General features: G+C 62.7%; 61 protein-coding genes and 1 pseudogene (2 of these 62 only partly in view). 26 read left to right on the top strand and 36 right to left on the bottom strand.

All coding sequences use genetic code 11. The features are described from left to right. Together NKH30_RS02425 and NKH30_RS02420 are read right to left on the bottom strand one after the other, a co-directional pair. Positions 1-1,638 carry the 5' portion of a methanol/ethanol family PQQ-dependent dehydrogenase gene (locus NKH30_RS02425; protein ID WP_352680941.1) on the bottom strand. The gene continues 165 nt to the left of window position 1, outside the view, so the window shows 1,638 of its 1,803 coding nt (coding positions 1-1,638); it begins with the start codon at positions 1,636-1,638; its stop codon lies beyond the left edge, outside the window. A gap of 59 nt (positions 1,639-1,697) precedes the next feature. Then, complete coding sequence (locus NKH30_RS02420; protein ID WP_352472863.1) at positions 1,698-2,363, bottom strand: GlcG/HbpS family heme-binding protein; 666 nt, start codon at positions 2,361-2,363, stop codon at positions 1,698-1,700. Positions 2,364-2,673: 310 nt separating this feature from the next. Between NKH30_RS02420 and NKH30_RS02415 the strand changes: the two genes are divergently transcribed. From NKH30_RS02415 to NKH30_RS02400, 4 genes are all read left to right on the top strand, one after another. Next, a complete protein-coding gene (locus tag NKH30_RS02415) occupies positions 2,674-3,504 on the top strand; it encodes an SIR2 family NAD-dependent protein deacylase (RefSeq protein WP_352472864.1) in 831 nt (276 codons plus the stop codon). Positions 3,505-3,622: 118 nt separating this feature from the next. Continuing rightward, positions 3,623-3,781: a hypothetical protein gene (locus NKH30_RS02410; protein WP_352472865.1), complete on the top strand. Its 159-nt coding sequence runs from the start codon at positions 3,623-3,625 to the stop codon at positions 3,779-3,781. 4 nt (positions 3,782-3,785) lie between these two features. After that, entirely contained in the window at positions 3,786-4,418 is a 633-nt protein-coding gene (locus tag NKH30_RS02405; RefSeq protein WP_352472866.1) for a LysE family translocator, read from the top strand. A gap of 84 nt (positions 4,419-4,502) precedes the next feature. Further along, positions 4,503-5,000: a hypothetical protein gene (locus NKH30_RS02400; protein ID WP_352472867.1), complete on the top strand. Its 498-nt coding sequence runs from the start codon at positions 4,503-4,505 to the stop codon at positions 4,998-5,000. Between the two features lie 41 nt (positions 5,001-5,041). Here the strand turns inward: NKH30_RS02400 and NKH30_RS02395 are convergent, their stop codons facing one another. The 3 genes from NKH30_RS02395 to NKH30_RS02385 all read right to left on the bottom strand — a co-directional run bounded on the left by NKH30_RS02395 (position 5,042) and on the right by NKH30_RS02385 (position 6,080). Beyond that, on the bottom strand, positions 5,042-5,341 hold the full coding sequence (locus NKH30_RS02395; RefSeq protein ID WP_352472868.1) for a DUF982 domain-containing protein: 300 nt from the start codon (positions 5,339-5,341) through the stop codon (positions 5,042-5,044). Positions 5,342-5,410: 69 nt separating this feature from the next. Beyond that, positions 5,411-5,815, bottom strand: coding sequence for a DUF982 domain-containing protein (locus NKH30_RS02390; protein ID WP_352472869.1), 405 nt, complete (start codon positions 5,813-5,815; stop codon positions 5,411-5,413). 61 nt (positions 5,816-5,876) lie between these two features. Beyond that, positions 5,877-6,080, bottom strand: coding sequence for a hypothetical protein (locus NKH30_RS02385; protein WP_292657608.1), 204 nt, complete (start codon positions 6,078-6,080; stop codon positions 5,877-5,879). Between the two features lie 317 nt (positions 6,081-6,397). Here NKH30_RS02385 and NKH30_RS02380 point away from each other — a divergent pair, with 317 nt between their 5' ends. Beyond that, on the top strand, positions 6,398-6,961 hold the full coding sequence (locus NKH30_RS02380; RefSeq protein WP_352488584.1) for a sigma-70 family RNA polymerase sigma factor: 564 nt from the start codon (positions 6,398-6,400) through the stop codon (positions 6,959-6,961). A gap of 50 nt (positions 6,962-7,011) precedes the next feature. Beyond that, complete coding sequence (locus tag NKH30_RS02375; RefSeq protein ID WP_352451525.1) at positions 7,012-7,140, top strand: hypothetical protein; 129 nt, start codon at positions 7,012-7,014, stop codon at positions 7,138-7,140. A 188-nt stretch (positions 7,141-7,328) separates the two neighbouring features. Here the strand turns inward: NKH30_RS02375 and NKH30_RS02370 are convergent, their stop codons facing one another. The 10 genes and pseudogenes from NKH30_RS02370 to NKH30_RS02325 all read right to left on the bottom strand — a co-directional run bounded on the left by NKH30_RS02370 (position 7,329) and on the right by NKH30_RS02325 (position 15,919). Continuing rightward, positions 7,329-7,547: a hypothetical protein gene (locus NKH30_RS02370; protein WP_023676213.1), complete on the bottom strand. Its 219-nt coding sequence runs from the start codon at positions 7,545-7,547 to the stop codon at positions 7,329-7,331. Between the two features lie 225 nt (positions 7,548-7,772). Then, positions 7,773-8,474: pseudogene (locus NKH30_RS02365) on the bottom strand (class I SAM-dependent methyltransferase); the annotation flags it as partial. Positions 8,475-8,533: 59 nt separating this feature from the next. Beyond that, positions 8,534-9,523 (bottom strand): GNAT family N-acetyltransferase, encoded by a 990-nt coding sequence (locus NKH30_RS02360; protein WP_352472870.1) that lies wholly within the window; start codon positions 9,521-9,523, stop codon positions 8,534-8,536. A 7-nt stretch (positions 9,524-9,530) separates the two neighbouring features. After that, entirely contained in the window at positions 9,531-10,595 is a 1,065-nt protein-coding gene (locus NKH30_RS02355; protein ID WP_352472871.1) for a glycosyltransferase family 4 protein, read from the bottom strand. A gap of 20 nt (positions 10,596-10,615) precedes the next feature. Further along, on the bottom strand, positions 10,616-11,548 hold the full coding sequence (locus NKH30_RS02350; protein ID WP_352542039.1) for a glycoside hydrolase 5 family protein: 933 nt from the start codon (positions 11,546-11,548) through the stop codon (positions 10,616-10,618). Next, positions 11,541-12,302 (bottom strand): TIGR04290 family methyltransferase, encoded by a 762-nt coding sequence (locus tag NKH30_RS02345; RefSeq protein WP_352472873.1) that lies wholly within the window; start codon positions 12,300-12,302, stop codon positions 11,541-11,543. Before NKH30_RS02345 ends, NKH30_RS02350 begins: the two co-directional genes overlap by 8 nt. 2 nt (positions 12,303-12,304) lie before the next feature. After that, a complete protein-coding gene (locus NKH30_RS02340; RefSeq protein ID WP_352472874.1) occupies positions 12,305-13,105 on the bottom strand; it encodes a nucleotidyltransferase family protein in 801 nt (266 codons plus the stop codon). Continuing rightward, the gene (locus NKH30_RS02335) at positions 13,105-14,208 is read right to left on the bottom strand and encodes a CgeB family protein (protein ID WP_352472875.1); all 1,104 of its coding nucleotides are present in this window, start codon (positions 14,206-14,208) and stop codon (positions 13,105-13,107) included. Before NKH30_RS02335 ends, NKH30_RS02340 begins: the two co-directional genes overlap by 1 nt. 14 nt (positions 14,209-14,222) lie before the next feature. Beyond that, complete coding sequence (locus NKH30_RS02330) at positions 14,223-14,819, bottom strand: histidine phosphatase family protein (protein WP_352472876.1); 597 nt, start codon at positions 14,817-14,819, stop codon at positions 14,223-14,225. After that, the gene (locus NKH30_RS02325) at positions 14,816-15,919 is read right to left on the bottom strand and encodes an inositol-3-phosphate synthase (protein WP_352472877.1); all 1,104 of its coding nucleotides are present in this window, start codon (positions 15,917-15,919) and stop codon (positions 14,816-14,818) included. Before NKH30_RS02325 ends, NKH30_RS02330 begins: the two co-directional genes overlap by 4 nt. 239 nt (positions 15,920-16,158) lie before the next feature. On the opposite strand from NKH30_RS02325, the gene NKH30_RS02320 reads away from it, so the two are divergent. After that, positions 16,159-17,904, top strand: a complete 1,746-nt coding sequence (locus NKH30_RS02320; RefSeq protein ID WP_352472878.1) for a hypothetical protein — start codon at positions 16,159-16,161, stop codon at positions 17,902-17,904. A gap of 243 nt (positions 17,905-18,147) precedes the next feature. Here NKH30_RS02320 and NKH30_RS02315 read toward each other — a convergent pair whose 3' ends face one another. From NKH30_RS02315 to NKH30_RS02280, 8 genes are read right to left on the bottom strand one after another with little or no spacing between them, the layout of a single operon-like run. After that, positions 18,148-19,194 (bottom strand): UDP-glucuronic acid decarboxylase family protein, encoded by a 1,047-nt coding sequence (locus NKH30_RS02315; RefSeq protein ID WP_352472879.1) that lies wholly within the window; start codon positions 19,192-19,194, stop codon positions 18,148-18,150. A gap of 23 nt (positions 19,195-19,217) precedes the next feature. Continuing rightward, the gene (locus NKH30_RS02310) at positions 19,218-20,327 is read right to left on the bottom strand and encodes a CgeB family protein (protein ID WP_352472880.1); all 1,110 of its coding nucleotides are present in this window, start codon (positions 20,325-20,327) and stop codon (positions 19,218-19,220) included. After that, positions 20,324-21,418, bottom strand: coding sequence for a CgeB family protein (locus tag NKH30_RS02305; RefSeq protein ID WP_352994030.1), 1,095 nt, complete (start codon positions 21,416-21,418; stop codon positions 20,324-20,326). Before NKH30_RS02305 ends, NKH30_RS02310 begins: the two co-directional genes overlap by 4 nt. Next, complete coding sequence (locus NKH30_RS02300; RefSeq protein ID WP_352472881.1) at positions 21,415-22,545, bottom strand: CgeB family protein; 1,131 nt, start codon at positions 22,543-22,545, stop codon at positions 21,415-21,417. The genes NKH30_RS02305 and NKH30_RS02300 overlap by 4 nt, the downstream gene beginning before the upstream one ends. Positions 22,546-22,547: 2 nt before the next feature. Further along, on the bottom strand, positions 22,548-23,648 hold the full coding sequence (locus NKH30_RS02295) for a glycosyltransferase family 4 protein (RefSeq protein WP_352472882.1): 1,101 nt from the start codon (positions 23,646-23,648) through the stop codon (positions 22,548-22,550). Further along, entirely contained in the window at positions 23,633-24,925 is a 1,293-nt protein-coding gene (locus NKH30_RS02290) for a TIGR04295 family B12-binding domain-containing radical SAM protein (protein ID WP_352994027.1), read from the bottom strand. The genes NKH30_RS02295 and NKH30_RS02290 overlap by 16 nt, the downstream gene beginning before the upstream one ends. Beyond that, the gene (locus NKH30_RS02285) at positions 24,922-26,001 is read right to left on the bottom strand and encodes an NAD-dependent epimerase/dehydratase family protein (protein WP_352472884.1); all 1,080 of its coding nucleotides are present in this window, start codon (positions 25,999-26,001) and stop codon (positions 24,922-24,924) included. Before NKH30_RS02285 ends, NKH30_RS02290 begins: the two co-directional genes overlap by 4 nt. Further along, positions 25,998-27,104 carry an NAD-dependent epimerase/dehydratase family protein gene (locus NKH30_RS02280; RefSeq protein ID WP_352472885.1) on the bottom strand — a complete coding sequence of 369 codons (1,107 nt, stop codon included), beginning with the start codon at positions 27,102-27,104 and terminating at the stop codon, positions 25,998-26,000. Before NKH30_RS02280 ends, NKH30_RS02285 begins: the two co-directional genes overlap by 4 nt. Before the next feature lie 272 nt (positions 27,105-27,376). Between NKH30_RS02280 and NKH30_RS02275 the strand changes: the two genes are divergently transcribed. Then, positions 27,377-27,646: a hypothetical protein gene (locus NKH30_RS02275; RefSeq protein WP_352472886.1), complete on the top strand. Its 270-nt coding sequence runs from the start codon at positions 27,377-27,379 to the stop codon at positions 27,644-27,646. A gap of 24 nt (positions 27,647-27,670) precedes the next feature. Here NKH30_RS02275 and NKH30_RS02270 read toward each other — a convergent pair whose 3' ends face one another. Both NKH30_RS02270 and NKH30_RS02265 read right to left on the bottom strand, forming a co-directional pair. Next, a complete protein-coding gene (locus NKH30_RS02270; protein ID WP_352472887.1) occupies positions 27,671-28,267 on the bottom strand; it encodes a response regulator in 597 nt (198 codons plus the stop codon). A gap of 1 nt (position 28,268) precedes the next feature. Continuing rightward, a complete protein-coding gene (locus NKH30_RS02265; RefSeq protein WP_352472888.1) occupies positions 28,269-28,466 on the bottom strand; it encodes a hypothetical protein in 198 nt (65 codons plus the stop codon). A gap of 166 nt (positions 28,467-28,632) precedes the next feature. Here NKH30_RS02265 and NKH30_RS02260 point away from each other — a divergent pair, with 166 nt between their 5' ends. Continuing rightward, positions 28,633-31,737 (top strand): CheR family methyltransferase, encoded by a 3,105-nt coding sequence (locus NKH30_RS02260; RefSeq protein WP_352472889.1) that lies wholly within the window; start codon positions 28,633-28,635, stop codon positions 31,735-31,737. A gap of 8 nt (positions 31,738-31,745) precedes the next feature. Beyond that, on the top strand, positions 31,746-32,093 hold the full coding sequence (locus tag NKH30_RS02255) for a response regulator (RefSeq protein WP_352472890.1): 348 nt from the start codon (positions 31,746-31,748) through the stop codon (positions 32,091-32,093). Between the two features lie 66 nt (positions 32,094-32,159). Here the strand turns inward: NKH30_RS02255 and NKH30_RS02250 are convergent, their stop codons facing one another. After that, positions 32,160-34,460 (bottom strand): FdhF/YdeP family oxidoreductase, encoded by a 2,301-nt coding sequence (locus NKH30_RS02250; protein WP_352472891.1) that lies wholly within the window; start codon positions 34,458-34,460, stop codon positions 32,160-32,162. A 134-nt stretch (positions 34,461-34,594) separates the two neighbouring features. Between NKH30_RS02250 and NKH30_RS02245 the strand changes: the two genes are divergently transcribed. From NKH30_RS02245 to NKH30_RS02225, 5 genes are all read left to right on the top strand, one after another. After that, positions 34,595-34,813 (top strand): hypothetical protein, encoded by a 219-nt coding sequence (locus NKH30_RS02245; protein ID WP_352472892.1) that lies wholly within the window; start codon positions 34,595-34,597, stop codon positions 34,811-34,813. 25 nt (positions 34,814-34,838) lie between these two features. Then, positions 34,839-35,276, top strand: coding sequence for a GFA family protein (locus NKH30_RS02240; RefSeq protein WP_352472893.1), 438 nt, complete (start codon positions 34,839-34,841; stop codon positions 35,274-35,276). Between the two features lie 148 nt (positions 35,277-35,424). Beyond that, complete coding sequence (locus tag NKH30_RS02235) at positions 35,425-35,583, top strand: hypothetical protein (protein ID WP_023716639.1); 159 nt, start codon at positions 35,425-35,427, stop codon at positions 35,581-35,583. Positions 35,584-35,708: 125 nt separating this feature from the next. Beyond that, complete coding sequence (locus NKH30_RS02230; RefSeq protein WP_352472894.1) at positions 35,709-35,888, top strand: hypothetical protein; 180 nt, start codon at positions 35,709-35,711, stop codon at positions 35,886-35,888. A 3-nt stretch (positions 35,889-35,891) separates the two neighbouring features. Then, positions 35,892-36,110, top strand: coding sequence for a hypothetical protein (locus tag NKH30_RS02225; RefSeq protein ID WP_352542035.1), 219 nt, complete (start codon positions 35,892-35,894; stop codon positions 36,108-36,110). 43 nt (positions 36,111-36,153) lie between these two features. On the opposite strand, the gene NKH30_RS02220 is transcribed toward NKH30_RS02225, so the two are convergent. Beyond that, positions 36,154-36,645, bottom strand: a complete 492-nt coding sequence (locus tag NKH30_RS02220; protein WP_352472896.1) for a hypothetical protein — start codon at positions 36,643-36,645, stop codon at positions 36,154-36,156. Between the two features lie 215 nt (positions 36,646-36,860). On the opposite strand from NKH30_RS02220, the gene NKH30_RS02215 reads away from it, so the two are divergent. From NKH30_RS02215 to NKH30_RS02175, 9 genes are all read left to right on the top strand, one after another. Then, positions 36,861-37,577 (top strand): GntR family transcriptional regulator, encoded by a 717-nt coding sequence (locus NKH30_RS02215; RefSeq protein WP_352472897.1) that lies wholly within the window; start codon positions 36,861-36,863, stop codon positions 37,575-37,577. After that, a complete protein-coding gene (locus NKH30_RS02210) occupies positions 37,577-38,671 on the top strand; it encodes an LLM class flavin-dependent oxidoreductase (RefSeq protein WP_352472929.1) in 1,095 nt (364 codons plus the stop codon). The genes NKH30_RS02215 and NKH30_RS02210 overlap by 1 nt, the downstream gene beginning before the upstream one ends. Continuing rightward, the gene (locus NKH30_RS02205; RefSeq protein WP_352472898.1) at positions 38,671-39,216 is read left to right on the top strand and encodes a flavin reductase family protein; all 546 of its coding nucleotides are present in this window, start codon (positions 38,671-38,673) and stop codon (positions 39,214-39,216) included. The genes NKH30_RS02210 and NKH30_RS02205 overlap by 1 nt, the downstream gene beginning before the upstream one ends. 80 nt (positions 39,217-39,296) lie before the next feature. Then, the gene (gene dctP / locus NKH30_RS02200) at positions 39,297-40,274 is read left to right on the top strand and encodes a TRAP transporter substrate-binding protein DctP (RefSeq protein WP_352814625.1); all 978 of its coding nucleotides are present in this window, start codon (positions 39,297-39,299) and stop codon (positions 40,272-40,274) included. A 78-nt stretch (positions 40,275-40,352) separates the two neighbouring features. Then, positions 40,353-40,865: a TRAP transporter small permease gene (locus NKH30_RS02195; protein ID WP_352472900.1), complete on the top strand. Its 513-nt coding sequence runs from the start codon at positions 40,353-40,355 to the stop codon at positions 40,863-40,865. 3 nt (positions 40,866-40,868) lie between these two features. After that, positions 40,869-42,179 carry a TRAP transporter large permease gene (locus NKH30_RS02190; RefSeq protein WP_352472901.1) on the top strand — a complete coding sequence of 437 codons (1,311 nt, stop codon included), beginning with the start codon at positions 40,869-40,871 and terminating at the stop codon, positions 42,177-42,179. Between the two features lie 26 nt (positions 42,180-42,205). Further along, entirely contained in the window at positions 42,206-42,916 is a 711-nt protein-coding gene (locus tag NKH30_RS02185; RefSeq protein ID WP_352472902.1) for a hypothetical protein, read from the top strand. Between the two features lie 42 nt (positions 42,917-42,958). Then, positions 42,959-43,717 (top strand): HpcH/HpaI aldolase family protein, encoded by a 759-nt coding sequence (locus tag NKH30_RS02180; RefSeq protein WP_352472903.1) that lies wholly within the window; start codon positions 42,959-42,961, stop codon positions 43,715-43,717. A gap of 12 nt (positions 43,718-43,729) precedes the next feature. Continuing rightward, positions 43,730-44,686 (top strand): C-terminal binding protein, encoded by a 957-nt coding sequence (locus NKH30_RS02175; protein WP_352542034.1) that lies wholly within the window; start codon positions 43,730-43,732, stop codon positions 44,684-44,686. A 213-nt stretch (positions 44,687-44,899) separates the two neighbouring features. Here the strand turns inward: NKH30_RS02175 and NKH30_RS02170 are convergent, their stop codons facing one another. The 8 genes from NKH30_RS02170 to NKH30_RS02135 form a co-directional block, all read right to left on the bottom strand. Beyond that, positions 44,900-45,379 (bottom strand): MaoC/PaaZ C-terminal domain-containing protein, encoded by a 480-nt coding sequence (locus NKH30_RS02170; protein WP_352472905.1) that lies wholly within the window; start codon positions 45,377-45,379, stop codon positions 44,900-44,902. Position 45,380: 1 nt separating this feature from the next. Further along, a complete protein-coding gene (locus NKH30_RS02165) occupies positions 45,381-46,457 on the bottom strand; it encodes a Gfo/Idh/MocA family protein (RefSeq protein WP_352472906.1) in 1,077 nt (358 codons plus the stop codon). Next, positions 46,450-46,779 carry an L-rhamnose mutarotase gene (locus tag NKH30_RS02160; protein ID WP_352472907.1) on the bottom strand — a complete coding sequence of 110 codons (330 nt, stop codon included), beginning with the start codon at positions 46,777-46,779 and terminating at the stop codon, positions 46,450-46,452. The genes NKH30_RS02165 and NKH30_RS02160 overlap by 8 nt, the downstream gene beginning before the upstream one ends. A gap of 9 nt (positions 46,780-46,788) precedes the next feature. Beyond that, entirely contained in the window at positions 46,789-47,901 is a 1,113-nt protein-coding gene (locus NKH30_RS02155; RefSeq protein WP_352472908.1) for a mandelate racemase/muconate lactonizing enzyme family protein, read from the bottom strand. Positions 47,902-47,905: 4 nt separating this feature from the next. Beyond that, on the bottom strand, positions 47,906-49,003 hold the full coding sequence (locus tag NKH30_RS02150) for an ABC transporter ATP-binding protein (RefSeq protein WP_352472909.1): 1,098 nt from the start codon (positions 49,001-49,003) through the stop codon (positions 47,906-47,908). A gap of 1 nt (position 49,004) precedes the next feature. After that, entirely contained in the window at positions 49,005-49,871 is an 867-nt protein-coding gene (locus tag NKH30_RS02145) for a carbohydrate ABC transporter permease (RefSeq protein WP_352451567.1), read from the bottom strand. 2 nt (positions 49,872-49,873) lie between these two features. Next, complete coding sequence (locus NKH30_RS02140) at positions 49,874-50,770, bottom strand: carbohydrate ABC transporter permease (protein WP_352472911.1); 897 nt, start codon at positions 50,768-50,770, stop codon at positions 49,874-49,876. A 140-nt stretch (positions 50,771-50,910) separates the two neighbouring features. Then, on the bottom strand, positions 50,911-52,227 hold the full coding sequence (locus NKH30_RS02135) for a type 2 periplasmic-binding domain-containing protein (RefSeq protein WP_352472912.1): 1,317 nt from the start codon (positions 52,225-52,227) through the stop codon (positions 50,911-50,913). Between the two features lie 159 nt (positions 52,228-52,386). Between NKH30_RS02135 and NKH30_RS02130 the strand changes: the two genes are divergently transcribed. Both NKH30_RS02130 and NKH30_RS02125 read left to right on the top strand, forming a co-directional pair. Beyond that, positions 52,387-53,175: an IclR family transcriptional regulator gene (locus tag NKH30_RS02130; protein WP_352472913.1), complete on the top strand. Its 789-nt coding sequence runs from the start codon at positions 52,387-52,389 to the stop codon at positions 53,173-53,175. A gap of 67 nt (positions 53,176-53,242) precedes the next feature. After that, entirely contained in the window at positions 53,243-54,079 is an 837-nt protein-coding gene (locus NKH30_RS02125; RefSeq protein ID WP_352994017.1) for an amidohydrolase family protein, read from the top strand. A gap of 67 nt (positions 54,080-54,146) precedes the next feature. Here NKH30_RS02125 and NKH30_RS02120 read toward each other — a convergent pair whose 3' ends face one another. Further along, positions 54,147-54,443: the 3' portion of an ABC transporter permease gene (locus tag NKH30_RS02120; protein ID WP_352472915.1), read on the bottom strand. It continues 669 nt past the right edge of the window; 297 of the gene's 966 nt are visible here — the last part of the coding sequence; its start codon lies beyond the right edge, outside the window — the gene reads right to left on this strand; it ends in the stop codon at positions 54,147-54,149.

Here is a 54,443-nt window from a genome sequence, read left to right as displayed (position 1 = left end):
TTGGTGCCCGTCCGGGCCGCGATAGGTGATCGGCTGGCCGATGATGCCGGACGACGTTTTGAACTGCCACAGCAGTTCGCCGGTCCTGGCGCTGACCGCCTTGAACCAGCCTTCCATGGTGCCATAGAACACGACGTTGCCGGCGGTGGCGACGGCGCCGCTCCACACCGGAAAGTTCTCCTTCAGGCTCCACGCCGGCTTGGCGGCGGCGACATCCCAGGCGGTGAAAGCACCGCGATTGCCGCCCGGCCCGGGGATCATGCGCACGTTCATGCCGACGTAGGGCGTGCCGGCGATGTAATTCACCTCGACGCCCTCTTCGTCCATGCAGAGATTGTTGTGCGGGATGTAGAGCAGACCGGTCTTGGGCGAGAATGCCGAAGGCTGCCAGTCCTTGAGGCCGGACGCGGTCGGGCAGATGTCGCGCACGACCTTGCCGGTGCCGGTTTTTTTGTCCGGATTTACAATCAGCCGGCCGGTCTTGAGGTCGACGCCCTTGCTGGAATTGACCGGCCCGAACGGCACTGCCGACAGGACCTCGCCCGTGGTGCGATCCAACAGATAGACGTAGCCGTTGCGTTCCGGCCGCACCAGCACCTTGCGGGGCTTGCCCTGCCAGGTCATGTCGAGCAGCACCTGTTCGTTGATGCCGTCGTAGTCGTGCAGATCGTGCGGGGTCCATTGATAGAACCATTTGGCTGCGCCGGTGTCGGGATCGCGGGCAAAGATGCCGGCGGTCCATTTATTGTCGCCAGGCCGCAGATCCGGATTCCACGGACCGGGATTTCCGGTGCCATGGAAGATCAGGTTGAGGTCCGGGTCATAGGAGATCCAGCCCCACACATTGCCGCCGCCGATCTTCCAGGCGTCGGGCGGCCACGACGTCACGCCGAGATCCTTGCCCTTGTCCATGTCGTAATGCGGGTTGAAATCCGGGCCGATCAGCACCTCGGTGTCCGGGCCGGTGTTGTAGGCCGTCCAGACGACGTGGCCGTCGCCGGCGTCGAGCGCCTTGATCCAGCCGCGTACGCCCATTTCGCCGCCGGAATTGCCGACCAGCACCTTCCCCTTTACCACCAGCGGCGCCATCGTGATGGTCTCGCCGACATTGATGTTGCCGATATGGGTGTTCCAGACCGGTTTGCCGGTGGCCGCATCCACGGCGATGGTGTGGCCGTCGAGCGTGTTGAAATAGATGCGCCCGTTGAAGAAGGCCGCACCGCGGTTCACCACGTCGCAACAGGCAACGCCCTGGGCGGCAGGCTCCGGATTGGGCTCGAACTTCCACTTCATCGGCGCGCCGGGCTTGGTAAGGTCAAGCGCATAGAGGATGTTGGGAAACGGCGTCACTATGTACATCGTGTTGCCGACCACCAGGGGCGCAGCCTCCTGGCCCTTGTTGACGCCGGTCGAGAAGGTGAAGGCCACCTGCAGGGTCTTGACGTTGTCTTCGGTGATTTCCGCGAGATCGCTGTAGCGGGTCGAGGCGTAGTTCTTTGCCGGCATCGCCCACTGGCCGTCGTCGGGCGGAGCGGCTGCGGCCGGCGGATTTATCGCAGGGCTTGACGTTGACTGAGCAACCGCCGCGGTAATCAGCGCGAAGCCCGCCAGCAGCGTCCATCCCAGCATCGCAGCCATAGACCTTTTTCCCCCGTTGGCTGACACACTGGTTTGCACGGCCACCTGTCGCACTTTCTTCATTTGTGTATTGACCCGCCCACGCCGGCGCCGAGCTCCGCCGCCACGTCCGCCTCACTTCCGGCACACAATGGATGCCCCCAGCCGGAGGCGCTCTTGCCGCCGGGATCGAGGTCGTAAATGATGGCGTCCTTGCGGTCTGGGTTGATGCCGGCCGGCACCTTGTCCAGCCCCAGCGCGGCGCGCACGCGCCAGGCGACATTGTGGTCGGCACAAGAGGAATCGCCGCTTATGCCAAGCGCCCCGACGATCCCCTTGGCGTCGTAAAGAGCCAGGCCGCCGCCAAATGCGACGACACCGCCGATGGGCTTTCCCAGCAACGGATCGCTGGAGCTTCCAAATGTCGAAGGATCGCCGGCATAGGCTACCGCTGGATTGACCGGATTGGTGGCCTGCAGGCCGTATAGAGGACCGCCGGGCTGCACCGGCGCATAGAGGTTCGCGGTGGACAACGCCATCTGGGCGAGGCTGAGCCCGTTGGCGGTATTGGCTTTTTCGGCGGCGATCAGCCGGCTGCCGGGCCACTGGGCGTCGGCGGTAGGCCCGCTGAACGCGACGGCGCAGACCGTTCCGTCGCGAGCCACGACTGCGGCCCATTCATGAGTATCGAAGCCGCCATTGCCCGGGCCGCCGCTTGCTTTGACGTTGGCCTTGAGAGCGGCCAACAATTTGTCGTGGTCGGCCGGGCAAGGTGCTTGAGCCCAAGCTTTTTGCTGGACGGCGCAGATCGTAAGCAGGAACAGACATAATGCTACTGAGACAATCCGATTGCGATCCATCAGCTGCGCCGTGTTTGTTGAACACTCCCAACGCGTGACAGGCGCAGAAGTGCCAAATGGAATGAAATAAATATCGGATGGGGTGAGCTAAACTCGGCGGCGGGCGCTCGGGAGGCATTCAATCCGAAATCGGAGTTATTCTCCCGGTGGTCCGGGCTCGGCTGGAACGGAGCGGTATCTATTGCAGTTGTGTCGAATGCTGTCTGCAGTCGAGCAACTGGCCCAATCGGTGAAAGAGCGACGAGCGATCCTGTTCGTTGGAGCCGGGGTGTCGATGAGCGTCGGCTTGCCGTCTTGGCAAAAGCTCATCGAGCACATGCAAAACGAGCTCGGCCTTCACGAGGACATGATAGGCGCACCAGAGGCCAGCTATCAGGCCATTGCAGAATATTACCGGCTGAAGCAGGGGAGCCTCAGCCATTTGCGCAGTTGGATGGATCGCGAATGGAGCGTCTCGCGGGAAGAAGTGCAGCGATCGGCAATCCACAAGCTGATCGTATCGCTCGATTTTCCGATCATCTACACCACCAATTATGATCGCAACCTCGAGGTGGCCTTCGAGATCCATAGCCGCCCCTTTGTCAAAGTCGCCAATGCGAAGGACTTGCCAAAGGCCACCGGCGAGGTGACGCAGATCATCAAGTTCCACGGCGATTTCGACGACGATAAATCGTTGGTCCTGGCGGAGACCGACTATTTTGAACGGCTGTCGTTCGATTCGCCGCTCGATGTGAAATTTCGAGCCGACGCGCTAGGGCGCACCATCCTGTTCATCGGCTACAGCATGTCCGACATGAACATCCGTCTGCTGCTGCATCGGCTTTGGCAGACCTGGCGCAGGTCCGGTTACGAGAAGAACCGTCCGAAATCCTTCATCTTCATGTCGCAGCCGAGCATCGTCCAGGAGGCTGTTCTCGGCCGCTGGGGCATCGATATGCTGACCGAAGAGGCCGACGATCCTGAAGACGCGCTCCTCGCATTCCTGAACGAACTCAAGGACAGGGTCGGCCGGCCGGACGGCGCGTGAGAAAACCTGCGGAAACGAATTGGTCAGGCAGTGGGAACCGGCTGATCCGATGTGAGTTCGGGAGGACTAACATAGCCGGGACCGAGCCTTGGTGGGCGCACGCAAACACAAGCGAAGAATGTATGCCAAACACGACCTGTCGGCCGAGTTGGCCTATGAGATCGATTTTTTTGCCCGCAAGTGCGGCCTGACGAGGGACGAAGCGCTCAAGATGATGCGAGATGCCGGCCAGTTGAAGGACGGCGCAAAGGCATCTTGCGAAACCGGGGCGAAGTAGCGACGTGGATCCCGCTTCGTGGACGGCTTTTGTCGGAACGGTCATCCTGATGCAGATGCCGCCGGGGCCCGACAGTCTGCTGGTGATTGCGCGCGGCATCGGGCAGGGCCGTGATGTTGCCCTGTTCACCGTCCTGGGAATGACCCTCGGCGCCGGTATGGTCCAGCTGCCGCTGCTTGCCCTCGGCATATCGTCGCTGCTCCAGGCATCGCCGTTTGCCTTTGCCATGCTTCGATGGATGGGCGCAGCCTATCTGGTTTGGCTTGGATCGCGTCTGGTGCTGCTGCCGTCGGCCGGCGTCGCCGTCGAGGAGCCCCGCAGTGTCGGGGCGCTTGTGGCCGCACGCGAAGGAATGATCGCCAATCTGATAAATCCCTGGCCGATAACCTTCATGCTAGCTTTCCTTCCACAGTTCGTCGATCCCTCCCGCGGATCGGTCACGCTGCAATTGCTGCTGCTCGGTGGCACCCAGAAAATGACCGGTGTGTTGGTGCTGGGCACATATGCACTCGCATCCGGCACGCTCGGGACCTGGGTCATGAAACGCCCGAAGGTAAGGCTCTGGCAGCAGCGCGTGGCAGGCTGCTTCGTCGTCTGTCTCGGTATCCGCATGGCAGTCGGTGGCGCGCACCGCTGAGGATCAAGCGATGCACCGGCCACCGCCGATGGAACATCCGCCGACAATTTTCGTTGACCTGCTCCACAAGGCGAGAGGTCGAACATGTCGAAGTTCCAAGCCGCTACCCCGGAGCGTTTGCAGCAGCTCAGGCTTGAGGCGACGGCGCACTTTGCGCCACTCATACTGCGCGAGGCGCTGGTGCGTCTCTGCCGGGCCTGCGGAAACGATAATCTCGACCGGTTCGAGAAGACGATGGTCGACCAAATCGAGGCATCGCGTGACGAAAAAGCCGATTTCGACACGATGAAGGAATTTGCCATCGAACAGCTCTACGGCTGGATTCGAGAGGTAAAGTCTTCACCGGACATGAAGCAGCCACTGGAGAACGTAGATACCCGAAGGACCCCCGGCCGGTCTGAAGAGCCGCAAACGCTGGAAGACCAGTTGCAGGCGGGTCTGGAGGATTCTTTCCCGGCAAGCGACCCACCGGCTGTTGTGTCCACCGCGATTCCCGGCGGATCGAAGAAGCTGGTCGGAACCGACGAGGTCCTCAGGCAGCAGCGCGAGAAAAAGGCCGAGAACGCCAATCATTCGCGATAAACCAAGCTTTGGACGGAACTGCGGGAAAACAGCGTGCCGGTTCACCCGCTGTCCGACATGAAGGCTGTCAGGCCACGCGCGTCATGCGGCTCGCCTTCGACAAGAATGTTCGCCTCCCAAGCGGCGTCGACAAATGCTTGCCGCGCTTTGCCGGCCGTAATTTCACCGGTCCGGGCGCGATTCAATACATCAGCGGCCGCCAGCGCCAGCGGAGCATTGCGCGCCGGCCATTTCTCGCTTTTCAGGCAATGTACTGCTTCGAAAACGGAACTGACCAATCGCGATCGCCCAGGCTTGCCGAAATAGATGCAAACAGGGGTATCGAACTCTGTTCTCAGCACCGTATTCCTCCCGGTTCAAGCAAGGTGGCCGCTTCAAGCAAGGTGGCCGCTTCAAGCAAGGTGGCCGCTTCAAGCAAGCTGGGCGTCTTCAGGGTCTACACGGCCGTCCGATGGGCGTTTCGGCCAGACGTCGTGGGCCTTCGCAGCTGTTGTGGGGCGTGCTGGTATTTCGGCTGCGATATCGTAGGCCAGAATGCCCGCCTTGCGGGCGAACGTATCGAACGCCGCGCGCACCGTCTCGACGTCGACCTCGTCAGCCAGCCCGGCGCGACAGGCGTCGAACGCCGCCTTGTGCGCCGGACCGCGGCTCGGCCATTCGTTTAAGACGTCATAGGCCTGCCAGATATTCTCGACATGGCGAGGGAAACCAAGGCCGACGAGAATTGGAACGGGGCGGCCAAACGATTTTTTTGTCATCTGTGTCTCCGCGAAAGAGCCTGTCGCATCAACGTCCGGGGCGGACACGAGGCTCATGCTCTTTAACGCGGGATTGCTGCACGGGTTGCAGCAGGTTTGTTCGATCGTGCGCAGCCGGTCACTTGTTGGTCCGCATCTTTTGCCGGGGATTGATACCGCCTTGCGGCGTGGTGTCGTTCTCGACATCGCCTTCGAACGTATTGTTGCCCTGATCGAGCCGGTCGCCCTCCTTGATCGTGCCCCTGGAACTGCCGATGCCGGGATCGTTGGCAAGATCGCTATCGGCCGGCGTTTTGCCTTTGGCGTGCTTGTTTCCTGTCATGGACTCCTCCTGTTTCTTGAGGTGGCGGGCCGCCCTTGAGGTCGCAGCCAAGGCACGCTGCGAGATCGCATTTCGACGCGCCAAATGTCGGCGCGCGAATTTGTCGGACGACCTTGATTTTGAACTCCGCGATCCCGATGGTTGTTCCGTCAAAAATATCGCCGTCGGCCGGGATTGCTCAGCCAAGTCCTCTCCGGTTTCTGGAGCCGGGTGCTTTCGCCAACCGGAACGATCTTTCGCCCAATGCATTTAACTGGTCTGCGCTCACGAACTCATTCTGGACGGGAGCTGGACCATTGCCACCTGCAGCCTACGCCTTGGCGACTCGCGAAACCGAAGAAGTTTCCATCGTCGACCTCATACCCGCTTTGAGGGCTTTCGCCCGCACCTTCTGCCGCACCCCCGATGATGCCGACGACCTGGTCCAGGAGACGCTGACCAAGGGCTTGGCCAACATTGACAAATTCGAAGCTGGAACGCGCATGAAGTCATGGCTCTTTACGATCATGCGCAACACCTACTACACGCGTGTCAGGGCCGCGGTGAGGGAAGCGCCCGGCCTGCTCGACTGCGCATCGCTGCGGCCGATCTCGGAAGCGACGCAGGAATGGTCCGTGCAGGGCAAGGAGGTCCACCAGGCCATCCAGAGCCTTCCTGAGCACCAGCGCGAGGTTCTGATGTTGATAGGCGTTCTGGGCGTCAGCTATGAGGAAACGGCCGAAATATGCGGTTGCGCGGTGGGAACCGTGAAGAGCCGGCTCAACAGGGCACGCGCCGGCGTGCTGGAATACCTTGGCGAAAGTTCCTCGCAAACCCTGATGGAAAGGCGCAGCTATCTGTCCGAAGGACAACTGGACTTCGAAGCCGAGAGGCGCCGCTAATACACGTCACGTTAGTTGCTGGTCTCGCGCAAGTGCCTTTCGACAAGCGCATGCTGCAACTCGATCGCAAGTTTGGTCAGCCGGTCAGGAACCCTTTCCTGCTCGATGGCCGCAAGCAAGGAAGCGATTTCCCGGTCTATCGTCAGATCGGCACGCGTGCTGACGGAATCTTCCCTTGAGCGAGACATCGCGCTCTCTTGGCAAATGTTGGTCCCTTCACCTCACTCTGGTGGCAACAGTGCGAGTTTGCAAGAATTTGCAGGGCGTCCATGCGACCGGCTTCGGTCCTTGCACAGCTTCGTCAGCGGTTGGGTTCTCGCGGTGTTTCAATTGCTCGCCGGCTGCAAGCCATATGCCGCCGCAACGATCAGTCTTCAGGCCGCCGATCCGCTGAATGATCCTGGTACTGCTCGGACTTGACCCGATTGCCGTCGAGCCCACGCTCCTTGGTGTGCTGCTTCTTGTCTCTGTTGGACAGAACGGCGTTCTCTCCGATCTTGTCCTTGGGAAGATCCGTCATCGCGCCAGCGCCAGCGCCTTTGCCGTGACTGCCGCGACCGATGTGCTTCTTGCTTCCGGACGCCATCTTGTCCTCCTTCATACCGTCGAATAGCGGCTTTTCCCGTTCGGCATCCGAACCAGCGTTGGGCCGCAATGTTCCGCCGGAAATCGTAAGCAGGAAGGCATCGCCGTCCCAGTGCCGGAACGGCTTTTCGCCGTCGACGAGGACTTGCATGCCATTTGCGTTGGCGAAGTTATGGACATCGGCGCGATCCAGCGCCGGCGAGCCGCGATATGAATAATTCAAAAGCGCGGCCATCCCCGGCCTCTTCAGCACCCGCGCGATTTCCACGAAATGTCGCTCCGCAAGGCCGGCCAGCACCAGATAGGGAAAGCTGTCGACGGCCAGCACGCGGTCGAAGCTTGCATCGCAAAAATCGGCAAGATCGAAACCGCGCGTAGGGCGGAATTCTACGTTGCCGAGCCCGGCGCATCGCCGGCGGGCGATCGAGATCATCGCTGGGGATATATCGCTGCCAACGATTCGGTGCGACAGAGCGGAGAGCGCCTGTTCGAACCGACCGATACCACAGCCGATATCCAGTATGTCGCGGCCGGTGCCGGTAAAGCCTCGCCTCTCCAGCCATGCAACGATCTCAGCCGTAGCGGCAGAGAGGTTTTCCTCATTGCCCAGCGATGACAGCTGGACGCTCGCCGCCGGGGAGATCGCCGCCGCCGCGTCAAACCCAGCCGCCAGCCGCTTGACGATCGCATCGTCGGTCTCGTCCTCGCCACGCTCGTGCCGAACGGCGCCACCTGTTTTGCGCAGCGTGGCGAAGATCTCGGGCCTGCGCCGAAGCAGGTCGGCAATCCGTTGCAGTTTTGCCGTGTTTCGCGGGTCAGCCGAGTGCGTGTTTTGCGCAATTTTCGCCAATTCTGCAGCATCGATTCCTGTCTCGAAACGGAGAGCCAGCCTGGCGATGACGGCTTCGACGCCGGCACCGTCTGCCATGCAATCCTCCAGCACCCGCCTTGCTGATATCGACCGCCGAGATTCTGGCTGGGTCGCGCTCATCGCCCTTTGCTCCGCGTCCAGATCTTGCGCATCGTCCACCGGTCGACGGCGCCCCAGCTGTACTTGTAGGCCTCTTGTCCGCGCAGAAAATCGAACTCTTCCGCGCCTTCGCAGATCGCCTGCCTTATCGCTTGGCCGATGAGCAGCGCGCCGGGACTTTCATCGGCATAGGCCGGATCGAAGCCACCGAGATAAGCGCAAGCGCGGCCACGATGATGGAACCCGTAATAGGCGCCCACGATCGCGTTACCGATCGTGACAAGCCAGCATCGGGCAAGCACCTGTGCGACCAGCTGCGGCAGCGCCTGACGGTGGAATGCTTCCACGCGGGAATCGGACAGAACGCCGTCGCCGTGTCCGGCCCAGCGCGCGCGGTGAAGGCGGATCAGGTGGTCGAGGAATATCTGCGGATCGGACAAAGCGGGTTCGATGGAGACACTGCCGCGTCTCGACGCGGCCCTGTGGGCGCGCCGCAATTGGCGCCTCCGCCGTGCCGGAACGCAGCCTTGAAGCGTCTGGTCGCCAGCGAGGGCGAGCACCGGGCAAGCGGCGTGACCGACGGGTTGGCACGATTCGAGCGCGGCATGCCTGATGGCAAGGCCGGCGCCGCCGGGAGGCAGATCCTGCAAGATCCACTGTGACCAGCCGACGGAAAGAACGGCGCCACCGATGACTGCGCCGACCGGTTCGGCCATCTCGGGAAGACAAAGGACATCCAGATAGTCGCTCAACGAAATGCCGAGCGGAAGCAATCGCGCGCCGGCGTCGTGGCGTTCCAGATAGAGTGGCGCCAGGCCGACCAGATCGTCGCCACGCCAGACGGCGACCGTCGCTAGCTCGCCGGGAGCAAATGTCCGCCACCATGGCAGCAACCATGCGGGAGACTGGAACGGCGTCGCCGAGGGACTGCGCGACCAAAGTTCCCACCAGTGCGGCTCGAGGGCTTCGAGGTCCGCCGGATCGTCGATGATCTCACTGCGGAGCATGTCCTGCTCACCTCGCCGTCGCGAGCTGCCCGCTGTCTGTGCCGAGCCGTGCCAGCGCCCGATAGGCGTCCATGTAGGAGGAAACCATGCGGTCGAGTGAAAAGCGCCGCCGCGCCTCGGCTCGGCAGGTCTCGGGGTCCAGGCTGGGTGCGGCAGCGATGGCTTCGGCCATCTCGTCGACATCCCCGACCAGATACCCGGTCTTGCCGTGCTCGACCACATCCGGCAGTGCGCCATTCGGGAAGGCCACCACGGGGGTGCCGCAGGCGAGCGCCTCCATTGCGACGAGCGAACTGGTCTCCGCGGCAAGGCTCGGGATGACTAGGCAGCGGGCTGTATTCAGCAGGCGCCGCTTGGCGACAAAGCCGAGCGGACCAAGGAAGCGGCGCCGGTCGTCCAGCCGGGGTTCGACCTCGTCGCGAAAATACGCTGTGTGCGTTTCATAGGGGTAGACCTTGCCACCGATGACCAGCGGCACGCTGGCCTTCTTGGCTGCGTCGAGCGCCAGATGGATGCCCTTTTCCGGGCAGACGCGGCTGAGCACGAGCGCAAAGTCGTGTTTGGCCTGCGGCTCGCTCAGCGCGTCGACGTCCACTCCGTTGGGAATCGGCCCAATCAGCCTGGCTCCCGGCGGCGCGGTTCTTTGCTGAGCCGCCGATACCGCATGCAGCCACAGATCCTCCCGCGCCGGATTGAGAGCGTCGGCCGGATACCAGTCGAGCGGCAAATGCAGGGTCACCAATGTCGGCCCGTCGCCCGGCAGATAGGCATCGAAATCGATACCGTGCAAATGGACCACCTCGATTGGCCAGCGAGCGCGCGCGGTGGCAATTGCGGCGCAATGAGCACGCTGCGCCCGGCGCTTGGCCGCTTCATCGAGCACGCCCGGTTCGGCCGGCGTCTCGATGAGGACACCCGCAGCGCTCGAGCCCTGGCAGCCGATCACGATCGAGCGGTGTCCGGCCTGTACGAGCGCCTGGTCGAGCATCGACAGCACCTGCTCGGCACCACCGACCGCATCCGGCCCGACCGGGGCGAGGGGATAGGCGACGTTGAGGATGGTGAGCGTCATGGCTGGAGGGCCGAAGCTCCTCACGCTGCGGAGGCGCGCAGCCTGCAGACCGAAGGGGCAGCGATGCTGCCGGCATATCGGCGCGTCATTGCCGCGCAGAAGTCGGCGAATTCCTCCGGCACCAGCGGCGGACTGCTGTGGTGCGGCATCATTCCGCGGTGTTCCGGCGTGAAGCAGAAAGTAACCGTCACGTCGAAGTCGGCCAAAGCCTCCATCTGCCGGTCGAACCAGTCAAGTGCGTTCGGCCTGAAGCTGTCGGCCCAGGAAAGCCCGGTACGCAGATTGGTGACGCCGAGGCGTTTCATCCAGGCAACGGCGTCGTCCAGCCGGTGATCTTCGAAATGGAACCACTGCACCAGTCCCATTGCCGGCGTGTGGTGAAGGAACTCCTCGAGCGCGGGCTTTGGCGTGCCGTCCTGGCGGAGCAGGCCCATGTAGAAATGGCGGTAGTAAGACGAGCCTTCCGCCTCGCGATGGCGTGTCGTCGCTTCCCACTCGCGCGGCAGGTCGTAGAGGCTGTACCATTGGATGCGCGGCGCGTTGCCGATCAGCAATTCCGCGGTCCGGCGCAGGCCCCAGACCTGTACCTCCTCGGCGCCGAAGGTCGATACGCCGACCTCGCTGACCCATACCGGAAGATCGGTGACAGCCGAAATCTCGCCGATCTTCTGCGGCCATTCGTGGATCTGCCAGAGGTTCCAGTCGAGCGGAAAGCCGTGCACGGCGACTGCGTCGACATGATCGAGCACGCCGAATTCCTTCATCCGTGTCATGAAGCCGGCATCGATCGGCGAGATGCCGCCAAGGACTTTGGTCAAGGCCGGATTCTCCAACGCGATCGCGTCGGCGGCCAGGATTGCCGTAGCGGCGAAGCGGCTCCAGTCGGGGTCGAGCTCGGGATCCCAGTGGGATTTGTTGTTGGGCTCGTTCCAGATCATCGCGGCTTCAATCATTTGTCGGTCCTTTCGACGGGTAGACGGCGCCGCCGCCGGCCGGCACGTCGCCGGTGCGGCAGAAATAGACCTCCTGCTCCGGTTGCAGCACGATCTCGAAGCCGGCGCTGCGCAGCATGGCTTCGGTGCAGGCGCGATTGGGAATCCACCAGTTGGTCGGGTCGTCGGCGTAACGATGCTCGATGAAATGTAGCTTTGGGAACTCCGGCCGGTCGAACAGGTCGTGGGTCCAGAAATGATAATTCTGCTCGAGCGCCGGCACGTTGGTGCTGCCGCGCTGCATCGACTGGAAGATCATCAGGTCCCGGGCGACGTGCTCCCGGATCAGATCGAGTGCGAGCAAGGGATGGCGCAAATGGTAGAGCACGCCCATGAACAGCACGATGTCGAACCGCTCATGCAGGGCGCCAACGTCGTAGACCGAGAGCTGCCGGAATTCGATGTCGCAGTCTGCTACCTCGGCGGCAAAGCGCGCCTGCGCCAGGTAAGCCTCATCGAAATCGATGCCAAGCACGCGGCCGGCGCCGCGGCGTTTCATCTCGATCGAATAGAAACCCGCATTGCAGCCTATGTCGAGCACCGCCTTGCCGGAAAGATCGGCGGGAATGGCGTCGGCGAATTTGCGCCATTTGATCAGCGGATAGTTGCCAAGGAAATGGTCGGGAGCGGTTTCGATGCCGGCCAGTTCCATATTGTGGAACCATGGGCCGAGCGCATCGATACGGCGGCGGATTTCGGCATCGGAATGCAGCATGGCTAGCCTCTTTCGCCTGCGAGGACAGGGACGTGCTGGTGGCTGGGCAGCGTAATGTCGACTTGATCGTCCCTGGTACCGGCAGCGCTTTCAAGCAGGCGAAGTGCGGTGCGGTAGCCGTTGAAGGTGCCGACGTCGACATAGGCGGTGCCAGCCTTGATGCCGCAGGCATCGCCTCCGGCGGCGAGATAGGCATTGACCAGCGTGCCGATATATTCGTCGCACCGGTCCCGTTCCCGCCACAGCGCGGCGAGCTGGTGAAGGGTGCGGCCGGGCATCTTGAACGCACCCCAGATCCAGTTCGATTGGGCATTCTGCTGCTTGACCTGGATTTGCTTCACCCGGCTGTCCTGGTCGACAACAACGGCGTCGAAGAACTCCGGCTGGTCCACCGGAAACAGCAGGAAGGACAGGCCGTCGTCCGGGAGGGCCAGGAAGCCGTCTTCGGGAAACCAGATCGTATCAGGCAACCCGACCAGAACGGTCTCATCGGCTGTGACGAGCGGTGCGGCACGGAAGATGGCGTCGCAAAGGCCGACCGGAGAGGGCTGCACCACAAACAGCGCAGTCGCGTCGGCATAGCCGGCAGAATAATATTCGAGGATATCCGACTTACCCGAGCCGATGACGAAGCAGATCTTGTCGGCCCCCGCGCGCACCATGCGGCGCACCAGGTATTCGCTGACCGCGCAAGGCCGTTCGGTGTTGCCGTCGATGCGGCTGCCGACCGGCAGAAGCTCCTTCGAAAAGCCGAGCGGCTGGATGCGGCTTCCCCGTCCGGCTGCGGGCACGATGCCCAACATCAAACTGCCTCCTTCAACGGCTCGCCATGCGTGGAGCCGTGCAGTGCATCGGACAGGATGCGGTCGAATTCCTTCGCGCGCCGTGCCGAGGTGTGTTCCTCCAGCACCCGCTCGCGCGCTCGACGGCGGATGGCGTCAAGCTCGGCGTCGGACAGGTCGAGCGCGGCGACCACGTCGTCGGTGCTGTTCGCCACGACGATCTCTTCGCCGGGCCGGAAAAAGGCCTCCAGTCCCGGCCATGTGTCGCTCACCATCGCGGCACCGCAAGCGGCGGCTTCGAACAGCCGGCCAGATGGGCACCAGCCCCTTTCTGCCATCGCCTCGCGGGTCACATTCAGAGTCAGCCGTGATGATGAAAAGAAGGCGGGGTGGTCGGCGGGCGGCAGGTGACGGACGAAGAAAATATTGTCGCTCCACGGGAATTCCTGCGGATATTGTGCGCCGCCAATGATGAAGCGGCGCTCCGGCAGGCGCGCAGCCGGACTGACCAGCAGCCTCTCGACCCCGGCCTGGCGGTCTGCCGCATAGGTCCCGAGATAGGAAAGGTCGCCGGCAAACTCCGGCCTGGGCGGAGCCGGCCGGTGTCGCTCTGGATCGACATGGCCGTAGAGCGGCATGACGTGGCGCGCACCCAGCATCGACCTCAATGCGTCGATCGCGGTTCCTCCCGTGTAGCTCAGCACGAGATCGAAATCGCGAAGCCCTTCCGGCCCGAAATAGGCCGGAGGCTCACCTTGTTCGATCCGCGCCAGCGTCACCGGCGTGTCCAGATCGTAGAACACCTTCAGTCCGCGGCAGGCCTGGTGGGCAAGGCGCGACGCGCTCACGGCATCGGGGCAATAGGAGGTGACGATGACGACATCGGCCTCACTCATCGCCTGCTCGGCAACGCTCTGGATGTCCTGCCAGTCCGGATAAAGGACAATGCTGCCGCCATCCAACTGATCGAGGTCGCGCGTCCCGGCATAATAGGGAGTGTTGCGTTCGAAGAAGGTGATGGACCAGCCCAGCCCGGCCATCGCCCGGATCAATCCGCGCCACAGTGTGGCGTGCCCATTGCCCCACGACGATGTCACGGTAAGACCGAAAATAGCCATACGCATCCGGCAATTCCTCGTCAGGCAGCTTCGTTGAGTCTGATCAGCTTCGACCCCCAGTCCCCCCAAACAACCGTGGTGATCGAGGCTGGGTCGATATCGAAGCGAAAGCAGTTCCCCAGCGACAGGCCGAGCACCTTGCACACGGCGGCCTTGATGACGTCGGCATGGCTGACCAGTGCGACGCCCTGGTTCTGGTAGGTGCCGCGGACCTGCTCGATCAATGAGACGACGCGTTGCTGCACGTCCAGCATGGTCTCGCCGCTCGGTGTTCTCGCCTGCTGACGCTGGTCGTTCCACACCCGCCAGTCGGCATCCTGGTTCAGCTCCTCGAAGGTCTTTCCCGACCAGGTGCCGAAGTCGATCTCATCGATCTCCTCGCGGATCGCGATTTCACCGGCATTGCAGGCGAGCGCGATCGGATTGGCAGTCTCCTGCGTGCGTTCGCGCGGGCTGCAGAAGATTGCCGCTATCGCCTCACGTGCCATGCGGTCTGCCAGATGCGAGGCCTGTGCCTTGCCGGCTTCGCCGAGGCAAACGCCGGCCATCCTTCCGGCAAGATAACAGCCGACATTGTCGTGCGCGGCGTGGCGCACCAGAAAGAACGTCGTCGTCATTCCGCGGCATCGAGCATCGGCTCGTCCTTGCCGGCGATAAAAGAGAGCGTGCGCTGGCGCGCTTCCGCGTCGGTGAACTGCTCGGGCGGCGATTTCATGAAATAGCTGCAGGGACCGGTCAGCGCGCCCGCGATACCGCGGTCGAGCGCCAGCTTGGCGCAACGCACCGCATCGATGACGACGCCGGCCGAATTGGGCGAATCCCACACTTCCAGCTTGAGCTCGGCATTGAGCGGTACGCCGCCGAAGGTCGTGCCTTCGACCCGGATATAGGCCCACTTGCGGTCGGTCAGCCACGGGACATGGTCGCTCGGCCCGACGTGAATGTTGCCGGGCTCCAGGGGAACGTCGATCTGGCTGGTGACGGATTGCGTCTTTGAGATCTTCTTCGATTCCAGCCGCTCGCGCTCCAGCATGTTGAGGAAGTCGGTGTTGCCGCCGAAATTGAGCTGGTAGGTGCGATCGATGCGCACGCCGCGCTCGCGGAACAGGTTGGCGAGCAGCCGGTGGACGATCGTCGCACCGACCTGGCTCTTGATGTCGTCGCCGATCAGCGGCAGGCCGTGCTGCTCGAAGCGCCGGCGCCACTCCGGCCGCGAGGCGATGAAGACGGGTATACAGTTGACCAAGGCACAGCCCGCCTCGAGCGCGCACTCGGCATAAAAGCGCGTTGCCTCCTCCGAACCGACAGGCAGATATGACACCAGGATTTCGGCGCCGCTTTCGGCGAGGATCTTGCTGATGTTGGCGACGGGTTCGTCGGCCTCCACGATCTCGTCACGCAGATATTTGCCGATGCCATCCAGCGTCGGTCCGCGTTCGACGCGGGCGCCGGTAGGCGCTACATTGGCAAAGCGGAAAGTATTGTTCGGCGCGCTGTAGATCGCGTCGGCCACATCGCGTCCGACCTTGCCCTTGGCGACGTCGAAAGCGCAGACCACTTCGATGTCCTTGACATGGTAGCCGCCAAGATCGGCATGCATCAGCCCGGGTATGGGCTCATTGCTTCTTGCGTCGCGGTAATAGGTGATGCCCTGAACAAGGGAGGAGGCGCAGTTGCCGACGCCGACTATTCCGATCCGAACTTTCTTCGATCCCACGAAACCGCTGCCTATGCTGTTGAAGGTAAGTTCTTCGTGCCAAACCGCCTGCCTCGCTGATTGTTCCTTGCCGGCTGCAAAAATCGTGCAACCGATGGTGGATCAAAGTAGCGCTCGCCGAGTTGTGCAGTGAGGCCAACCGGGACGGGACAATGATCGTCTATGGCGACCACAAGCGAATTGAGAGCGCGCGACATGTTCGCAGCTCGGCCTGCGAAGCGGCCGGGCACATTGCGGACATGCCCAGCGGGATCGAACGCCACGCAGCCCTGGTCGGCCTGTTCATCAAGACCTCGGAATTGGTCCAGGGCCTTGCCGATGCTGAATTCGAGGCCAACGGCATGGACAGGAATTCCCGACAGCGGATCGCGGGCGCAAATCTCCTGGTCGGCTTGGCCCGGGACGTGGGCAGATCGTGGAGGGCCGGATTCGCCGTCGACGGCCCGATCGATGCCGACGTGCCGCGAATGCTGGCCGAACTCGATTGCGACGGCGAAATCCTCATCGGCACGGCCGAGGGCTACGCCCATTACGCGCTCTATCCGGAAAGCTATTTGGTCGCCGCGCGGCAGTCGGGTCTCGATGCGAACACATGCGTAATCGGCATCCGCAGCATCGGCCTGGGGCTTGCAGCGATGGTGGCTGCAGCCATCGGCGCACAGGCACCCGTCGGTGTCCGTCCGATCGGTCATCCGTTTCGCAGGCGGCTTGCCGCCGATCCGGAACTGATCGGCGGCTGGAGGACAAGGCCATCGGCCCATTTCGCTGTCGTCGATGAGGGCCCGGGCCTGTCCGGCAGCTCGTTTCACGCCGTCGTCGCATGGCTGCAAGCGCTGGATATCGATGCCGGGCGCATCCATCTGTTCCCCAGCCATTCGGGTGGGCCGGGTCCCGAGGCATCGGCGGACATCCGTGAGGCATGGACGGTTTGCCAAAAACACACCGCGGATTTCGAACGGACTTTCCCCGCGGGATCCGCTCTGCCGGCGCTGCGGGATTGGGTGGCCAGGACGATCGGCCGCACAGCGGTCAGCCTGATGGAAATATCCGCCGGAGAGTGGCGTCGCTTGCATTATGGCTCGCAGGATCATTGGCCACCCGTCCACCGCGGCTTAGAGCGGCGAAAGTTTCTTGCTTCTGCGGGCCGGGAAAAATGGTCGGTCAAATTCGTCGGCCTCGGTGAAATCGGAATGCACAAGGCCGAGACTGCCAGGAGGCTGCATGACGCAGGCTTTGGCCCGGAAATTGCCGGGCTGTGCCATGGCTTTCTCGTCGAACGCTGGAGCGACGGTGCAACGCTGGAGCGGGCAAGGCATTCGAAACAAAAAATGGTCGCTCATCTGGCGCGCTATCTCGCCTGGCGCGCAGCCAATCTGCCCGCCTCCGGGCCGGGTGCCTCGCTGGAGGCGCTTGCCGACATGGCCGTGCGGAATACCAGCGAGGCGCTGGGCGAAAGCCGCGCGGCGGAGCTGCGGAACTGGTTCTCGAAACAGGCTTCACCAAAGACCATGCAGCGGGTCGAAATCGACGGGCGGCTTCATCCGTGGGAGTTCATCCTTTCGCGCGGCGGAACGCTGATCAAGACGGACGCCCTCGACCATTGCCGATCGCACGATCTGATCGGCTGCCAGGACATCGCCTGGGACATTGCCGGCGCCCGTGTCGAGTACAGCCTCTCCGACGCGGCGACTGCGGCACTGTGCAAAGCTGTCGAGGCGACTACGTCTCGTCCCGTCGATGCCAAACTGGTCCACTACTACGAGCCCTGCTATCTCGCCTTCCAGCTTGGCTTGTGGAGCATGGCTGAGCGATCGGGCGATGATCGGGAACAGATCCGGCTGGCGGCCGCGGCAAGACGTTACGCTGCCGCGCTGCTTCGTTTCCTGGAAAGCCAAGGCGACCTGCGGCCCTTCGAGCCCGATCAATCCAGCCGGCGCAGCATATCCGCTTCCTTTTCGAGGATGGCGGCTACCTCCTCGCGCTGAAGATGCGTCATCATCAGGCTCACACAACATTCCAGATAGGTGATAGAGGCGCGCCGCAGGAAGGCAGCCGTCTCCTTTGCGGCCATTTGTTCGATGTCTTTGGCGGATCGCTTCGGATGCACAGTCGTCTCCGTGCCGGTACCTTGGCAGAACCAGAAGCTGGACGGGTTGTTCCCGCGACGAGAAAAAGTGACCAAATCCGAAACGACCGCGCGATCATACAGCGGCCAGACGCTCCTCGCCTCAGGCCGGCAGGTTTTGCAGCCGGCCTGATGCAGAACGCACGGTGGCGGCAATTCGACGTCTTCTGTCGATCATCTGCGCCGTCTCAAGCTCGGCAAAATAGCCGATCGTGTGCATCAAACCCTGCCTGAGCGGCACTTTTGGCGACCAGCCGAGAAGCTTTCTCGCGCGGGAAATGTCGGGTTGCCGACGACGAGGATCGTCTTGCGGCAGCGGCAGGAATTTCAGGCCCGATTTGGTTGCGGTCATGCCTCTCACCAGGCTCGCCAGTTGCAGGATGGTGAACTCCCCCGGATTGCCCAGATTAACCGGCTGGCGTGGATTGGGATCGACCTCCATCAGCCGGATCAAGCCGTCGACCAGATCGGAAACGTAGCAGAACGACCTGGTCTGCAGCCCGTCGCCGAATATCGTCAGCGGCCGTCTCTCGAGTGCCTGCATGATCAGATTGGAAACGATCCGTCCGTCCGCAGGGTCCATCCTGGGACCATAGGTGTTGAAGATGCGCGCGACACGGATATCGGCCTTTCCCATTCTCAAATAATCGAAGCATAAGGTTTCGGCGGTGCGCTTGCCTTCGTCATAGCAGGCGCGGGGCCCGATGCAGTTCACGTGGCCGACATAGTCTTCCTTCTGCGGATGCTGTTCGGGATCGCCGTAAATTTCGCTGGTGGACGCCTGCAGGAACCGGGCGCCATTGCGGGCGGCGAGCTCCAGCAGATTGAGCGTTCCGATGACGCAAGTCCGCGTCGTATGGACCGGGTCGGCCTGGTAACGCGGCGGCGAGGCCGCGCACGCCATGTTGAAGATGCGGTCAACCGGTTCGCCAAGCTCCAACGGTCGGCAAATGTCTTGCTTGATCAGCCGAAAATCCGGACGATCGGCGATCGATGCTATGTTCTCCATGCGGCCGGTAAGGAAATTGTCGACGCAGATCACGCGCCAGCCGGCCTGGAACATTGTCTCGCAAAGATGCGAACCGAGGAAACCTGCGCCGCCGGCGACAAGCACGGTCTTGGTCCGTTGCGCCTTTCTTGATAGCTGCATCTCTATCTTCTCCCGTCTGCGGGTCATGCTGCGCTCTCGACGTCCAGATCGAGAACAGAACCTGGCGATTTGGCCTGCGCCAGCAGCGAAACGAATTCGCGGGCTCTTGCGATGCTTGTGTGAGCTGCGAGGATGAGCACGCGCGCCTGCCTGGCCATGGCAAGCCGGGCGCCGTCGGATTCCCCGGACAGGATACCGACTACGTCCTCGGTCCTGCGAGCCGTGTGGATCGTCCGCTCTGGAAACAGGCTGTCCAGTCCGGCCCAGCTATCGCTGATGATCGCCGTGCCGCAGGCGGCTGCCTCGAAGAGGCGCACGCTGGGCGACCATCCGGCCGCGATCATGGAACTGCGCGTGACGTTCAACGTGTAGCGTTGGCGGCTGTAAAAGGCGGCGTGATCTGCCGGCGGCAGGTGTTCGATGCGATCCACATTGTCCGGCCAGGCGATTTCGCGCGGATATTGCGAGCCTGTCACGACGAAGCGGCGCTCTGGCATGCGACGCGCCGGTTCGAACAGCAGGGCCTCCAGCGTCGCCTGGCGGTCGGGGCTGTAGGTGCCGAGATAGCCGAGATCCCAGCGGATTGGATCACCGGTTCCGTGATGCCGTTCCGGGTCGACGGAGCAGTAGAGCGGCTCGGCCCGCCTCGCGCCGAATTCCGCCGTTAGACGGGCAAGCGTCGGCCCGCCGGTGAAGGAGAAGTAGACGTCGAAATACGGGACCTGCCGCCTGGCAATGTACTCGCAATCATCGGTCGAAAGCTTTGCCAGCGTGATCGGAGTGTCGATGTCGTAGAAGCAGAACTGACCCGTGCACAACGATGCCACGACGTCGATGATTTCAGGGCCTTCGGGAACGAAGGAGCCGACGACCACGATATCGGCATCGCGCAGGCAGCGCGCAAAATTGCGGCGAAGATCATCGATCGTTTCATAGTAGCGCAAGGCGCAGAAATCGGGATCGCGCAGATCCCGGTGACTTGCGTACCACGGCACGTCGCGTTCGAGAAAAGTGACGCGGTGGCCGAGTTCGTGGAGACCTTTAAGCAGCCCCCGAAAGGTGGTGGCATGGCCGTTTCCCCAGGATGAGGAGAGCGACAGGCCAAGAAAGACGATGTCGAGCGGCTTCGTCATTCGGCCGCCTCCACGGTCGGACGCTCGAAATGGCGCCTGAAGATGGCGTCGGCCAAAACGGCCCGTGTCGTATAGGTATGTTCGCCAAGTACCCGCCGAAGCGCCGATGCCCCGATCGCCTTGGCCCGTTCGGCACTAAGGCTTTGCATGATCTCGGCGACGTCCTCGCCATCGCGCGCGACCAGGATTTCCTCGCCGGGTTTCAGGAACAGGTCGACGCCGAGCCAGGCGTCGGTGATGAGGCATGCGCCGGCGCCCGCCGCCTCAAAAACGCGCGTCGCAGGTGAAAAGCCATTGGCCGCCATGCTGTCGCGGCTGATGTTCAGCACCGCCTTGGCCGTGACGTTCAATGCATTGTGGTCGCGCGTGCCGACATGGCCGAGCCATCGGACATTGGCGGGCATCTGCTTGTCGCCCCAGCCCGATCCGCCGAGCAGGAAGCGCTGATCGGCGGAGCGGCCGGCCGGGTCGAGGAAGAAGGCCTCGACGCGCGCCTCGCGGTCCGGCAGCCGGTTGCCGAGAAAGGCGAGATCGCAGGCAAAGCGCATGTCCTTGCCGACCGGATGATGCGTTTCCGGATCGAGCGCGTTGTAGATCGGCACGCATTCGGCCGCCCCCATTGCCCGATAGGCCCAGACCACCGGGTCGCCGCCGCCATAGGTCAGCACGAGGTCGATTTCCTGCAGCGCGCGATGCAGCGGATGGTCGGGCTCGTCGCGCAACTGGCCAAGCGTCGCCGGCGCATCGACATCCCAGAATACGGTGAGCGCATCGGCACGGGCGTGATCGAGCACCGCCCGCAACAGTGCGTCGTCGGCGAAACCGACGCCGCTCGCCTTGACGACGATATCTGCCTCCGCCGCTCGCGCCGCCACCTGCATCATGGCATGCGGAGTGGCCTCGTAGACGACGACGGCACACCAGTCCGGCGCCTCGATGTCGCGGTTCTTCTGGCGATCGTAGACATCGGGCTCATAGAAGGTGATGTCGTAGCCGAACCTGGCCAAGGCCTTGAGCAGCCCGCGGTAATAGGTGGCCGCGCCGTTCCAGTAGGACGACAGCAGGCTTGACCCGTAAAATGCGATCTTCATTCGGCGGCCTCCTTTGCAAGGATCGTGTCGGCGGCTTGGCGGCGCCCGCATTCGGCGAGCACGCCGAACAATTGATCCGCCCGGTGCCGGCATGTGTGCCGCAAGCGGATGGTCTCGAGGCCCGATGTCGCCAGAGAAGCGGCGAGGTCCGCGTCGTGCAGCACGGCGCGAAGATGACGCCGCATCTCGGAACCGTTGTTTGCAAACAGAAAATCTACGCCGGGCCTGAACAGGCATTCGACATCGGACCACGGCGCCGAAACGAGCGGGATGCCGCAGGCGAGCGCCTCGAACATGCGGATGGTCGGGATGCCGGGCAGGCTTTCGCGGTATGGACGCCGCGGGATGTGAACCGTGATGCGGTTCGCCGCGAACGCCTTCGGCACGTCGGCATTGGCGATCCAGCCTTCGCAGCGCAGGCCGGCGGCCGCAAGGTCGGCGAGCGCCTCCCGCGGATAGCGAACGCCGTGGACGGTTCCGCTCAGGCCGAGTTCACGCACCGGGCCGACCAGGAACTCCCTGATTTCGGCACTGCGCTCGTCGTCGCCCCAATTGCCGATCCAGATAAGGTCGGAACTACGCTCGATTTCAGGATGCGGCTGGAACAGGTGGTCATCGGCTGCCTCGTGCCAGGTGAAGACCCGCTTGCCCCATCCGGCGCGAAGATAGCTTTCCCGCAGCGCCTCGCCGAAGGCGAGCACGCCGTCGTAATGTTCAAGCCGCAAGGCGGAAATCGCTTGCGTGGCCGAGATAGCGCGATGGTGCGTGTCGTGGAACAGCAGCGTGAAACGGCCGCCAGTTGCTTTCGCCCTGCCCAGCCGCGCAACAAGGTCCGGCTCGGTCCACTCATGCACGATCACCACATCGGCGTCGGAGATCCAGGCTTCGTGGTCGAAAGCGGCATCGTAGGTCACCGGCATCAACTCGGGGAAGTCCTTCCGGAATCGCTCGATTGCGAAGGACCCTTTCTCGGCCAGCAGGTTCGACCGGCTCCAGCCGTCGGCGGGCTCCAGCGCGATAGCCTGGTGCCCGCGCGCGACCAGCTCACGCATGATGCCGCGCAGGAAATGTGCGTTGCCGTGGTTCCAGTCGGAAACGATCGAATGGGTGTAGAATAAAAATCGCATAATCAATTATCCGCCATGGTGGCCAGGGCCGCCTTGTCGTAGACGCCGCGCATGGCGGTCGCCTGTCTTGCCAATGAAAATCTGCGGCTTCGGCGAGCGGCTGCTTCACCGAGCTCTCGCCGGCGCTGCGCGTCGCTGCAAAGGCTGTTGACGCATCTGGCGAGATCGCCCGGATCGCGCGCGTCGAAGAACATGGCCGCCCCGTCCCACAATTCGCGATAGGTCGAGATATCCGCGAGCACCAAAGGCGTCTTCGACATCGCGGCTTCCAGCGTGGCCAGGCCGAACGGTTCGTAGAGCGACGGCGATACGAAAATGCCTGCCCGCGCCATCAGCGAGCGCACTTCCTCATGTGGCACCGGTCCGACGGGAACGGCGTGACTGAAGCCAACATGCTGGCCGTCCGGGCCTTGCAAGGAGCCGGCGACGAAGACCGGCCATTGCGTCAGGGAGGCGGCCTGGTCCAGCACCGCCGCATTCTTTCCTTCGTCCCACCAGCGCGCGGCGGCGAAAACCACCGATTCCCGTCTTTCGCTCTTCGCGCCGGGCCGCGCCCCGTTGCCGACGACGCTCAGGCGGGCGATCGGCCCGTAGCAGGTTTCGAGCATGTCGGCATGGCTGCGGCTGGGTGCAACGACAATGCCTGTTTTGTCGAAACCGCGCCGGTTGCGGTCCTTCTGCCAGGCCCATTCGCCGTCCGCCGCCTGTCCCTTGACGGCGTGGAACCATGTCACCACGCAGGAATGCGACACCGTCACGATCGGGCAGGGCACATCGAGCCCCGCGGCCTGCGTCGGCGCGTTGAGATGGACGATTTCGACGGCGTAGTCACGTATGAGCGGGTGCAGCTCCCGCTGCAATGTATCGAGGTCGTGCTCGTTGCGGGTCATCCAGTCGGGCGGCGTGTTGAGCCAGGTCAGCGCCGCGAATGACTGGGCCTCCTCCGCCTGCTGCCTGGACGGTTCCGGACCAAGCCCGGCAAGCACGACGCTGTCGCCGCCGGCGACCAATTGCCTGGCCAGATCGAGCGCATAGCGCCAGACGCCACCGACGGCATCGACGGTCATCAGTATGCGACGCGGCGGGCTCAGCGTCCGCAACATGTGGCCTCCAATTCAGCCAGCGGACGCGGACGCTTCTCCTGGATGTCGCTGAACGTTCGGAAGGATGCGAGGTAATGTTCATGCGCGCGCTCCCAGGCGAGATCGTCCGGCTCGCCCCAAAGTTCGCGGTAGCTCGGCGAACTCGGATAAGGATAGAGCGGCACCGGTTCGTTGGCCCAAACGCCGTTGTCGATCAGGTGCTTCCGCCAATAATCGACGAGCGCGGGATCGTCCTCGACCACGCCGATCAGATTGGCCTGCACGAACGGCACGTGGCGCCTTGCGTCGACCAGCAGCGCGGCCAGCTCCTCGGTGCCCAAACGGCAGCGTTTTGCCAGCATGGCGCGGCCTTCCACAGTCAGGCTTTCGAGGCCCGCCTCGATCGAGACGCAGCCGGCGGCACCGAGCAGCTTCAGCAATTCCGGCTTCCAGAGGTCAATACGGGTCTGCACGCCGAACTTCACATCGCGATCGACCAGCGCCTCCAGCAATGCCTTTTGCGGCAGGAAGATCTCGTCGATGAAGTAGATGTAGCCGACACCCTGTGCGATCAGCCGGTCGATCTCGGCGATCACTGCTTCGTGGTTCCGGCGGCGGTAGGCATCGCGGAAATCGATCTTGGCGCAGAAGCTGCAATTATACGGGCAGCCGCGCGACGCCTCGACCTCCGCGCCAAAGCCGACCTGGTTGTCGTCGAAGCGATGATGGTGGTGCGAATGCGCGGCAATCCAGTCCGACGGCCATTCGAGCGGCGGGTGATCGATGAACGAGCTCGCATGCACGCCGCCGTTCGAGACCAGTTCTCCATCCTCGAAATAGGCCGTGGACGGCACCGCGCTCCGGTCGTCGCGCCGGGCAAGTTCCGCGACCACTTCCTCGCATTCGCCGCGCACGACGATGTCGACGCCTAGCTTGCGCAAAGTCGGCGTCGGCGTCGCCGAGCCATGCGGCCCGACGGCGACGGTGCGACCGCCGCACCCGGCAAGATGATTGAGGAAATCGGCCGGCACCCGCAACTCGGGCGGTGCGCAGCGCCAGAACAGGTAGGTCGGCGCGGTGCTGACGACGGTCATGTCAGGCTCGAATGCGGCGACGCGATCGGCGAGCGCGGCGTTGTCGAGCTTCTGGATCTGCCCGTCCAGCATCAGCACCTCGTGGCCGGCGGCGTCGAGCAGCGCTTTCGAATAGCCGAGTTCGAGCGGCAGATGCGGCTGGCGGCAGCCGAAATAGATGCTGTCCTGGTACGTCCAGGACGGATTGACCAGAGCGACCCTCATGCCACGTACCTCGCCGGTTCGGGATGCGGGTCGAGGCGATGACGCTGCAGCCAGTCGGCGAGGTCGCGGATGCCGTTTTGCCACGGGACGTGCGCTTTCCATCCCAGCGCCGCCTCGATCGCGCGTGTGTCGGCGACGAAGAACGGTTGGTCGCCGGTGCGTTCGCGGTCGTAACGGATCGGAACGTCCCGTTTCGTTATGTCGCGAATCTCGTTCAGCAGCGTGCGCAGGCTGACGGCGTTTTGTGGTCCGCCGCCGAGATTGAATGCTTGGCCGCTGATTTCCTCGATCCGGTCGAGCACGGCGCGATAGGCCGCGACCGCGTCGGCAACGTGGAGGATGTCGCGCACCTGCTTGCCGTCGCCATAGATGGTGATCGGCCGGTCCGAGAAGGCGCTAAGCAGGAAGTGGGCGACCCAGCCCTGATCCTCCGTCCCGAACTGGCGCGGTCCATAGATGCAGCTCATGCGCAGCACCGCCGTCGGCAGGTCGTATGACTTGGCGTAGTCGAGGACATACTGGTCCGCCGCGCCCTTGGAGCAGCCATAGGGCGTGCAGAAATCGAGGCCGCGCGTCTCGTCGATGCCGTGCGCATGGATGGCCGCGTCGCGAGGCGCGTATCTGCCGTCCTCTTCGCGCATGGCGAGATCGGCAAGGCGGCCATAGACCTTGTTGGTGCTGGCGAAAACGACGGGGGTGCGCTTGCCGCTGCGGCGAGCGGCTTCCAGGACGTTGAACGTCCCGCGCAGGTTGACGTCGAAATCCTCGTCCGGTCGAACCAGGCTCGTGGTGACGGCGGTCTGCGCTGCAAAGTGGAAAACCGCCTTTGAACGCGCCACCAGCGGCGCGAGCGCCTCGGCGTCGCGGATATCGGCGATTTCGATGGTCAGGCGGCTGCCGTGCTTTTGCGTCAGCCATTCCAGGTTCTGCTCGACGCCGGGACGGCTCAGGTTGTCGATGACCAGCACCAGTTCGCCATCCGACAACAGGCTGTCGGCGAGGTTGGAGCCGATGAAGCCGCTGCCGCCGATAATGGCGATGGGCATTTCGCGAAAATCGGGTGACTCCGGTCTCATGATACCAGCCCTCGCGCTTCGAGTTCCCGCTTCATCTCGGCGCTGCGATCGATGGCGACCGTGTTGCGCACCCAGGCGACGAAATCGCCGAGCGAATGCTCCAGCCGGTACTGCGGCTGGAAGCCGAGCAGTTCGCGCGCCTTGGAGATGTCGGCAAAGCAATTGCGGATATCGCCGGAGCGTGCCTTGCCGAGGATTTCCGGCTGGCGGCCAGGCACGCCCATCGCTTCGGCGAGCAGCCGGGCGACATCGCTGACCGCGTAGGCTCGCCCGCTGCCGATGTTGATGACGTGGCCGCGTGCCTGCGGCTGTTCCAGCGCCAGCCGGAAGGCGCGGGCGACGTCGCGTACATGCACGAAATCGCGCTGCTGTTCGCCGTCCTCGAAGATCAGCGGCCGCTGGCCGTTGGCGATGCGCGAGGCGAAGTTCGCGAGGACGCCGGTATACGGGTTCGAGAGCGCCTGTCCGGCGCCGAAGACATTGAACAGGCGCAGCGCCACCGCATCGACCCCATAGGCTTCGCCGAAGATCAGTACGGCGCGTTCCTGGGCGTATTTCGTCAGCGCGTAAATTGAGGCGAGATCGACCGGTTTCTGTTCGTCGGTCGGCAGCGGCGACAGGACTTCACCTTCCGGGGACAGGGGATTCCATTGGCCGCTGCGGATATCGTCCGGCTGCCGTCTTGCATTGTCGATGCGCCGGCCGTCCGGCGTCGCATAGAGACCCTCGCCATAGACGCTCATCGACGAAGCAACGACGATCCGTTCGATCGGGCGTTTGATCAGCGCTTCCAGCAACGTGGCGGTGCCGAGGTCGTTGGCGCCGACATAGCGGGCGATCTCGTACATGGACTGGCCGACGCCCACTTCAGCCGCCAGGTGAATGATCGCGTCGACATCGTCGACCGCCTCTGAGATGGCGTCGCGATCGCGAACGTCGCCTTTGATCAGCTTGGCGCCTGGCGGCAGGCTGATTGCCTCGCCACCATGCACCTGGTCCAGCAGCGCATCGAGAATTGAAACCCCATAGCCATGTTCAACGAGTTCCTGGGCGACGTGGCGGCCGATAAAACCGCAGCCTCCCGTGACCAGTATACGTTTCACGACAACTCCTCATACGAATGGCTTTGCCGCCCCAAACTTCCGGGCGAAAGGTTTGTTCCCTTGCTTCAACAAAGTTCCCGGAACGCTGCGCTCCGAAAGCGACCCCGCCTCGGGCTGGGCACGGGAACATCGAAGCGCGCTTGGTGTTAGGAGCCATAATCAACCAACCGCGCGCACATGCCGGGCAGCAATGCATCTGCTGGTTGTGTGAGGGCAGACCGGAGCAACGCGTGAGATCTCGCGGCCTGCGGTGGAATCGAAGGGAGATTGCGATGTCTGAATCCAGGACGACCACCGATCACGACGAAATCCGCCGTTGGGCCGAGGACCGCGACGGGCGACCGGCGGTGGTGCGCACCAAGGGCGAGGGAGGCATACTGCGCATCGACTTCGGCGAGCCTGAAGAGACGTTCGAGCCTGTCGAATGGGACGAGTTCTTCAGGATCTTCGATGAGAACGAACTGGCCTTCCTCTACCAGGATGAGACCAGCGGCGGAAAGACCAGCCGCTTCAACAAATTCGTCGAACGCAGCCGGAAGTAGGATCGCGGCAAACAGCGGCCACGGTCAGTGCAGCAGGTTTGGCCCGCGTGCCCTGACGATGTTTCGCATGATGCCGTTGAGCCAGTCCTCCGTGGAGGAGCCGGATCGTCTCTTGTCGATTTCGCCGATGGCCTGTTCGAGCGTTCGCTCGACCAGCCGGTCGGAGGCCTCCACATCTCCCAGCAGCAGGCGCGCCGCGAGCCTGAGCTTGGGCAGCAGCGAAAATACGTCGTCCGAGGGCTCCGACGATCGGCCTCCTTTCGATGCCGACGTCTCGGCTGGGAAGAGAGCATCGAAGACAGCCTGGCCGTTCGAGGATTTTCGGAGGCTGCTGGCATAGCGAAGGCGCTCAGGAATAACGATGTCTTCGTCGCCGCTGAAAAACACGAACGGCACGCCACGGCGCATCAACTCGTCGGCGATCGGGAATACCCGTCGTCCGTTGAGATTGACGTCCAGGATCGCGGCCTCCGCCTCGTCCGTATGTTTTGATGCCTGTTCGACCGTCGCCACCGGGCCAAGCACCACGGCGCCCATCTTGCTGAAGTAACGTGCAAGATCGCCCGCCAGCATCCATTCGTCCTCGACGATCAGGATATGCAAGCCTTGCAGGTCGCGCACCTCATTGTTCCTTCTTCCTGCGGGATTTACGGCTGTCGGCGCGGACTTCCGCAAAATGGCGGGCCAGGACCTCTTGCAACCGTTCCGCGAGCGCGAGCAGGCGAGGCGGGATGTTTTCAGATACCGGGAACTTGGTCAGATCCGGCGAGGGCAACAGGATTCGCTTGGCCGGCTTTATTTCAGGTGGTCGTCTTGCCATTGGAACCGCCTCCGAAGTCAAATGTTAATGCCCAGCCGCGGTGCTTTGTTCCGTTACTGGACTATTTACTGGCCTCAGGCTCGGCCCGGTCTTAGTCTGAGGCGTGATTAGGGTCTGAGGCCCGATTTGACGGCTTTGTGTTCGCGGCTGTTACCAGGGGCTTGGCGTGGCATCCCAGAATGGCAGATTTCCCATAGTCGGCGTCGGTGCATCGGCCGGCGGCATTCCGGCGATGGAGGGCTTGTTCAAGGGAATGACCGGCGGCACCGGCATGGCGTTCGTCGTCGTCACGCACCTCAGCCCGGAGCGGGAAAGCCTGCTGCACGAGGTCATCCGACGTTACACCGAAATGCCGGTCTTGGTGGCCGAGGAGGGGGCAGCGGTCCAACCCGACCAGGTCTATGTGATGCCGCAAAACGTCGTTCTCACCATCCGTAAGGGCGCGCTTTCGCTGCGCCGGCCGAACACGTTCAGCCGCGAGCGCAAGCCGATCGATATCTTCTTCAGCGCATTGGCCGAGGACCAGGGCGAGTATGCCGTCGGCATTATCTTGTCGGGTGGCGATTCGGACGGCACGCTCGGCGCCAGGGCAATCAAGGAGCATGGCGGGCTGACCATTGCCCAGGCCTCCAACGGTTCCGGCCCGCGCAATCCAGCCATGCCGCAGAGCGCGATTTCGAGCGGCCTGATCGACATAGCGGCGCCCGCCGAGCAGATCGGTGCAAAGCTTCAGGCGTTTGTCCGCGGTTTCGACGTGCTGAACGGCCTGACCGAAGCAGACGACGAACACAAGGCCGAGATGGATCGAGCCCGCGATGAAATCTACACCATTTTGCGCAGCCATTCCGGTCACGACTTTTCCGGCTACAAGGCCAAGACGTTCCTGCGTCGCGTAAAGCGGCGCATGCAGATAACGCAGCTGCAGTCGATCACCACCTACACAGAACGGCTGAAAAGGGATCCGGACGAGGTGGCGAAGCTGTTTCGCGACCTCCTCATCAACGTCACCAGCTTTTTTCGCGACGCCGACGCGTTCAAATTGCTGGAGGACAAGATCATACCGCAGATTTTCGAAGGCAAGAACGCCTCCGATGCGGTGCGTGTGTGGGTGCCCGGCTGCGCCACCGGCGAGGAGGTGTTCTCGATCGGCATGCTGATGCGCGAGCGCATGGAGAAACTTTCGGCGCAGCCGCGCGTCCAGATATTCGCGACCGACATCGATGAGCCGGCGCTCGCGGTGGCGCGTGCGGCACGTTATCCAGAAGCGCTGCTGCACGGGCTTTCGCCCGAGCGCAGGCAACGCTTTTTCCACAGTGACGGCGAGAGCTATGTGCTCGGCAAGGAGGTGCGCGAACTGTGCATCTTTTCGCCGCACAGCATTATCCGCGACCCTCCCTTCTCGCGCATCGACATGATTTCGTGTCGCAACCTGCTGATCTATTTCGGCCCGCAGATCCAGAACCGGGTCATCCCGATCTTCCACTACGCGCTGCGCCCGGGCGGCTATCTGTTCCTCGGGACCTCGGAAACCATCGGTCAGCACGGTGACCTGTTCGCCACGGTCGACAAGAAGCAGCGGATATTCCAGGCGCGGGAACATGCCACGCCGCGGCCGCCGGTCCTGATCGGCAATGGCCGCACGGGTGCCCTTCCGGTCGGACGCGGCGGCTCGAAGAAGGATGCGACCAGCCATTCACTGCGCCAGGCGATCGAGGCTCAGGTGCTGGAGCGGTTCGCCCCGCCTCACGTTCTGGTCAATGGCGATGGCGACATCGTCTACTATTCGGCGCGGACGGGCAAATATCTGGAAGCGCCGCAAGGCGCCCCGAGCCGGCAGTTGCTGACCCAGGCCCGCCACGGGCTGAGACTGGAACTGCGCGCCGCGTTGCGGGAAGCAGCCACGACGCGCCGCACGGTCGTGCGGGAGAATATAGCGGTCGAGGAAGACGACGAACAGCTTCAGTTCATTACATTGACGGTCGAGCCATACACGGAACGCGGTAATGGCGAGCCCCTCTACCTCGTCCTGTTCAATCCGGTGGGACAGTCCCAGATCCGCTCCGAGCCGGCACACGAAAGCCGCGGCACCGACGACGCGGCCGATCTCGAGCGGGAGTTGCGCGACACACGCGAGCGGCTGCAATCGACCATCGAGGAATACGAAACCGCGCTGGAGGAAGTAAAATCTTCGAACGAGGAACTCGTCTCCGTCAATGAAGAGGCGCAGTCGACCAATGAGGAGCTTGAGGCCTCGAAGGAGGAGATGCAGTCGCTCAATGAAGAGCTAAACACCATCAACGCGGAGCTGACCGGCAAGATAGAGGAACTCGATCGCGCCAACAGCGATCTCAGAAACTTGTTCGAAAGCACGGAAATCGCCACCATCTTCCTCGACCGCAACCTTGTGGTGCGGACCTTTACTCCCGCCGCGTCGTCGTTCTTCAACTTGCGTCCGTCCGATGTCGGCCGCCCGCTGACCGATCTTTCGAGCCGACTCGACTACCCCGAGTTGAAGCGGCACATCCAGGCGGTGTTCGAGACGGGAGAGACCCTGAACCATCACCTTGCGCGCGATGACAACGGCCGGTTTCACCTGGTTCGCATCAACCCTTATCGGGACAAGAGCGGCGGCGTCCAAGGCGTGGTCGTGACCATGATCGACGTGACGACGCTGGCGCAGGCGGAAGAGCGTCAGCAGGTGCTCATCTCGGAGCTGAACCATCGCGTCAAGAACATGCTGGCGGTCGTCGCCAGCATCACCAACCGGACCCGTGAAAACTCGGCGTCGAAAGACGAGTTCGCCGACGCCTTGATCGGCCGCCTGCAGGCGATGTCACGAGCATACAGTCTGCTCTCGCGAGAAAGCTGGACCGAAGCTTCCGTCGAGGAACTGCTGCGCCAGGAACTCGATCCCTTCGGGGCCGAACGGTTCGAACTCCATGGCAAACGGGTGAGCCTCAAGCCGGTACAAGGGCTTTCCTTCGGCATGGCAATCCATGAACTGGCGACGAATGCCGCTAAATATGGCGCCCTTTCGAAACCTGCCGGGCGGATAGTCGTGAAATGGTCGGTGGCGGACGGAACCTTCAGGCTCACTTGGCGCGAGAAGGGCGGCCCCCGCATCAAGGAGCCAACCGACAGCGGCTTCGGCCTTACCCTTCTGCGCGGAGAAATCGGCTACCGGCTGGGCGGAAAGGTTGAAACAACTTTCCACTCAAATGGTTTGGAGGCGGAAATCGCATTCCCTCTGACCCGTGAGGGCTCGTCGTGACCGGAAAGATGCGTGTGCTGATCGTCGAGGACGAATGGCTGATCGCCGACGACGCGGCGGCTTACCTGCGCAAAGCCGGCCATCAGGTGGTTGGACCTGTTTCGTCGGTAACGGCGGCACTCCGGCTCGTTGGCGAAGGCGGGATCGACGCCGCGTTGCTGGATATCCAGTTGAACGACGAGACCAGTTATCCGATCGCGGAAGCGTTACGGATGCGCGGTGTTCCGTTCGCCTTCCTCTCCGGGTATGGCGAACGCGAAATTCCAGCCGGGTTCCGCGCTTGCAGGATGGTGCAGAAGCCGGCGAGCCAGAGTGCGATCCTGAATGCCGTGGATGAACTCGCGCGAGCCGGCTGAGATCGCGATTGAAAGTCGCGCCAGGTCACATCGGCGTGGTGCGTGCCTGCCGCGAACGACGAACGCCTATGGCAATATCCGCACCGGTACCGATTTGACCGCCGGAACATGAGCCCTCTCGGCTCTGTGCCACAAAGGAACCAGCGGGTTGAGCTCGGGGTAGTAACCGGCACAATTTCCCTCCGGCACCGAGTAAGGCGTGATGCGCAGTCCGTGCACGCGGCGCTCCACACCGTCCCGCGCGTTGGCTTCGAGATCGACCTCCTGTCCCGCGCTCAAACCGAGGCGCTGGATATCCTTTTCATTCATCAACAGCACCATACGTGTGCCGCTGATGCCGCGCAGCCGGTCGTTGTAGCCGTAGACGGTGGTGTTGAACTGGTCGTTGGAGCGCACCGTGATCAGTGTCAGCACATCATCGCCGGCGACATCGATGTCGGGATCGGTTTCAAGGCCACTTGGCAGCTTGAAATTGGCCTTCTTGTTCGGCGTCTCCCACACCCGCTTGCTCGCCTTGATGTCGCGATGGAAGCCGCCGGGCGTCAGGAAACGCTCGTTGAAGTCGCGGAAATGTTGGGGGTAGCAGCGCTCGATTTCGTCGCGGATGCGGGAATAATCCCCAACCCACTCATCCCATGGGATCGAACTCCTGCCCGGCACCGTGGCCTTGGCGAGTTCGGCGACGATCCTGGGCTCTGAAAGCAGATGCGGCGAAGCCGGAGGTCGCGATCCGAACGAGCCGTGGATACAGGCGGTGGAATCCTCTACCGACACCCTTTGGTCGCCGCTTGCCTGATGGTCTCTTTCCAGCCGTGACAGGCAAGGCAGCAAATAGGTTGCCCGGCCGGCGGCCAGGTGACTGCGGTTGAGCTTGGTCGCGATCTCGACATGCAGGTCGAGCCCACGCCAGGCTTTCTCGACCAGGCCGGTTTCCGGCACGGCCCGCACGAAATTGCCGCCGAGCCCGACGAAGCCCTTGACCGATCCGTCGATGACGCCTTCGCAGGTTTCGACCGTATCGAGACCTTTTTCGCGCGGCGGTTCAAAGGCGTAGAATTCGGCGAACTTGTCGAGCGGGACGAGCTCGGGTTTTTCCGATATGCCGACGGTGCGCTGCCCCTGGACATTGGAATGGCCGCGCAGCGGCGAAATGCCGGCGCCGGGTTTTCCGATATTGCCGCGCAGCATCAAAAGGTTGCACAGCATCTGGACGTTCTCGGTGCCGTGCCGATGCTGGGTCAAGCCCATGCCGTAATTGCCGATCACCGCGTTGGCATGGCTGTAGACCTCGGCGACATGCTCCAGGTCGGTCTGCGCAATGCCGGATCGCGCGACGATATCGCTCCACTGGGTTTTGCGCAGGAAGGCTTCGAATTCGGCGAAGCCATGCGTGTGTTCGGCGATGAAAGCCGTGTCGAGGACACGCGTCCTGCCGCTTTCGCGGGCGTCGTCGTCGAGCGCCAGCAACGCCTTGGCGATACCCGTCATCGCGGCGATATCGCCGCCCGAACGAACCTGGAAGTAGTCGCTGGACATTTTGGTACCCGGTCCGGGCGACAGCATGTCGAGGGGGTTTTGCGGATTCTTGAAGCGCTTCAGTCCCCGCTCGGGCAAGGGATTGAAAGTGAAGACGGGCACGTTGCGTTGACGTGCCTCCTGCAGCGGATGCAGCAGGCGCGGCGCCGTCACCCCGGTGTTGTGCCCGAAGAAGAACATCATGTCGCATTTCGCAAAGTCTTCGAGCTGCACGGTCCCGACCGGCGAACCGATCGATTCCGGCAAGCCGACCGAGGTCGATTCGTGACACATGTTGGACGAATCGGGCAGGTTCGAAGAGCCATAGATCCGCGCAAAAAGCTGGTACACGAACGAGGCCTCGAGCGAGGCCCGGCCGGACGTGTAGAACACCACCGATTTGGGATCGAGCCGCCGCAGTTCGGCAGCGATGTCGCGGAATGCATCGTCCCAGGAAACCGGCTCGTAACGGTCGGTAGCGGCATTGTAGCGCATGGGCTCGGTAAGCCTGCCCTGCTTCTCAAGATCGTGGTCCGGCCAATCGAGCAGTTCCGTCACCGAATGCTCGGCGAAGAAAGCCGGTTCGCAGCGCAGCTTGGTCTGGTCCCACATCGTCGCCTTGGCGCCGTTTTCACAGAATTCGAAAGGCCTCGGCTGGGCTGGCTTTGCCCATGAGCAAGACACGCACATATAGCCGTCGGCCTTGTTCTGCTTGAGCAGCGTGCTCCATATCCCGGACAACAGCAGGCCTTCGCCGCGCGCCTTGCGGACCAGGGATTTGAGCGATCCCCAGCCGCCTGTCGGGTGGTCGTATTTCTTGGTTTCGATGCGATCGGTTACGGCGGGTTTCATGCGAGCCACTCCCTGTAAGAAGAGCATGCATAAGAACCCGCCGTAAGGCTGAATGTTCCGGGCCGGGTCCGTACCGTCTCGCCGGAACCATTTCCGCCATCGTTTGTTCGGCCCGAAGAAAGGAGCCGCGCGAAATGGAGCGACGTAACGCGTTAATTGCGATGGTGATTTCGGCCATCATCATCGTCGGCTTTCTCATCGGCTTTTTGTACGGCGATATGGGCTGGCGAACTTCGCCGCTCAAAAGAGCCCCTGAACAGAACCAGGGTGGCAATGCTCCGGCCGATACCTCGCCTGCCGCCGGCATCAAGAAGAACCCCAAGGAAAATACCGAAATGCCAGGCCAGCAATGAGTGAGGTCAGCAATGAAGGCAGGTAATGCCACGAACTGAAACGGGGTCCTGTTTTTGCGGCGCCATAACGGCGGAGATGCGCGGCGAGCCGTTCTGGATTTGCTCCGATCACGATGACGACTGCCGCAAGGCGATAGGAAGCCCGCTAACGGTGTGGGTCGGCTATCGGCCTTCCGAATTCACATTGCTCACCGGCACGCCCAAGACCTTTTCGAAAACCCCCGGCGTGCTCCGGTCCTTCTGTGCGGATTGCGGAACATCGATCGGCTATGTCGACCAGGGCCTGCCCGACGAACTCTATCTGTCGATCGGCTTTCTCGACCACCCCGAACGGTTTCCGCCGCAGGCCCACGCATATTGGGACATGAGGCTTCCCTGGGTCGACTTTCCAGACGAGCTGCCGCGGGTGGGAAGGTATTCGAGGCGGCGCGATCCCGCTTTCGGAAATCCGGCGGACCGCTAGCCTGCTGCCCGCTTGGAGGTGGAAAACGTACCGTTCGCAGTTTCGTACGAATACGACAATTGGCGCGCGGCCGAAAACGCGCAATTATAGGCCAATGGGCCGCCGTTTGGATGACAAGCTCGATTGCAAGGCGTGCGGGACGATCCTGATGGAAATTCCCGACAACCCGAAGGATTCGACGCCGATCTATTGCAGCAATTGCGGCGCCTATCTTGGCGAATGGGGCGATCTGCAGGAGGATTTCTTCAGGCAGGCGTTCGGTGCCCAGGCCTTCGATCTGAACAACGGAAACATCATCAAGAAATAATCCTGGATCCCGCCGGCCAAGCCACCGCCTGCGGGCCCGGCTATTCGCGGCAATTGCCGTTCGGACCGGGCCATCGGGAACCTTTCTCCCGAGCCGCTTGTTTGGGTGACGGAAGGAGACACGCCATGAGCACAAAACCTCCCCCTGTGCCGCCGAAGAACCTGAGCCCAAAGGGCACCGGTGACAAAAAACCGGTAGCAGCCGACCAGGCACCGCAATCAGCCGTTCCGGATCCCGACAAGCAGGGCCAGCAAGGCAATACGAAGGTCAACACCACCCATCAAGGCAACGTCCAGGATCGCTAGGTCATGTCCACGTCGAAGAAGACTCCTGCCAGCATCCGCCAGGGCGGTCCCGGCGCCGCGCACGAAAACGCCAAGAAGCCGCTGAGCGTCGAAAAGCCGCCGGCCGACTCCGACCGTCGCAGCCACAGCAAGGTTTCCGGCGGCGGCGGCGAACACGACAGCCACCATACCCACGACCCCGAAAAGAAAGGCGACACCCGGTCCGCGCATCAGGACAAGTGAAGTCGGCCGGCGACGCGACGATCGGTGAGGTTCGAGCGAAGTGTCAGCGGGGACGGCGCGCCGAGGCAATCGGCACGACGTTGTCGACCACCGGCAAGTCGAACAGCATCGGAAGCCCCCGCGTCGCGGCCATCTCCACGATCAGTTCTTCGATGGAGTGATCGGTCAGACGCGTCTCGACGCCCAGCCGGATCATCGCCGCCAGCTTGTGCACCGGCACCGGCACGGACTTCGCCCGGTCGTCGAGCAGCTTGCTGATTTCGATCACGACGTCGGCGTCGATATTCCTGGGCAAGTCTCGCATAAGCGCCTCCCCGCCAAACGAAACGAAAAGCCCGCCGCACCTTTCGATACGGCGGGCGATCCAGTAATGCGTACCGGCGAGGGATCGGGGTGGGCGTGCCGGCGCGCGCAGATCGCAAGTAATTTTAGTTAAATCCGTCAACTTCGATGTGTCACGGAAAAACGTCTGTACGTTTTTTACCGAACCGCGCGGATCGTTAGCTGTCCCCGCCGTGGCGCGGCGCGGCAGCACGGATGGCGCGATCCATTGCCCTCCGGACAGCGAACTCAAACAGTATACATTATAAACTTAAAACATCTTGCCAGGTGATCCAGCCTATGCTCCACTTGAGCCGGGAACATGGCTGATAGGTGGATTTCTGCCGACACGTGGCTGCATTTCAAACGGCACGACTGCGAGAACACAGCCTCAAACAATATACGAAATCTTCGCATGGGAAGGCGTGGATGACGGAAACGATAGAGCTCAAACGGGTTGGCGATGGCAATCTGCGTGCCCAGGTCTATCAACAAATCCGGCTGACGATACAGCATGGCGAATTGGCGCCTGGCCAGAAGCTCGTCGATGTCGATATTGCCGCCCAGCTCGGCATTTCCAGAATGCCTGTCCGTGACGCCTTGATGCAGTTGGTGCATGAGGGCTATCTCGTCGGCACGACACGCGGCTTCACCCTGCCCACGCTTACCGCGACGGATGTCGCCGACATCTTCGAGGTCCGCCGCCTGCTTGAGCCACGGGCCGCCGCGCACGCGGCACGGACACTTGACGCCGCTGGCCTCAAGACCCTGGCAGCCGCGCTTCGGGAGGCCGAGGCTGCGGCCGCCGCCGGCGATGCCGACCGCTTTTTCCAGGCCAATTCGGCATTCAGGAATTGTTGGCTCGGCGCCGTCGAGAACGAGCGCCTTTCCCAAACGATTGCAAGGTTCGCCGACCATGTGCTCGTCGTGCGCTTAAGGACGCTGTCGCACCAGCCGACGCAGGCCGTCATCGTTGCCGGCATGCGCGCAATCTATGAGGCATTCGTCAAGCGCGACGCCGTCGCCGCTTACGACCGCATGACCCACTTCATTCAGAACGCCGAGGAGCGTTTCATGAAGCTTAGCCCACCGTTTCAAAACTCCAACGGTGAAGGTGAGGGCATGTCGCGGCAGGGGAAAGCATGATCAGGAAGCAGCACCCGCTGAAAGGGCCGAACAGGTTCAAGCTCGGCGTATTTTCAATGAACGCCGATGGCGGCCTGGCAATGACTACCGTCCCCGAGCGCTGGCGTGCCCGCTGGGAGGACAACCTCAATTCCGCCTGCATCGCCGACCGCGCCGGCCTCGAGTTTCTGCTGCCGATCGCCCGCTGGCGCGGCTTCGGCGGTTTGACGCATGTGCGGGAATGGTCGTTCGAGACTTTCACCTGGGCGGCGGGCCTTGCTGTCGCCACGGAAAACATCGGCCTGTTCATGACGGTGCATGTGCCGCTGGTTCATCCGCTGCAGGCTGCAAAAGCGCTGGCGACGGTCGACCACATCTCCAATGGGCGGGCCGGCTTGAACATTGTCTGCGGCTGGAACCCCGACGAGTTCGCGATGTTCGGGCAGACGGTCGGCGATCGAACCTACGATCAAGCGGAGGAATGGATCAACATCATCGTGCGTGCCTATCAATCGAGGGAGCCGTTCGACTTCGGCGGCGAGTTCTATGATCTGAAGGGGGTCGTCAGCCGGCCGCCAAGCCTGCAGGCGCCGCGACCGGTGACCATGAACGCCGCCTTCGGCGCGCCGGGGCGCAACTACGCAGCGCGCCACTGCGATTATCTGTTTTCGACGTTTTCCGAAATTGCCGACGGCCGTGCGCATGTGGTCGACATCACCAACCGCGCGGCCGAAGTCGGGCGCGAAGTCGGCGTCTGTACAGTTTGTCACGTCGTCTGCCGGGAGACCCAGCAGGAAGCCGAGGATTACTACCGGCACTACGCGTTGGAATGCGCGGACGAGGGTGCGGTCGACGAGCACATGCGCAAGAAGAAGGAATTCGCGAACTCGCACGATGCGAAGGCTTTCACCGAATATCGGCAAAGGTTCGCCGGTGGTGCCGGGACGTTCCCGCTCATCGGCACGCCGGAAAAGATCGTCGACGACCTCACCGAGATCATGGAACAGGGTTATTCCGGCGCCGCCCTCACATTCGTCAACTACACCTACGAATTGCCCTTCTTCTGCGACCGCGTGCTGCCGCTGATGCGCCAGGCCGGGCTTCGAGTAAATTGATGCCGGCGGCCGCCATTCCGACGCCGTGGGTGGATGGGCACGACTCCATCAATCCGCGCGCGTTCAAGCAGGCTATGCGGGCCGTGGCGGGCTCGGTCGCCATCCTCGCGTCGGAACATGACGAGATCGGTTTTTGCGGCATCACGGCGACGGCTCTCTGCTCGTTCAGCGCCGAGCCGCCGTCGCTGCTGGCTTGTGTCAACCGCGGCAGCACCTTTGCCTCGGTCATTCACGAAGGTTTGCCGTTTTCGGTCAATCTTCCCGCCGGCGACCAGGAGAACGTTGTACGTGCCTTTGGCGGCATGACCAAAGCCAAGGGCGCCGCGCGGTTCTCGTCCGGATCATGGGTGCGTGGCGAAACCGGCGCGCCCTTGCTTGTCGGCGCACGGGCAATATTCGAATGCCGGGTGGCCGAAATCATCGTGCGGGCATCGCACATGATCGTCATCGGCATCGTGTCGGGCGTTGCGCTGGACCGCGCTCATCGATCGCCGGTCTTCTACGCGCATGGGCGGTTCCTGACAGTAGGAGATGATGCCAACTAACCGCCGTTCACGCGGCGGCGCGGCGATTGCAATTTTAGATCGAACCCGATCATGGACGAACTATCAAAGGGAGTATGGCAATGCGCATTTGGAAATCCCTTGTTCTGGCTGCACTCATGTCGGGTGTGGCGGGTAGCGCCTCGGCCGAAGAGGTCGTCCTCAACGCCGTGCATTTTACGCCGACGCAGAACGGCTACGCGCAGAGCTTCCTGAAGTTCGTTCAGAAGGTGAACGAAAAGGGCAAGGGCGTGGTCCAGATCAACGTCCGTGGCGGGCCGGAGGTCATTCCGCCGATCCAGCAGGGCGCGGCGCTCAGGAGCGGCCTGATCGATGTGATCGACACACCGGCAGGGCAGTTCCTCGAACTCGTGCCCGAAGGCGAGGTTTTCTCCGCATCGACGAAGACGCCGTGGGAGGTTCGCGACAATGGCGGCTGGGACTTCATCAGCGGGATTTTCGAGAAGAAGGCCAATGCCCATCTGCTGGCGCATGTCGACGCGGGCTCGGGCTTCAACGTCTTCACCGTCGACGAACCCAAGCTCAACAGCGAAGGCAGCATCGACTGGGGCAGTCTGAAGATCCGCTCGTCGCCGCTCTACCGCGATTTCCTTGAATCCTTGGGCGCAACGGTGATCGTGCAAGCGCCGGGGGATGTCTATACCTCGCTCGAGCGCGGCGTCGTCAATGCCAACGCGTATACCGTGTTTGGCTATGCGTCGTTCGGCTGGGACAAATTCACCAAATACCGTGTCGACCCGCAGTTCTTCAAAACCGACGTGCTGATCTCGATCAACAAGGCCAAATGGGACACGCTGTCGCCCGAAGCGCAGAAGCTGCTTGCCGACACGGCCGTCGAATACGAGCGCGCGAGCTATGACGCCAACCTTGCCCAGTCCGAAAAACAGGCACAGGCGATGATCGACGGCGGGCAGAAGGTGATCAGCTTGACCGGCGCCGGCCGCGACAAATTCCTGGCGGCTGCCACGCAGGCGAGCTGGGCGAGAATGGCCAAACGCGATCCCACCAACATCGATCAGTTGAAGAAATTCTTCCAGTAGCCCGAGCCGAGGGTGCCTTGCGTGCCCTCCATCAAAGCTGGGCCAAGAGGACGAAGGTGGACATGGGGGTCGTCGGGCATGGACAGATTGTTTGCAGCGATTGGGAAGCTGAGCCTTGCGTTGGCGGCGGCGGCAAAAGTGGTGCTTGGCCTCATCATCGTCGCGGTGGTTGCTGATGTGTGCGTCCGCAATCTGGGCCTGAGGCCGCTTGCCTGGGCGGTGTCGGCGACGGAATACGGCCTGCTCTACGCGGCATTCCTGCCGATGCCCTGGCTGGTCCACAGCAAGGGCCATGTCTTCGTCGAGTTCCTGCGCCAGGCGCTGCCGGTGCGGGCACGGGTGGTGCTTGAAAAGCTGGTCTATCTCGCCTGCATCGGCGTCAGCCTCTACCTCGGCAGCGTCGCTCTGTCTTCGCTGACAAGTGCCGTTGCGGGCGGCGAATACGAAACGCGCAGCTTCGATATGCCGAAATGGCTGGTCTTTCTGCCCATCATGCTCGCCTTCTATCTCTCGGCGCTGGAATGGCTCAGATATCTGCTCGGCCGTGACACGCTGTACACGCTCGATCCGCTGGAAATGGAAGGGCTCTGACCGGTGGCCTGGCTGTTTCCATTCGCCGTGCTCGTTGGCACCATCCTGGTGTTGATGGGCCTTGGGCTGCCGGTCGCCTTCGCGTTCTTCGTCACCAATGTGATCGGGCTGTATCTGTTCTTCGGCGGCTCGATCGGCGTGACGCAGATGGTCGCCAACTTCTCCGACGCTGTCTCGACCTACGCGCTTGCCCCGCTGCCGATGTTTCTCGTCATGGGCAGCCTGTTCTTCCGCTCCGGCCTCGGCGAGAAGGTCGTCTACGCGCTCGACCTGTGCATCGGCAATCTGCGCGGACGCCTCGCCTATGTCGTGCTGGCCGCCGGCACGATCTTTTCCGCGCTGTCGGGCTCGAGCCTCGCCAATACCGGCATGATGGGCTCGCTGATGGTGCCCGAGATGCTGAAGCGGGGCTATAAGCCGCACATGGCCTACGGCCCGGTGCTTGGCGCCGGAAGCCTTGCCGTCATCATCCCGCCATCCTCGCTGGCCGTCTTGCTCGGCTCGCTGGCCCAGATCGACGTCGGCGCGCTGCTCATAGCGGGGGCTCTGCCGGGACTGCTGCTCGTTCTCATGTACGCGGCGCTGATCTTCGCGCAGACAAAGATCGATCCGGACGCCGCTCCGCACTATCCGGTGCCCGCCGTCCCCGCGGCCGAGAAGGTGAGGGCGGTCGCCGTCAACATCATTCCGATGAGCGTCATCGTGTTCATGGTGGTCGGCACGATCATCCTTGGAATAGCGACCCCGACCGAGTCGGCAGGCCTCGGCTGTGCCGCTGTCTTCGCCTTGTTGTTTGTCTACCGGCGGTTCAGCTGGTCGGTTGTCTGGAAGTCGCTGGACGATGCGATGAAGGTCACCGGCATGACCTTCCTGATCATCTCGGCTTCGACGACGTTCTCGCAGATATTCGCCTTCTCCGGCGCCTCCAACGGCTTTATCCAGTTCATCGTCGGCTACGATCTTGGACCGTATCCCATGCTGCTCATGATGGTGCTCGTCATCCTGCTGCTCGGCATGTTCATGGATCAGGTCTCGATGATGCTGATCACGCTGCCGATCTTCCTGCCGATCGCCCAGCAATTCGGCTACGAGCCGGTATGGTTCGGGCTGATCCTGCTGCTCGCCTACGAGGTCGGCTTCACCACGCCGCCGTTTGGCCTGCTGCTGTTCATCATGATCGGCGTTGCGCCGAAAGGCACATCGCTCAAGACGGTTGCCATGGCTGCGGCGCCTTACATCGCGCTGACGCTTCTGCTGATCCTGCTGATTGTCCTCTTTCCGCAGATCGCTCTCTTTCTTCCGAATTTGATCTAGTCGAACTCGATCCAGCAGGTGTCCACATGCGCTTTGCCTATCTTGCTTTCTTCCATGATGACCGCGAGGCAAATTTGGCCATCGCCGGCGAAGATGTTGACGCCGTGCGGCGTGTGATTGCATCGACGCCGGGCCTTGCGCTTGCAAACATCTATCTGCCCGAAGTGGCGGACATGTTCAACAACGATGGTCCGCCGCCGGTCTTCGGCTTCCAGCTCTATTTCGACGAACTGGCGGACATGGAGGCGGCGCTGGCGCCGTCCGGCCATCTGCAGGCGCTTGCCGCACCTGGTATGCTGTCGAGCATCGCCGGTTCGAGGCCGACGCAACAGGCAATGTGCGTGCGTCCGTTTCCCGTCGACGACGCTGGCGTCAAGACGTCCGGGCTCCCCTGCAGCTATCTTGTCCACTATCCCGGGCCGGCCGAAGACATGAATGCCTGGCTCTACCACTATGTGACGCATCATCCGCAATTGATGCGGGGCTTCCCCGGCATTCGCCACATCGAGGTTCTGTCGCGACTGGATTGGTGCGGTTCGCTGCCCTGGCCGCGGATCGACCATATGCAGCGCAATCGCGTCATGTTCGACAGTCCCGCTGCATTGACGCACGCGCTGCAATCGCCGGCGCGGCTGGAGATGCGCGCCGACTACAAGACCTTCCCGCCGTTTTCAGGCGGCAGCCGGCATTTTCCGATGTCGACGGAAGCCGTGCATCCTTCGTCAAGGGCCACATAGGCAAACAGGTTTTTGCCGACGCCGAAAATTTCTGGAGATTTCATGTACGACTTTCGCAAGAAATGTATCTCTCTCGATCGCCTCATCGGCACCTTCTGCGCCATCCCGCACCCTGTGGCGGTCGAAGTGGCCGCCGCCAGCGGGGTCGATTTCCTGTGCATCGACTGGGAGCATTCGCAGATCGGCCGCGAACGGCTCGAGGATCTGATCCGCGCCGCCGATGTCCACAAGGTTCCCGCGATGGTGCGCGTTCCCGGCCACACGCCGGAGTGGATGGCCGCCGCGCTCGACGCCGGCGCGTCGGGTGTCCTGGTACCGCGCGTCTCCACGGCCGAGCAAGCGCGCATGGCGGTCATGGCCTGCCGTTACCCGCCGGTCGGCGCCCGCGGTGTCGGCCCGGGCCGCGCCGCCGGTTATGGCTACAGCATTCCGGACTACCTCAAATCGGCCAACGATGTCCTGACGGTCGCCATCCAGGTCGAGACGGCCGAAGGGCTCGCCAACATCGACGACATCGTCCAGGTCGACGGCGTCGACGTGATCTTCATCGGTCCCGGCGACCTGTCGGTTTCGATCGACGCCATGGGGCCGGCCGGCCAGGAAAAGCTCAATGCAGCGATTATGAGGATCGCGGCCGCGGCGCGCACGGCCCGCAAGGCCGTCGGCATCTTTCGCCCTTCGGCGGATGATGTCAGCAAATGGTCGCGGCACGGCATCAGCTTCTACATGCTGGCCAGCGACACGATGTTTCTCGGGGCCGGCCTTGCCGCCGGCGTCGCCTCGGCGCGCAGCGCCTCATAGCAAGAGTTTGCCATGAAGATCATCAAGACCGACGGTGTGCTGTCAGTCGAGGAGGAGCAGCTGCGCTACCTCGACGGCTTGAACGCCGAGTTTGTCGAAAAGACGCTGCTCACGGAAGATGCCCTGATCGAACACTGCCGCGACGCCGACGCATTGATGGTATTGCGAGAGCCGATCACGGCTCGCGTTTTGGCGGAACTGAAGGGGCTCAAGGTCATCGGACGGTTCGGCGTAGGGCTCGATTCGATCGACGTCGAGGCCGCCAGCCGTGCCGGTGTTCAGGTAACCTACGTGCCGGACGCCAATCTGGTTGAAGTCAGCACCCACGCCATGGCCCTGATCCTGGCCTTGACGCGCAGGCTGAAGCAGTTCGACAGCGCGGTGCGCGCCGGCCGCTGGGCTGCAATGACCGACGGCGCCGGCATCACACGGCCCGACAGGCAGATCCTCGGCCTGATCGGCTTCGGCCAGATCGGGCGGCTGACTGCCGAGCGGGCGCGGGTCTTCGGCTACCACATCATCGCCTACGATCCGCATATGCCGGCCGAGCGAATCGCGGCCGGTGATGCCGAACCGGTCGGCTTCGACGAGTTGCTGGCCAGGGCCGACATCGTCTCGCTGCACGTTCCAGCGACACCGGAGACCAGAAACATCATGTCGGCGCAAGCCCTGTCGCGGATGAAGGAAGGGGCGATACTCATCAACGTGGCCCGCGGCGGCCTGGTCGACGAGGTCGCATTGGCGGACGCGATCCGGCGCGGCCATCTGGCAGGCGCCGGCATCGACACGTTCGAGCGGGAGCCGCCTTCGCCCGATAATCCGCTGCTGGCGCTGGACACCGTCCTGGTCAGTCCACACGCGGCGCACTACTCGACCCAGTCTTACGCGGAGGTTCGCAACAAGGTGTTTGCCGATGTCGCATCGGTCCTGCGCGGCGGCAAGCCTGTATATCCGGTCAACCGGATATGACCAATTCCCGATGTCGGCACCACCTCTATCCGCCTGCTCCGCGGAACCCAAGTCCTGCAAGTCGGGGTTCGCAGGGCGATAAGGGGCAGCGCAACCTGTCGCGATTTATCCGGTTTGCCACATTTTGTTCTTGCTTTGTGCCGGCAGCTATGCTACTAATTTGCGTATGGTGATGATTCACCGAGGACCCGCCGCAAGGCGGTTTTTTTGTCTTTAGGTTTCAGCGTCATCTGTCGAGGCTCTGCTCGGCTTGTCGCGACGCTCGACGATGTAGATGTGATCGGCGACGAGCACCACGTCGCCATGCTGGTTGATCACCTCGCAGCGCTCGACGACCCGGCCTGAATCGGGTCGCTTCGGGTCGTCTTCCCTAGCCGAGATGGTGGTGCGGGTCCTGATCGTATCGCCGATGAACACCGGCTTGATGAAGCGCAGCCGGTCGTAGCCATAGGAGAAGGCAACCGGGTTGACGACGCTGGCCGTCAGCCCGACGCCGACCGAAAACACCAGCGTGCCGTGGGCGATGCGCTGCCCGAACGGCATCGTCTTCATGAACTCGGCGTCCATGTGGTGGGGAAAGAAATCACCGGTATGGCCGGCATGGACGACGAAGTCGGTCTCGGTGATGGTGCGCCCGCTGGTCATGCGCGACGACCCGATCCGGTAGTCCTCGAAATAGACTGTCTGCTCCATGTCAGGGCCTCGCCGCTATCGGTGTTGCCGGCGCCGCGCTCGATCGGTAGGCGGCTTCGACCAGCGCCATGGTGTTCCAGCCGTCCTCGACGGAACTGACAAGCTCGGCGTCCTCGCCCGACGCGTAGCGCTGGACATTGGCCATGCGGCCGGCAAAGGCGTCCGGAAACCATGCGCCGACGAGTGGAACCGCAATCCAGTCCGTGCCGCCTTTGGGGTAGATTTCGAGAATGTCCGGCTCGCCGCGCGGATAGTCGAGGTTGACGCCCAGTTTGAGGTAAGCGGCGCCTTCGGTGCCGCAGATGCGGAATTCGCAGGCCTGGTGTTTTCGACCGAATTTGTGATCGTGGTTGATCGACAGTGCACAGCGCACCGTGTCGCCATAGTCGAGAATCGCGCTGGTGCGCGTTTGCGCAACCTTGTGGCCGGGATGGCCGAGCGTCTTGGCGTGAACCCCCTTGGGGTCGCCGAGCAATTGCCGGATCAGGTCGAGATAATGGATGGAATGCATGGCGATCTCGACGCGCGGCGCCTGCAACAGGAATTCCCAGAGATGCCAGGGTGTCGCCAGCGCCAGCCATGCATCGAAATCGACCACTTCGCCCAGCCAGCCCTTGGCGATCGCATCCTTGAGCGCCAGCATCATCGGCGCGAAGCGCAGCTGGAAATTCACCGCCGCCTTCAGGTCTTTGGAGCGGCAGATTTCGAGGATCTCGGTCGCCTCGGCGAGATTGCTGCCCATCGGCTTCTGGATCAGCGCCACCGCACCATCGGACAGCGCCCTGAGCACCCCGGCGTGGTGAGCCGGCGGCGTCGCCAGATCGAAGACGGCGTCCTTGATTGACGCAGCTTCCTCGACCGACCGGTAAGCGGTGACGCCCCATTTCGAGGCGAGTTTTTCCGCCTTGGCCAGGTCGGGGTCGAACAGCCCGGCAACCGGGAAGCCGGCTTTCCCATAGGCCGGGAAATGCGCATCGCCGACGATCGAGCCGGCGCCGAAAATCACGATCGGCCGGGGCTTTGACGGCTGTGCCCAGGCCTGGGAAAGCGAGGCAGGATCGAAAATGTCATCAGTCATAATGGAAGACTTCGTCCATCGACGCCCACCACTCGCCCTCCTTGCGGGTCGGCAGCGGCTCCTGGCATGGCATGCAGAGCGCCCACCATTCCTGCGTCGTGGGATCGGCAGCCATCTTCGCCATGTCGGCGGCATAGTCGGTGCCGTGGTACTCCAAGGTGCTGAACAAAAGGTGCTCCGGCTCCCTCAGATAAATCGAATAATTCTTGATGTTGCAGGCGGAAATCATCTTGAGGACGTCCGGCCAGACGGCGGCGTGAAGCCGCACATACTCGGCGACTTTCTCCGGCTTGAGGCCGAGCACCATTCCCATTCGCTGCATGTCCGCCTCCTATTTTTTTATCGCCATGGTGAATTCCGCGATGCTCTTCGCCTTGATCGCATCCCAGTCCCAGTCGATGCCGATGCCGGGTTCGTCCGGTGCCAATGCGTGCCCGTCCTCGATACGCATTTTCTTGCCGGTCAGCTCGTCGAGCTGGGGAATATACTCGACATATCTGCCGTTCTGAACGGCGCATGTCAGGCTGACATGCAGTTCCATCAGGAAATGCGGGCAGACCGGTATGTCGAACGCCTCGGCTGCATGCGCCACCTTCAGCCACGGCGTGATGCCGCCGATGCGGCCGACATCGACCTGCACGATCGAGCACGCGCCCTTCTGCATATATTCGCGGAAATGCCGGATCGAGTAGAGCGACTCGCCGACGGCGACCGGCGTCGACGTCGCATTCGACAGGCGGATATGGCCGTCTATGTCGTCGGCCGGCAGCGGTTCCTCGATCCAGGCGAGGTCGAGTTCACGCAGGCGCTCGGCCCGGCGGATCGCCTCGTCGACAGAAAAGCCCTGGTTGCAGTCGGTCATGATTTCGTAGGAGTCTCCAACCGCCCGGCGGACCGCCGTCAGCCGGGCAAGATCCTCGGAGCCGTGCGGCTTGCCGATCTTGACCTTCGAGCCGCGAAACCCCTTGCCCTTGGCGGCCAGCGCATCCTCGACCAGTGCCTCGGTTTCGATATGCAGCCAACCGCCTTCGGTCGTGTAGAGCGGGCAGCGGTCCTTGGCGCCGCCGGCCAGCTTCCACAGCGGCAGCCTCTTTTTCTTGGCCCGCAGGTCCCAAAGGGCAGTGTCGATGGCCGCCAGCGCGATTGCCGTGATCGCGCCGATCGTCGTGGCATGGCTGGCGAACTCCAGCTCGTGCCAGATCGCCTCGATCATGTCGGCGTCGCGGCCGATCAGCCGCGGCGCAAGGTGGTCGGCCAGCAGCCGCATCACCGAGGAGCCGCCCGTGCCGATCGTATAGCTGTAGCCGGTGCCGACCGCGCCGTCGGCGTCGGTGATGGTGACGATCGGTGTTTCCTGGCTGACAAAACTCTGGATGGCATCGGTGCGCTTGACCTTCGGCACCAGGTCGACCATCCGCAGTTCGATTTTCTCGATCTTTGCCATGGTTTTAACCTCGCAATGTCTTGCCCGTTTCAGCAGAAAACAGATGGGCCTGCGACAGGTCCAGGCTCATCTTGACCCGGTCGCCGGCTTTCAGCGGCTTTGGATTGAGCATCCGCGATACCCAGTCGCTGCCGTTGAATTCGGCGAACACCAGCGTCTCGTTGCCGAGCGGCTCGGTGACGGTCACCGGCAACTCCAGCTGGTGGACGTCGACGTCTTCGCCGGAGCTGATGCCATGCCCGGTCGGATAAATGTCGTCGGGCCTGAGGCCGAACACGACTTTGTCGCCGGCCTCGATATTGGCCTTGAACTGGCTGGGCAAAGGCAGCCTCTCGCCGCTGGCGAACAGCAACTGTCCGTCGTCGACAACCGCCTCATGCAGATTCATCGGCGGCGAGCCGATGAAGCCCGCGACGAAGCGTGTCTGGGGCCGGCGGAAGACCTCGTCGGGTGTGCCGACCTGCTCGATGAAACCGTCACGCATGATGACGATACGGTCCGCCAATGTCATCGCTTCGACCTGGTCATGGGTGACGTAGATCACCGTCGACTTGACCTTGGCATGCAGTTTCTTGATCTCGGTGCGCATCTGCGTCCGAAGCTTGGCGTCGAGATTTGAAAGCGGCTCGTCGAACAGGAAGACGTCGGGATCGCGCACGATGGCGCGGCCCATGGCGACGCGCTGGCGCTGTCCGCCGGACAGCTGCGACGGCCGGCGGTCGAGCAATTGGTCGAGGCCGAGAATGCCGGACGCTTCGGCGACGCGACGGTCCATTTCTTCTTTCGCGGCGCCCGCTATCTTGAGCGAGAAGCCGAGGTTTTCGCGCACCGTCATATGCGGGTAGAGCGCGTAGGACTGGAACACCATCGAGATGTTGCGCGAGCGCGGCGGCAGGTCGTTGACCATGCGGCCGCCGATCTCGATGATCCCGTCGCTGATCGCCTCGAGGCCGGCGATCATGCGCAGGGTTGTCGACTTGCCGCAGCCGGACGGCCCGACCAGCGCGATGAATTCGCGGTCGGCGACCTCGAGATCGATGCCGTGCACCACCGCCACCGGGCCGTAGCTTTTGGTGAGGTTCTTGAGCGATACGGTTGCCATGTCAGCCTTTCACCGCGCCGGAAGTGAGGCCGCCGACGAGGTGTTTCTGGACGATGAAGGTAAGCGTGAGCGCCGGTATGACCATGACCACGGCGAGCGCGCACATGCCGCGCCAGTCGATGGTGAATTCGGCCGTATAGTCGAGCAGGCCGACCGGCAGGGTCTTGGAGTTGATCGAGCGCGTCAGCTGCGAGGCGAGCGCGAACTCGTTCCAGGAGGTGAGGAAGGCAAAGATGCCGGCCGAGGCGATGCCGGGCCCGGCCAACGGAAACTCGACCTGCCAGAAGGCCTGCCAGCGCGTGCAGCCGTCGATCTGCGCGGCTTCGGCGAGGTCTTTCGGTACCTGGCGGAAAAAGCCGTCGATCAGCCAGACGGTGAACGGCACGTTGAGCGCGACATAGACCAGGATCAGCCCGAAATGCGTGTCGATGATGCCGAGCCGCGCAAAGACGAAGAACAGCGGCAGCGACAGCGCGATGCCGGGCACCGTGCGCGTCAGCATCAGGCCGAGGAACATCGCCGACTTGGCGCGAAAGCGGTAGCGCGCAAAGGCGTAGCCGCCGGCCATGCCGATGACGATGGCGATCACCGTCGAGGTCACCGAGATGATCAGCGAATTGCGGAAGTAGTCGAGCACCGGAATGCCGCCCTGGCCGACGCCGCTGAACATGGCGATGTAGGCGTCGAGCGAGAGTTGCTGCGGGATCCACACCGGCGGCTTGGCCATGATTTCGACGGTCGGCCGCAGCGACGACAGCACGATCCAGATGCCGGGCAGGCAGATGACCAGCATGGCCAGGAACAGTCCGATGCCGTGAACGATGCCGAGCGCTTTGTTGCCGACGCGATGCAGGCTGTTCTGGTCCATCCTCACCACTCCGCCGCGATCTGCGTGCGCGCCGCGGCGAGCTTGCGGTAGAAATAGACGGTGAACAGGATCGACAGCAGGATCGAGAAATAGGCCATGGCATTGGCCAGGCCCATCCTGGCGTCGCCATAGGCGGTGCGGGCGACCAGTGTCCAGACCAGTTCAGTGCGGCCGGCGGGGCCGCCGTCGGTCATGATCTTGACGATGTCGTAGGCGCGCGCGACGTCGAGTGAGCGGATGGTCATGGCAATGAAAGCAAACGGCATGATGAACGGCCAGGTGACATAGCGGAATGTCTGCCACGGCGTGCAGCCGTCGACGCGGGCCGCCTCGACCGGTTCGCGCGGCATCGCCAGCAGCCCGGCCAGGATCAGGATCGCGAACACCGAAGTCGACGACCAGATCTCGGCGGTCAGGATGGCAATGAAGGCGAGATTGCCGTCGATCAGCCACGGGATGGCGCGGTCAGTCAGGCCGAGCCCCTGCAGGGCGTTGTTCACCAGGCCGATATTGTCGTTGAACATGAATTTGAACTGGAAGCCGACGAGGATCGGCGAAAACATCATCGGAAACATCATGATGGTGCGCAGGATCCGCTGGCCGCGCGATGCCTTCTCCACCAGCAGGGCCAGCCCGAGCCCGATCAGCATTTCCAGGTTGAGCGCCACCGTCAGCAGCACCACGGTGCGCGCAAAGGCGACCCAGAAAGCGCGGCTGGTCAGGATGGCGACGTAGTTGCGCGCGCCGATGAAGACCCAGAACGTCTCCGGCCTGGTCAGCCGGAACGGCGTGAAGCTGGAATAGAGCGAAAGCAGCAGCGGCACCACCACCACCGCCGCCAGAACGATCACCGCCGGCAGCAGGAGCAGCAATGGCGGCGAAGGTCTCCAGCCTTTCATGGCGATCCGGTTCTCGTTGGTGCCCGGACACCGAAGGCCGCCATCGGCCAGCCGGGATCAAGACAAAGCGTGTTGCGCATGGTTCGCAAAAAGTTCGGGGACGCCGCTCTTCGATGAGCGGCGCCCCCTTGGGAGAATGGTCAAAGCTTGCCGGCGTCCTCGAGGATTTGGGTGGCCTTGGCGGCAGCGTCGTCCAGCGCCTGCTTGGAGGTCTTGTCGCCCAGGATGGCGGCCTGCAATTCGGGATAGACGGCGTTGGAGATTTCGATCCATTCAGGTGTCTGCGGCACGGCAAAAGCGTGCTTTGCCTCTTCCTGGAAAGCCGCCAGCACTTCCTTCTTGTAAGGATCGCTGGCCGCCTGCTGGATGTCCCAGTCCCACACCGCCGTGCGGGTCGGCAGTGGGCCGCTTGCCGCCTCGAGCTTCTGGCTGTCCTCATTGGTCAGGAACCAGACCAGCGACGCCGCGGCTTCCTTGCTGGCGCAGTTTTCGGTGACCGAAAATCCGTGGTGCCCCGACCAGCCGGTGCGAATGCCGGCCGATCCCTTCGGCGCCACCTTCACGCCGACATTGCCGGCGACCTTCGATGACTTCGGATCGTTGAAGAAGCCTGCCCAGCCCGGCCAGTCGAGGTTGATGGCGACGGTGCCGGAGGCAAAGCCCTGGCCGAGATCGTCCCACAGATAGTTGGTGGTGCCGGCCGGCACCGCCTTGGCCTTGTAGAGATTGACGAACCAGTCGAGCGCGTGCACGCCGGCTTCCGAGTTGAAGGCCGGCTTGCCGTCCTTGTCGAGGTATTCGCCGCCGTCGGCGATGAGCATCTCGTAAAAGCGTCCGTTGATCGCCTCTTCCTTGCCGGCGAACTGGGTGCCGTAGAAATCGGGCGGGCTGGCGAAGAATTCCGCCTGCTGGGCGACCTCGTCCCAGGTGTCGGGCGGTGTCAGCTCCTTGCCGTATTTGGCCTTGTAGGCGGCCTTCTTGGCTTCGTCCTGGTAGAGACTCTTCTGGTAATAGAGCGCCGAGACGTCGAACTGCGCGCGAGGCAGCATCACCAGCTTGTCGTCGAGCGTCGAGGCCTTGATCGTCGACGGCACGAAGGCGTCGATCTCCTCCTTCGGCAGCAGCTTGTTGAGATCGGTGTAGATATCAGGATATTGCGGCGCGAAGGACGAGTGGTTCGACCCAACGCACCAGTTGATGCTGCCGGAGGCGATGTCCGACTTGATTTCCTTGTCGAGCTCGAAGTGGTTTTTCTTCGAGATCACGTTGACCTTGGCGCCGGTCAGTTTTTCCCATTCGCCGATGCGCGCGTACAGCCCTTCATATTGCTGGCCGCCGATCAGCTTGGCGTCGATGGTGACGCCGTCGAATTTGCCGGGCAGGTCGGCAGCAAGGGCACTCGCACCCAGTGCGAGCAGCGTTACGCCGGCCGACAGGCCGCAAAACAGTTTCGTCATCGGTATCCTCCCAAGAGTCCGCGTCGATCCATAGCGAGGGCGGATCGGCAGCTTCATTCATATACAAACAAAACATTTACAGGATCGTCAAGCCGAAAGTTCTTTCGGAAACAATACCGTTATGCGTATATGAAAAGTGCAATTCACTGGAGAAGCCCAATGGCAGAGGACGAGGAAGATGACCGCTATCGAGCCCCGGCGCTGGACAAGGGGCTCGACATCCTCGAGTTGCTGGCCGGTGTCGATGGCGGCCTGACGCAGGCGGAAATCGCCAAGAAGCTCGACCGCAGTCCGAACGAGTTCTACCGCATGCTGGACCGGCTGGTGCGGCGCGGCTACGTCACGCGGCCGGATGGCGACCGTTATTCGCTGACGCTCAAGCTGTTTGGCCTGGCGCAGCTGCACGCGCCGGTGCGCCGGCTGGTTTCCTACGCGACGCCGCTGATGCGCGAGCTGGCAGAAACCTCGCAGCAGGCAAACCAGCTCGTCGTTTTCGATCGCGGCTCCGCCGTGGTGATTGCCCAGCAGGAGGCGCCGGATTACTGGGGCATCTCGATCCGCGTCGGCTCGCATATCAGCCTGTTCGACACCGGCTCCGGCCATGTGCTGCTGGCGTTCCGCCAGCCGGAAGAGCGGCAGATGATGATCTCAGAACATCTGCGCAGCACCGACAAGCCACCGCAATCGCCGGAGTTCTTTGCCCGCCTCGACCAGATCCGGGAACGCGGCTACGAGATGATGGCATCGATGCAGACCGCCGGTGTCTTCAACCTGTCGACACCGGTTCTCGGCTCGGACGGCAGGGCGATCGCCGCGCTGTCGATCCCCTACATAACCCTGGTCAACGCACCCAAGGCGCCCGACATTACGAGGACGATTGAGCTGCTGCTGGCAGCGACCGAAAAGCTGTCGCAACTGGCGGGATCGACCGTCAAGCAATCGAGATGAATTCTTATTTGAATGAAGAATTTCTCCGTGAGATGATCTCGAAGTCGCCAAGGAGGAGCGCGCCACCATGATCTTCGACACCCATCTGCACCTGATCGACCAGTCCGCGCTGCGCTATCCCTGGCTGGCCGGCGTGCCGGCACTCAACCGCGATTTCTCCTACGACGAATATGCAGTCCAGGCCCGCCGCGCCGGCATCGAGGGCGCATTGCATATGGAGGTCGATGTCGATCCTGCCGACATCGAGGCTGAAACCAGCCGTGTCAAAGCGCTGTCGCGGGAAAAGGCCAGCTTGCTGCGGGGGGCAATTGCCTCCTGCCGCCCCGAGGAGCCTGGCTTTGCCGCCTATCTCGAGCGCCAGCGCGCCGATCCTTTCGTCAAAGGCTTTCGCCGCGTGCTGCACGTCATGCCGGACGAGCTTTCGGAGGGCGCGCTGTTTCGTGAAAACATCAGGCGGCTTGCCGGCAGCGGCCTGACCTTCGACCTTGTCGTTCTGCCGCACCAGATCCCCAAGGCGATTGCACTCGCCGACCTCGCGCCAGATGTGCAGTTCGTGCTCGACCATTGTGGCGTGCCCGACATCAAGGGTGGTGCCGAGCACCCCTGGCGCGAGCACATGGCGGAGATCGCGCGGCGCCCGAACGTCGTCGGCAAAATTTCCGGTGTGGTCGCCTATGCGGATGCCGGATCCTGGACTGTCGAAACGCTGCGTTCCTATGTCGAGCACACCATCGAATGCTTCGGCTGGGACCGCGTTGTGTGGGGCAGCGACTGGCCGGTCTGCACGCTTGGCGGCGGGCTTGCGACCTGGGTGGCGGCAACGCACGCGCTGCTCGCCGGTGCAAGCATCGATGAGCGGCAACAGCTGCTCTCCGGCAACGCCAAGCGGCTGTGGCGTTTGTAGAGCATTTTGCAGCCAAGTGACGGATCACTTGGCGTCGCACAAATGCGGCTCAAACGAATAGGTGGCCTCAGATCGTCGCCGACACGTGCCGCTCGCGACCGTAGAGCGAAACCAGGAGCACGATGACCAGGCCAAGTGCCGCCTGCACGGTCGAGGGCCGGAAGCCGAGGCCGATCAACAGCGTGTTGATCTCCGTCAGCACCAGCACGCCGGCAATGGTGCCGAAATAGCTGCCGCGGCCGCCGACAAGGGCGGCGCCGCCGACCACCACTGCCGCGATCGTCTGGAACAGATAGGGCTGGCCGACATCGCCATAGGCCGAGCCGGTGAAGCCGAGCAGCAGCACGCCGGCTGCGGCGGCGAA

Origin of the sequence: Mesorhizobium sp. M1273 (assembly GCF_040318195.1) — a bacterium.
Classification (GTDB): Bacteria; Pseudomonadota; Alphaproteobacteria; order Rhizobiales; family Rhizobiaceae; genus Mesorhizobium.
The sequence above is the reverse complement of the archived record's forward strand: the minus strand, read 5'-3'. Positions and strand labels throughout refer to the sequence as shown.

What these genes read in the sequence shown, in the direction of transcription:
- NKH30_RS02150 (WP_352472909.1), bottom strand. Translation starts at nt 49,003, where the DNA reads ATGGCAACCGTATCGCTCAAGAACCTCACCAAAAGCTACGGCCCGGTG.
- NKH30_RS02230 (WP_352472894.1), top strand. Translation starts at nt 35,709, where the DNA reads ATGAGCACAAAACCTCCCCCTGTGCCGCCGAAGAACCTGAGCCCAAAG.
- NKH30_RS02275 (WP_352472886.1), top strand. Translation starts at nt 27,377, where the DNA reads ATGTCTGAATCCAGGACGACCACCGATCACGACGAAATCCGCCGTTGG.
- NKH30_RS02235 (WP_023716639.1), top strand. Translation starts at nt 35,425, where the DNA reads ATGGAAATTCCCGACAACCCGAAGGATTCGACGCCGATCTATTGCAGC.
- NKH30_RS02375 (WP_352451525.1), top strand. Translation starts at nt 7,012, where the DNA reads ATGCTGCAACTCGATCGCAAGTTTGGTCAGCCGGTCAGGAACCCTTTC.
- NKH30_RS02140 (WP_352472911.1), bottom strand. Translation starts at nt 50,770, where the DNA reads ATGAAAGGCTGGAGACCTTCGCCGCCATTGCTGCTCCTGCTGCCGGCG.
- NKH30_RS02225 (WP_352542035.1), top strand. Translation starts at nt 35,892, where the DNA reads ATGTCCACGTCGAAGAAGACTCCTGCCAGCATCCGCCAGGGCGGTCCC.
- NKH30_RS02410 (WP_352472865.1), top strand. Translation starts at nt 3,623, where the DNA reads ATGTATGCCAAACACGACCTGTCGGCCGAGTTGGCCTATGAGATCGAT.
- NKH30_RS02305 (WP_352994030.1), bottom strand. Translation starts at nt 21,418, where the DNA reads ATGAAGATCGCATTTTACGGGTCAAGCCTGCTGTCGTCCTACTGGAAC.
- dctP (WP_352814625.1), top strand. Translation starts at nt 39,297, where the DNA reads ATGCGCATTTGGAAATCCCTTGTTCTGGCTGCACTCATGTCGGGTGTG.
- NKH30_RS02360 (WP_352472870.1), bottom strand. Translation starts at nt 9,523, where the DNA reads ATGCTCCGCAGTGAGATCATCGACGATCCGGCGGACCTCGAAGCCCTC.
- NKH30_RS02175 (WP_352542034.1), top strand. Translation starts at nt 43,730, where the DNA reads ATGAAGATCATCAAGACCGACGGTGTGCTGTCAGTCGAGGAGGAGCAG.
- NKH30_RS02180 (WP_352472903.1), top strand. Translation starts at nt 42,959, where the DNA reads ATGTACGACTTTCGCAAGAAATGTATCTCTCTCGATCGCCTCATCGGC.
- NKH30_RS02255 (WP_352472890.1), top strand. Translation starts at nt 31,746, where the DNA reads ATGCGTGTGCTGATCGTCGAGGACGAATGGCTGATCGCCGACGACGCG.
- NKH30_RS02195 (WP_352472900.1), top strand. Translation starts at nt 40,353, where the DNA reads ATGGACAGATTGTTTGCAGCGATTGGGAAGCTGAGCCTTGCGTTGGCG.
- NKH30_RS02390 (WP_352472869.1), bottom strand. Translation starts at nt 5,815, where the DNA reads ATGAGCCTCGTGTCCGCCCCGGACGTTGATGCGACAGGCTCTTTCGCG.
- NKH30_RS02400 (WP_352472867.1), top strand. Translation starts at nt 4,503, where the DNA reads ATGTCGAAGTTCCAAGCCGCTACCCCGGAGCGTTTGCAGCAGCTCAGG.
- NKH30_RS02310 (WP_352472880.1), bottom strand. Translation starts at nt 20,327, where the DNA reads ATGACGAAGCCGCTCGACATCGTCTTTCTTGGCCTGTCGCTCTCCTCA.
- NKH30_RS02285 (WP_352472884.1), bottom strand. Translation starts at nt 26,001, where the DNA reads ATGAGACCGGAGTCACCCGATTTTCGCGAAATGCCCATCGCCATTATC.
- NKH30_RS02315 (WP_352472879.1), bottom strand. Translation starts at nt 19,194, where the DNA reads ATGCAGCTATCAAGAAAGGCGCAACGGACCAAGACCGTGCTTGTCGCC.
- NKH30_RS02370 (WP_023676213.1), bottom strand. Translation starts at nt 7,547, where the DNA reads ATGGCGTCCGGAAGCAAGAAGCACATCGGTCGCGGCAGTCACGGCAAA.
- NKH30_RS02170 (WP_352472905.1), bottom strand. Translation starts at nt 45,379, where the DNA reads ATGGAGCAGACAGTCTATTTCGAGGACTACCGGATCGGGTCGTCGCGC.
- NKH30_RS02165 (WP_352472906.1), bottom strand. Translation starts at nt 46,457, where the DNA reads ATGACTGATGACATTTTCGATCCTGCCTCGCTTTCCCAGGCCTGGGCA.
- NKH30_RS02245 (WP_352472892.1), top strand. Translation starts at nt 34,595, where the DNA reads ATGGAGCGACGTAACGCGTTAATTGCGATGGTGATTTCGGCCATCATC.
- NKH30_RS02330 (WP_352472876.1), bottom strand. Translation starts at nt 14,819, where the DNA reads ATGACGACGACGTTCTTTCTGGTGCGCCACGCCGCGCACGACAATGTC.
- NKH30_RS02335 (WP_352472875.1), bottom strand. Translation starts at nt 14,208, where the DNA reads ATGCGTATGGCTATTTTCGGTCTTACCGTGACATCGTCGTGGGGCAAT.
- NKH30_RS02265 (WP_352472888.1), bottom strand. Translation starts at nt 28,466, where the DNA reads ATGGCAAGACGACCACCTGAAATAAAGCCGGCCAAGCGAATCCTGTTG.
- NKH30_RS02135 (WP_352472912.1), bottom strand. Translation starts at nt 52,227, where the DNA reads ATGACGAAACTGTTTTGCGGCCTGTCGGCCGGCGTAACGCTGCTCGCA.
- NKH30_RS02215 (WP_352472897.1), top strand. Translation starts at nt 36,861, where the DNA reads ATGACGGAAACGATAGAGCTCAAACGGGTTGGCGATGGCAATCTGCGT.
- NKH30_RS02355 (WP_352472871.1), bottom strand. Translation starts at nt 10,595, where the DNA reads ATGACGCTCACCATCCTCAACGTCGCCTATCCCCTCGCCCCGGTCGGG.
- NKH30_RS02250 (WP_352472891.1), bottom strand. Translation starts at nt 34,460, where the DNA reads ATGAAACCCGCCGTAACCGATCGCATCGAAACCAAGAAATACGACCAC.
- NKH30_RS02290 (WP_352994027.1), bottom strand. Translation starts at nt 24,925, where the DNA reads ATGAGGGTCGCTCTGGTCAATCCGTCCTGGACGTACCAGGACAGCATC.
- NKH30_RS02320 (WP_352472878.1), top strand. Translation starts at nt 16,159, where the DNA reads ATGCCCAGCGGGATCGAACGCCACGCAGCCCTGGTCGGCCTGTTCATC.
- NKH30_RS02155 (WP_352472908.1), bottom strand. Translation starts at nt 47,901, where the DNA reads ATGGCAAAGATCGAGAAAATCGAACTGCGGATGGTCGACCTGGTGCCG.
- NKH30_RS02185 (WP_352472902.1), top strand. Translation starts at nt 42,206, where the DNA reads ATGCGCTTTGCCTATCTTGCTTTCTTCCATGATGACCGCGAGGCAAAT.
- NKH30_RS02125 (WP_352994017.1), top strand. Translation starts at nt 53,243, where the DNA reads ATGATCTTCGACACCCATCTGCACCTGATCGACCAGTCCGCGCTGCGC.
- NKH30_RS02340 (WP_352472874.1), bottom strand. Translation starts at nt 13,105, where the DNA reads ATGTTGGGCATCGTGCCCGCAGCCGGACGGGGAAGCCGCATCCAGCCG.
- NKH30_RS02345 (WP_352472873.1), bottom strand. Translation starts at nt 12,302, where the DNA reads ATGCTGCATTCCGATGCCGAAATCCGCCGCCGTATCGATGCGCTCGGC.
- NKH30_RS02205 (WP_352472898.1), top strand. Translation starts at nt 38,671, where the DNA reads ATGCCGGCGGCCGCCATTCCGACGCCGTGGGTGGATGGGCACGACTCC.
- NKH30_RS02300 (WP_352472881.1), bottom strand. Translation starts at nt 22,545, where the DNA reads ATGCGATTTTTATTCTACACCCATTCGATCGTTTCCGACTGGAACCAC.
- NKH30_RS02385 (WP_292657608.1), bottom strand. Translation starts at nt 6,080, where the DNA reads ATGACAGGAAACAAGCACGCCAAAGGCAAAACGCCGGCCGATAGCGAT.
- NKH30_RS02415 (WP_352472864.1), top strand. Translation starts at nt 2,674, where the DNA reads ATGCTGTCTGCAGTCGAGCAACTGGCCCAATCGGTGAAAGAGCGACGA.
- NKH30_RS02350 (WP_352542039.1), bottom strand. Translation starts at nt 11,548, where the DNA reads ATGATTGAAGCCGCGATGATCTGGAACGAGCCCAACAACAAATCCCAC.
- NKH30_RS02145 (WP_352451567.1), bottom strand. Translation starts at nt 49,871, where the DNA reads ATGGACCAGAACAGCCTGCATCGCGTCGGCAACAAAGCGCTCGGCATC.
- NKH30_RS02295 (WP_352472882.1), bottom strand. Translation starts at nt 23,648, where the DNA reads ATGTTGCGGACGCTGAGCCCGCCGCGTCGCATACTGATGACCGTCGAT.
- NKH30_RS02130 (WP_352472913.1), top strand. Translation starts at nt 52,387, where the DNA reads ATGGCAGAGGACGAGGAAGATGACCGCTATCGAGCCCCGGCGCTGGAC.
- NKH30_RS02240 (WP_352472893.1), top strand. Translation starts at nt 34,839, where the DNA reads ATGCCACGAACTGAAACGGGGTCCTGTTTTTGCGGCGCCATAACGGCG.
- NKH30_RS02160 (WP_352472907.1), bottom strand. Translation starts at nt 46,779, where the DNA reads ATGCAGCGAATGGGAATGGTGCTCGGCCTCAAGCCGGAGAAAGTCGCC.